46 protein-coding genes and 2 pseudogenes (1 of these 48 running past the window's edge) are annotated in these 57,671 nt (G+C 68.6%); 28 read left to right on the forward strand and 20 right to left on the reverse strand.

The features are described 5' to 3' along the window. Positions 1-126: 126 nt before the first annotated feature. Entirely contained in the window at positions 127-1,773 is a 1,647-nt protein-coding gene (locus tag JHY01_RS07470; protein ID WP_205324991.1) for an LPXTG cell wall anchor domain-containing protein, read from the reverse strand. 264 nt (positions 1,774-2,037) lie between these two features. Between JHY01_RS07470 and JHY01_RS07475 the strand changes: the two genes are divergently transcribed. The 7 genes from JHY01_RS07475 to JHY01_RS07505 all read left to right on the forward strand — a co-directional run bounded on the left by JHY01_RS07475 (position 2,038) and on the right by JHY01_RS07505 (position 6,961). Beyond that, entirely contained in the window at positions 2,038-2,250 is a 213-nt protein-coding gene (locus tag JHY01_RS07475; protein WP_205324992.1) for a hypothetical protein, read from the forward strand. A 400-nt stretch (positions 2,251-2,650) separates the two neighbouring features. Beyond that, positions 2,651-3,400 (forward strand): hypothetical protein, encoded by a 750-nt coding sequence (locus JHY01_RS07480; RefSeq protein WP_205324993.1) that lies wholly within the window; start codon positions 2,651-2,653, stop codon positions 3,398-3,400. After that, positions 3,390-3,833 (forward strand): hypothetical protein, encoded by a 444-nt coding sequence (locus tag JHY01_RS07485; RefSeq protein WP_205324994.1) that lies wholly within the window; start codon positions 3,390-3,392, stop codon positions 3,831-3,833. Before JHY01_RS07480 ends, JHY01_RS07485 begins: the two co-directional genes overlap by 11 nt. 306 nt (positions 3,834-4,139) lie before the next feature. Then, positions 4,140-5,312, forward strand: a complete 1,173-nt coding sequence (locus JHY01_RS07490; protein ID WP_205324995.1) for a hypothetical protein — start codon at positions 4,140-4,142, stop codon at positions 5,310-5,312. Beyond that, positions 5,303-5,719: a hypothetical protein gene (locus JHY01_RS07495; RefSeq protein ID WP_205324996.1), complete on the forward strand. Its 417-nt coding sequence runs from the start codon at positions 5,303-5,305 to the stop codon at positions 5,717-5,719. Before JHY01_RS07490 ends, JHY01_RS07495 begins: the two co-directional genes overlap by 10 nt. A 7-nt stretch (positions 5,720-5,726) precedes the next feature. Next, on the forward strand, positions 5,727-6,488 hold the full coding sequence (locus tag JHY01_RS07500) for a hypothetical protein (protein WP_205324997.1): 762 nt from the start codon (positions 5,727-5,729) through the stop codon (positions 6,486-6,488). After that, on the forward strand, positions 6,485-6,961 hold the full coding sequence (locus JHY01_RS07505; RefSeq protein ID WP_205324998.1) for a hypothetical protein: 477 nt from the start codon (positions 6,485-6,487) through the stop codon (positions 6,959-6,961). Before JHY01_RS07500 ends, JHY01_RS07505 begins: the two co-directional genes overlap by 4 nt. A gap of 699 nt (positions 6,962-7,660) precedes the next feature. On the opposite strand, the gene JHY01_RS07510 is transcribed toward JHY01_RS07505, so the two are convergent. From JHY01_RS07510 to JHY01_RS07520, 3 genes are all read right to left on the reverse strand, one after another. Then, positions 7,661-11,926, reverse strand: a complete 4,266-nt coding sequence (locus JHY01_RS07510) for an Eco57I restriction-modification methylase domain-containing protein (protein WP_205324999.1) — start codon at positions 11,924-11,926, stop codon at positions 7,661-7,663. Next, positions 11,923-15,042 carry a DISARM system SNF2-like helicase DrmD gene (gene drmD / locus JHY01_RS07515; RefSeq protein ID WP_205325000.1) on the reverse strand — a complete coding sequence of 1,040 codons (3,120 nt, stop codon included), beginning with the start codon at positions 15,040-15,042 and terminating at the stop codon, positions 11,923-11,925. The genes JHY01_RS07510 and drmD overlap by 4 nt, the downstream gene beginning before the upstream one ends. Positions 15,043-15,165: 123 nt before the next feature. Next, positions 15,166-16,836: a CBS domain-containing protein gene (locus JHY01_RS07520; RefSeq protein ID WP_205325001.1), complete on the reverse strand. Its 1,671-nt coding sequence runs from the start codon at positions 16,834-16,836 to the stop codon at positions 15,166-15,168. A 68-nt stretch (positions 16,837-16,904) separates the two neighbouring features. On the opposite strand from JHY01_RS07520, the gene JHY01_RS07525 reads away from it, so the two are divergent. From JHY01_RS07525 to JHY01_RS07535, 3 genes are read left to right on the forward strand one after another with little or no spacing between them, the layout of a single operon-like run. Then, a complete protein-coding gene (locus JHY01_RS07525) occupies positions 16,905-17,762 on the forward strand; it encodes a Dam family site-specific DNA-(adenine-N6)-methyltransferase (RefSeq protein ID WP_205325002.1) in 858 nt (285 codons plus the stop codon). A 9-nt stretch (positions 17,763-17,771) separates the two neighbouring features. After that, positions 17,772-19,769: an ATP-binding protein gene (locus tag JHY01_RS07530; RefSeq protein WP_205325003.1), complete on the forward strand. Its 1,998-nt coding sequence runs from the start codon at positions 17,772-17,774 to the stop codon at positions 19,767-19,769. Positions 19,770-19,776: 7 nt separating this feature from the next. After that, the gene (locus JHY01_RS07535; RefSeq protein ID WP_205325004.1) at positions 19,777-21,126 is read left to right on the forward strand and encodes a hypothetical protein; all 1,350 of its coding nucleotides are present in this window, start codon (positions 19,777-19,779) and stop codon (positions 21,124-21,126) included. A gap of 21 nt (positions 21,127-21,147) precedes the next feature. Here JHY01_RS07535 and JHY01_RS07540 read toward each other — a convergent pair whose 3' ends face one another. The 4 genes from JHY01_RS07540 to JHY01_RS07555 all read right to left on the reverse strand — a co-directional run bounded on the left by JHY01_RS07540 (position 21,148) and on the right by JHY01_RS07555 (position 26,488). After that, positions 21,148-22,356: a PolC-type DNA polymerase III gene (locus tag JHY01_RS07540; protein ID WP_205325005.1), complete on the reverse strand. Its 1,209-nt coding sequence runs from the start codon at positions 22,354-22,356 to the stop codon at positions 21,148-21,150. Between the two features lie 212 nt (positions 22,357-22,568). Beyond that, positions 22,569-22,973 carry a hypothetical protein gene (locus JHY01_RS07545; protein ID WP_205325006.1) on the reverse strand — a complete coding sequence of 135 codons (405 nt, stop codon included), beginning with the start codon at positions 22,971-22,973 and terminating at the stop codon, positions 22,569-22,571. A 123-nt stretch (positions 22,974-23,096) separates the two neighbouring features. Beyond that, positions 23,097-23,948: a formate dehydrogenase accessory sulfurtransferase FdhD gene (gene fdhD / locus JHY01_RS07550; protein ID WP_205325007.1), complete on the reverse strand. Its 852-nt coding sequence runs from the start codon at positions 23,946-23,948 to the stop codon at positions 23,097-23,099. A gap of 209 nt (positions 23,949-24,157) precedes the next feature. Beyond that, complete coding sequence (locus JHY01_RS07555; RefSeq protein WP_205325008.1) at positions 24,158-26,488, reverse strand: FdhF/YdeP family oxidoreductase; 2,331 nt, start codon at positions 26,486-26,488, stop codon at positions 24,158-24,160. Positions 26,489-26,739: 251 nt separating this feature from the next. Here JHY01_RS07555 and JHY01_RS07560 point away from each other — a divergent pair, with 251 nt between their 5' ends. Further along, entirely contained in the window at positions 26,740-27,399 is a 660-nt protein-coding gene (locus JHY01_RS07560; protein ID WP_205325009.1) for a cellulose binding domain-containing protein, read from the forward strand. 6 nt (positions 27,400-27,405) lie between these two features. Here the strand turns inward: JHY01_RS07560 and JHY01_RS07565 are convergent, their stop codons facing one another. Beyond that, positions 27,406-28,620 carry a glycosyltransferase gene (locus tag JHY01_RS07565; RefSeq protein WP_205325010.1) on the reverse strand — a complete coding sequence of 405 codons (1,215 nt, stop codon included), beginning with the start codon at positions 28,618-28,620 and terminating at the stop codon, positions 27,406-27,408. Between the two features lie 146 nt (positions 28,621-28,766). On the opposite strand from JHY01_RS07565, the gene JHY01_RS07570 reads away from it, so the two are divergent. Beyond that, positions 28,767-29,306, forward strand: a complete 540-nt coding sequence (locus tag JHY01_RS07570) for an ATP-binding protein (protein ID WP_205325011.1) — start codon at positions 28,767-28,769, stop codon at positions 29,304-29,306. A 109-nt stretch (positions 29,307-29,415) separates the two neighbouring features. After that, entirely contained in the window at positions 29,416-30,348 is a 933-nt protein-coding gene (locus JHY01_RS07575; protein WP_205325012.1) for a diacylglycerol kinase family protein, read from the forward strand. A gap of 9 nt (positions 30,349-30,357) precedes the next feature. Here JHY01_RS07575 and JHY01_RS07580 read toward each other — a convergent pair whose 3' ends face one another. From JHY01_RS07580 to JHY01_RS28055, 4 genes and pseudogenes are all read right to left on the reverse strand, one after another. After that, positions 30,358-31,398, reverse strand: coding sequence for a S66 peptidase family protein (locus JHY01_RS07580; RefSeq protein WP_205325159.1), 1,041 nt, complete (start codon positions 31,396-31,398; stop codon positions 30,358-30,360). Between the two features lie 339 nt (positions 31,399-31,737). Continuing rightward, positions 31,738-32,628, reverse strand: coding sequence for a hypothetical protein (locus JHY01_RS07585; protein ID WP_205325013.1), 891 nt, complete (start codon positions 32,626-32,628; stop codon positions 31,738-31,740). Between the two features lie 72 nt (positions 32,629-32,700). Next, the gene (locus tag JHY01_RS28050) at positions 32,701-33,429 is read right to left on the reverse strand and encodes a YqjF family protein (protein ID WP_374199510.1); all 729 of its coding nucleotides are present in this window, start codon (positions 33,427-33,429) and stop codon (positions 32,701-32,703) included. Positions 33,430-34,167: 738 nt separating this feature from the next. Beyond that, a pseudogene (locus JHY01_RS28055) lies at positions 34,168-35,136 on the reverse strand (erythromycin esterase family protein); the annotation flags it as partial. Between the two features lie 152 nt (positions 35,137-35,288). Here JHY01_RS28055 and JHY01_RS07600 point away from each other — a divergent pair. Next, positions 35,289-35,861 (forward strand): DinB family protein, encoded by a 573-nt coding sequence (locus tag JHY01_RS07600; RefSeq protein ID WP_205325014.1) that lies wholly within the window; start codon positions 35,289-35,291, stop codon positions 35,859-35,861. Positions 35,862-35,864: 3 nt separating this feature from the next. On the opposite strand, the gene JHY01_RS07605 is transcribed toward JHY01_RS07600, so the two are convergent. Then, positions 35,865-37,763, reverse strand: a complete 1,899-nt coding sequence (locus JHY01_RS07605; protein WP_205325015.1) for a glycoside hydrolase family 3 protein — start codon at positions 37,761-37,763, stop codon at positions 35,865-35,867. Between the two features lie 277 nt (positions 37,764-38,040). On the opposite strand from JHY01_RS07605, the gene JHY01_RS07610 reads away from it, so the two are divergent. The 6 genes from JHY01_RS07610 (at position 38,041) to JHY01_RS07635 (ending at position 45,248) form a co-directional block, all read left to right on the forward strand. Further along, on the forward strand, positions 38,041-40,428 hold the full coding sequence (locus JHY01_RS07610; protein ID WP_205325016.1) for a xyloglucanase: 2,388 nt from the start codon (positions 38,041-38,043) through the stop codon (positions 40,426-40,428). A gap of 223 nt (positions 40,429-40,651) precedes the next feature. Then, complete coding sequence (locus JHY01_RS07615; RefSeq protein WP_205325017.1) at positions 40,652-41,323, forward strand: GPP34 family phosphoprotein; 672 nt, start codon at positions 40,652-40,654, stop codon at positions 41,321-41,323. Between the two features lie 35 nt (positions 41,324-41,358). Further along, a complete protein-coding gene (locus tag JHY01_RS07620; protein ID WP_205325018.1) occupies positions 41,359-42,852 on the forward strand; it encodes an APC family permease in 1,494 nt (497 codons plus the stop codon). Then, positions 42,842-43,408: an N-acetyltransferase gene (locus JHY01_RS27655; RefSeq protein WP_205325019.1), complete on the forward strand. Its 567-nt coding sequence runs from the start codon at positions 42,842-42,844 to the stop codon at positions 43,406-43,408. Before JHY01_RS07620 ends, JHY01_RS27655 begins: the two co-directional genes overlap by 11 nt. A gap of 94 nt (positions 43,409-43,502) precedes the next feature. Further along, positions 43,503-43,931, forward strand: coding sequence for a YkvA family protein (locus JHY01_RS07630; RefSeq protein WP_205325020.1), 429 nt, complete (start codon positions 43,503-43,505; stop codon positions 43,929-43,931). 264 nt (positions 43,932-44,195) lie between these two features. Next, positions 44,196-45,248 carry a GNAT family N-acetyltransferase gene (locus JHY01_RS07635; RefSeq protein ID WP_205325021.1) on the forward strand — a complete coding sequence of 351 codons (1,053 nt, stop codon included), beginning with the start codon at positions 44,196-44,198 and terminating at the stop codon, positions 45,246-45,248. Here JHY01_RS07635 and JHY01_RS07640 read toward each other — a convergent pair. Both JHY01_RS07640 and JHY01_RS07645 read right to left on the reverse strand, forming a co-directional pair. Next, positions 45,245-45,958 carry a hypothetical protein gene (locus tag JHY01_RS07640; protein WP_205325022.1) on the reverse strand — a complete coding sequence of 238 codons (714 nt, stop codon included), beginning with the start codon at positions 45,956-45,958 and terminating at the stop codon, positions 45,245-45,247. The two genes, JHY01_RS07635 and JHY01_RS07640, sit on opposite strands and share 4 nt — an antisense overlap. Beyond that, positions 45,955-46,425, reverse strand: coding sequence for a MarR family winged helix-turn-helix transcriptional regulator (locus tag JHY01_RS07645; protein WP_205325023.1), 471 nt, complete (start codon positions 46,423-46,425; stop codon positions 45,955-45,957). The genes JHY01_RS07640 and JHY01_RS07645 overlap by 4 nt, the downstream gene beginning before the upstream one ends. 38 nt (positions 46,426-46,463) lie before the next feature. On the opposite strand from JHY01_RS07645, the gene JHY01_RS27660 reads away from it, so the two are divergent. From JHY01_RS27660 to JHY01_RS07660, 3 genes are all read left to right on the forward strand, one after another. Continuing rightward, the gene (locus JHY01_RS27660) at positions 46,464-46,673 is read left to right on the forward strand and encodes a hypothetical protein (RefSeq protein ID WP_205325024.1); all 210 of its coding nucleotides are present in this window, start codon (positions 46,464-46,466) and stop codon (positions 46,671-46,673) included. Between the two features lie 316 nt (positions 46,674-46,989). Beyond that, positions 46,990-47,817: an SAM-dependent methyltransferase gene (locus JHY01_RS07655; RefSeq protein WP_205325025.1), complete on the forward strand. Its 828-nt coding sequence runs from the start codon at positions 46,990-46,992 to the stop codon at positions 47,815-47,817. A 149-nt stretch (positions 47,818-47,966) separates the two neighbouring features. Beyond that, entirely contained in the window at positions 47,967-48,509 is a 543-nt protein-coding gene (locus JHY01_RS07660; protein ID WP_205325026.1) for a hypothetical protein, read from the forward strand. Positions 48,510-48,556: 47 nt separating this feature from the next. On the opposite strand, the gene JHY01_RS07665 is transcribed toward JHY01_RS07660, so the two are convergent. Then, positions 48,557-50,377, reverse strand: coding sequence for a hypothetical protein (locus tag JHY01_RS07665; protein WP_205325027.1), 1,821 nt, complete (start codon positions 50,375-50,377; stop codon positions 48,557-48,559). Positions 50,378-50,798: 421 nt separating this feature from the next. On the opposite strand from JHY01_RS07665, the gene JHY01_RS07670 reads away from it, so the two are divergent. The 4 genes from JHY01_RS07670 to JHY01_RS07685 all read left to right on the forward strand — a co-directional run bounded on the left by JHY01_RS07670 (position 50,799) and on the right by JHY01_RS07685 (position 55,144). Further along, on the forward strand, positions 50,799-51,437 hold the full coding sequence (locus JHY01_RS07670) for a LysE family translocator (protein WP_205325028.1): 639 nt from the start codon (positions 50,799-50,801) through the stop codon (positions 51,435-51,437). Between the two features lie 262 nt (positions 51,438-51,699). Continuing rightward, positions 51,700-53,010, forward strand: a complete 1,311-nt coding sequence (locus JHY01_RS07675) for a PHB depolymerase family esterase (protein WP_205325029.1) — start codon at positions 51,700-51,702, stop codon at positions 53,008-53,010. A 322-nt stretch (positions 53,011-53,332) separates the two neighbouring features. Next, entirely contained in the window at positions 53,333-54,535 is a 1,203-nt protein-coding gene (locus JHY01_RS07680) for a hypothetical protein (RefSeq protein ID WP_205325030.1), read from the forward strand. A 162-nt stretch (positions 54,536-54,697) separates the two neighbouring features. Further along, a complete protein-coding gene (locus tag JHY01_RS07685; protein WP_205325031.1) occupies positions 54,698-55,144 on the forward strand; it encodes a PaaI family thioesterase in 447 nt (148 codons plus the stop codon). 29 nt (positions 55,145-55,173) lie between these two features. Here JHY01_RS07685 and JHY01_RS07690 read toward each other — a convergent pair whose 3' ends face one another. Continuing rightward, a complete protein-coding gene (locus JHY01_RS07690; protein ID WP_205325032.1) occupies positions 55,174-56,040 on the reverse strand; it encodes an alpha/beta fold hydrolase in 867 nt (288 codons plus the stop codon). Between the two features lie 85 nt (positions 56,041-56,125). Between JHY01_RS07690 and JHY01_RS07695 the strand changes: the two genes are divergently transcribed. Continuing rightward, the gene (locus JHY01_RS07695) at positions 56,126-56,683 is read left to right on the forward strand and encodes an ABATE domain-containing protein (RefSeq protein WP_205325033.1); all 558 of its coding nucleotides are present in this window, start codon (positions 56,126-56,128) and stop codon (positions 56,681-56,683) included. A gap of 10 nt (positions 56,684-56,693) precedes the next feature. Here JHY01_RS07695 and JHY01_RS28060 read toward each other — a convergent pair. Further along, a pseudogene (locus JHY01_RS28060) lies at positions 56,694-56,783 on the reverse strand (hypothetical protein); the annotation flags it as partial. Positions 56,784-57,367: 584 nt separating this feature from the next. Continuing rightward, positions 57,368-57,671, reverse strand: the 3' end of a protein-coding gene (locus tag JHY01_RS07705; RefSeq protein ID WP_205325034.1) for an isocitrate lyase/phosphoenolpyruvate mutase family protein. It continues 506 nt past the right edge of the window; the window shows 304 of its 810 coding nt (coding positions 507-810); the start codon falls outside the window, past its right edge — the gene reads right to left on this strand; the stop codon is at positions 57,368-57,370.

Raw genomic sequence — 57,671 nt, forward strand, 5'->3', positions numbered from 1 at the left:
GGGGGGGGGCTGGCTGCCGGCGCGCCCGGGCCCCCCGCCGGCCGGGGGGGGGGGGGGGGGCCCCGCCCCCCCCCCCGCCCCCGGCCCCCGCTACTCATCACGCAATATCGTTGCGCTGCAATGCGGCTACCAGCTCGCGGCGGCCTTGCGGCGACGCAGGAGCACGAACACGACCACGCCGGCGGCGAGCGCTGCGGCAGCCGTCGCGCCGACGACCGTGAGCGAGACGCCCGTGGTCGGCAGCTGCTCCGAGCCGTTCCCGCCACCGGGGACGGCGGCGTTGAGGCTCAGTGCGGCGACGTTGTTCTCGAGGTCGCCGTCGATCGTCGGGTAGTCGGCCTCGGTGAGGCCCCAGTACTCCTCGAAGTCGGTGAAGTCCCAGGTGTCGGCGCTTTCCATGACCGAGACGAGGCCGTCGGTCGCGGGCTTCGCGTCGGTCACGGTCACCGGGAGGTCGAACGCGTACTCCGCATCGACGAGCAGCGAGTCGGGTCCGTCGCACATGACGTCGATGCGTTCGAGGCCGAAGACGGCCGGGTCGATGTTGCCCATCCACTCGTTCATCTCGACGCTGTTGCAGAAGGTGCCGTCGAGCTCGATGTAGCCGTACTCGTTGAAGCCGGTCGCTTCGACGCCGGTCGGGAGCTGGATGGCGATGTTGAAACGACCGTCGCCGGATCCCGGGTGCGCCCGGGCGAGGGCGTCGGCCGGGCCGAGGTTCTCGACCACGACGGGAACGGTGGTGTCCTTGCCGGCTTCGCCGTCGATGCGCTGGGCCGCGACGGTCATGTCGAACGGGTTGGCCGCCGAGACGATGGTCGTCTGCGCGGACTTCTCGATCTCGGTGCGGTCGGTCAGTTCGAAGACGAGTTCCTGCTCGGCGTCGAAGAACTCGACTTCATCGAGGTAGTACTGGCCCCAGACGTCGAGCGGCGAGACGTGGAAGCCCTGGCGGAACGTCATCGGACCGGGCACGTTCGCGCCGAGGGTCACGGTGATCGGCGTGTCGGCGGCGAGCTCGTAGACCTCGCCCGGTGCCGGGGTGAGGTCGGGGAACGCGCACATCACTTCCTCTTCGCGGAAGATGCCGCAGTTGCTGTACTGCGAGGCGACCGAGAGGTGCGGGTCGTCGTTCCAGAAGCTGAAGATCACGCCGCGGTACGTGCTCGCGCCGGTGTTCGCGAACGCGATCTCGGGGGTGACGGTGGCACCGGGCGCGACGTCCTCGAAGTCGCTCGCGTTCACGGTGTAGTCCCACTCCGCGTCGTCGGTGGCGAGGAACGTCCAGGTGCCGAGGATCTCGGTGGGCGCGTAACCGCCGGGTTCCACGGTCACCAGCCAATCGGCCTGCTCGTTGGCGGTGACGCCGGGGCCGACGAGCACATCGAAGTAGATGTCGAAGTCCGAGTCGACGTACTGGTCGACGAAGTTGCAGTCGAGGGTCGCGCCGTCGGCGATGCACGCCGGGTCATCGGTCGCGAACGTGATGCCCTGGATCTGGTCCGAGAGGCCGAGCTCGATGTGGACGTTCTCGAGGAGCTCGCCGCCGTTGGCACCGCGGGTCTCGACCATGAGCCGCGCTTGCTGCGACTCGGTCTCCTCGGTCCAGCCGACGTAGAAGTCGGGGCTCTCTTCGGGCTCGGCCCAGGCTTGGACGTCGAGCGATTCCTGGGCTTGAACGGGGGCGGCGGTGAGGCCGACCGCGAAGGCGGCCGCGGTGAGCGCGGCACCCGCACCGGCGAGGGCCCGCCGCGTGGGGTTCGGGGAGGTCATGGATTTCCTTGCTGCTGTTGTGGATGAGGGGTTCCGTTACAGGGGGTGCCGGAGATGCCCGGTCTCATCGACACGCGTCGAGGCTCGCGATGGTTGCACCAGTCGACCAAATTGAATCGTTTGAGCGGATTGCAGGAACGGCGTGGCACCGACGGCCGGGCAGGAGCGCTCGACCTCTCCAGATTTGATTACAGTGGAAAAATGGATTCAGAAACCCCAAGGGCGCGAAGACGATCGATACGACTCGAACCAGAGACCATAGCCATGCAGCACGAGATGATGCGGGCCAACGCCGCATGGGTGGCGAAGTACCGCGACCTCTACCCGGCCGACCCCGACGCGCTCGACGAGGACGGCGAGCCGCTCGATCTCCTGGCACCACCGGAGATCGTCGCCGAGCTGGAAGCCGAAACCGACCGAATCCGCGAGCACTACATCGCCGCCTACAACGAACGCATCGGCTCCAGGCGACCCTGAATCCCGAACGAAGACCAGGTCCACTCCCCCGCTGTCGGACCAGGCCTGCCCAGACCTCCGTACCCTGCTGGTCATTCCAGCACCAGGTCCGTTGCAGGACTCAAGCTTTGCTCGAATCAAGTGCATCAAGCACAGGGCAAGGCGGTCTCATTACCGCGAGCCCGCGCCGCAACAAACCGTTCCCCGGTCGTCCCGAACGGGTCGGCACGCGACCGGCCCTCGGTTCGGCGCGGGCTTGCGTTCTGCGCGAAAGACTCGAATCGGGTAACGTGCTGTCCGCCCCCACCCCCGAGACAGGAAGGCCCCCATGGCGAGTATCGATGTGGCCGTCGCGCCGACCAGCCTGAATGGTGACGCCGCAACCGACGCCGAGCGCTCGTAACCAGCCGTGGCGAGTCTCTTGGAGGTCGCGGCGAAGATCGCGGCCGATAAGGAACAGGTATCGCAGCTCGCCGGGATCCTTGCGGCGGCCAAGGACCAGGCCGAGCAGACGGCCGGTCAGTTGGACGCTGTGGGTGTCGAACGCAGTGCGGCGCAGATGCAGCAGACCGCGACGGCGATCGAAGAGGCCGAGTCTCTGCGCGCGGCTCTCGAGGGTGGATTGCAGAAGGCGCACTGGCAGGTGATGTCGGCGGTTCACGGGAGGATCGGGCCGGGAGCGCCAGGATCGGGCGCGATCGTGCCGCTGGTCAGGAAGGAAGGACCGGACGGCGCGCTCGCAGGCGGACTCGACGCAGTGCCGCCCCATGTGCGGCACGGAGCGAATCCGAGCGGCGACGAGCTGACCGGAGTCGATCCGAGCCTCAGTCCCTTCCAGAAGGAGCACGAGGGTTCTGGCGACGACACCAAGATGGGCAAGCTCAGTCGCTTCGGCCGCAAAGCGGTTCGCAACACCGGCGACCTGGCCGAAGCTTCAAAGCAGATCGTCGATGCTCGTGCCGACACCCTCGAGCGCGACTACGACCCTTGGGGCCCTTCCGCTCAGACCACCACCGAAGTACCGACCGCACCGCCATCAACCCCCGGCTTCTACCGCCCTGAGGCGACGGACATCCGCGCCGGGGATGTCATCGGCACTAGCATCGTGGTAGCTGTGATCGCTGTCGAAGGGCTATCGCGGATTCTCAGAAAGAGGGAGCATGGCAAGTAACCCGCTGATCCGGGACCTCGTCCGAGCCATCGCGCTTGGCGACGGATCCAAGATGAAGGAGCTGAACAACCAGCTTCCCGATGTCGATCGCGACGACTATGTCGTTCGTGTCGCGGCGATGTTCGCCGGGGTGACCGCGCATGTCTTCGAGCATGACCAGAGTCCCGCAGCGATTCGTGAATTCGTCGGCAAGATGTCGTTCGCCTACCGCAACGCCAATCCACCCTTCAAGCCACTTGCGATGGAGGCACTTTTCCGGGCCCTCCTGGGTGAGGATCACCTGCTCGATGAGGTTTCCGCGGCCGATCAATTCGATCTGGAGATCCTGGCGATCCGCATGATCGTGGATCAGTACCCCGCAGTTTCGGCGCAGCTCGAGAGCTACCTCAACGACGCGGAGTTTCTTGCCGCCGAGTGGCAGAACGAGGAGTAACGACACTCACAGACTTGAGACTCTAAGGGGCGCAAGGACTTTGGCCTTGCGCCCCTTAGAGTCTCAAGAAACTTCTAGACACTTTTGCATCGTAAGTTGACACGTACGTTTTTGCCGGGTCATCATCGAAGAAGGTTCTCGCGCAACCGTAGCGGACCGATTTCCTTACGTCTCGAACGGAGATTCTTACGACGCATCCACATCACATTGACCTTTATAGATAGGTCAGAATGTAAACGCCGCCCGGTGGCGCACAGGCTACCAACCAGTTCCACCGGGCGGCCCGACAACAGAAGGAGACCTTCCGTGTCGTCTACGACGATACGCTATTCGGGCGTACCTGAAAACAGCCATTCCCGCGACTTCAACAACAACCCCGCCTACATCGGCCTTCGTCAACTGGCCGACGGCTTCTACGACTGGGCGGGCCGTCGTCTGCTCCTCGCCGACGGGTCACCCGATCCGCTGACCCCAGGGGCTCACCGCTACCAGCACAGCCCTGACCTGTGCGACCAGTCGGCCCGCGAGTCCGATCCGGCCTCGCCGCGCTACGAACCGCCGCACCTCCGCCACCAACCCGGCGACACCTACGAGATCGGCGGCAAACCCACGGACCCCGAGGACCCGGGCGTCTTCGGCTCTCCCGGTTGGCGACCGGACACCCGGACCGGCCGTCACCGTCGCGGAGAGCTGCCCGACCCGATGCCGCCAGGGGAGCCGGACACCGTCCCGGTCGCGAAGCCGAACGGCTCGGCCCCGTCGGACCGTCCGATCGCCGGGCCTCGCAGGAACAGCCGGTTCTGGCGGGAGTCCCCCGAGGACGAGTTCGAACACCATGCGGCGCAGCAACAGCCGTACCGCTTCTCGAATCTCCGCGAGGAGGCCTGGACCCAGTTCCTCCTCAAATCCGAGCCGCTCGCCGCCGCCCACCAAGGCATCGACCACAGCGCCGACCGCATGACACTCTCGGCCATCGAGCGCGAGTGCGGGCCGGTCCTGCGTCCGTGGATCCAATTGATCCGCTGGATCATCAGCGTCTTCCGAGGCCCGGAAGAGGTCGGGGCAGCGCCGGAGCCCCAGGTGGGGAACGGGAATCAGGCCGTCCAGGAACCCGTCGCGGTACCCGCTTCGTCAACCGCAGCCGTACCCGCACAGCGCAAACCGAGTCCGCACCCGCAGCGCAGCCCAGGAGCACTGATGGCCCAGGCGATCAACGGCGCCCGCATCGCTCGCGCCGAACGCGAAGACCCGAGGAGCGACGAGGCGATCGACCGTCACTGGCGTGAGCGTCCGGTCCAGGAACGGACACGGCAACCACAGCACTCGCCGTTCATCCGCAACTGGGAAGAGCAGTTCGACGCCGGAACTCAGAACGGTGTCTTCCCCGTCAACCTCACCAACCGAATCGCCGACAACCTGACCGGCAGTCTTGCAGACGGCCTGGCGGACAGGCTGACCGGAGGTGCGGCATGGGTGTAGGTCGACTCGCACCGCACCGCGTCCGGGCCAAGTACGCCCGCGCCCTCGCCGAGATCCCGCTACCGGTCCGCTCGCGTGAGGGGACCGACCCGCGCACGTTGGTGATGATCGCTTCGGCGACGGTCGCCGACCGGGAGCTGCTCTTCGGACTCCTCCCCCACCACCCCCGCTTGTGGGTGGTCTTCGCCGAATGCGACCCGCCGATTCTCGGTCATCTCACCGGGTTGTCCGACGCCACGTTCAACGGCGGTCCCGGCCCCGGGTCCGTGACGGCCCCAGGCGAGCCCGAACTCCACATCACCGCAAGAGAACACCTCGACTGGACCCGTCTAGGCGGCCGAGCCGCACAGATCAAACGCGAAGCCGTCGCCGCCTGGCAAGCGGCCCAACGCGAATGCGAAGGGTAGGAACACCATGAACCGAGAAGCAGCCCACACGCTCTTCCGCGCCCACGCCGCCGCCCGACTGCGCGGCGACACCGTCGAAGCGGCCCGGCTCGCCTCGCAGATCGATCCGGAACTGCGCATGAACCAGGTGCTGTTCCTGACCGCGTTCCTCGCGGGCGTCATCGTCGAGGAGTACGGCTCCCAGCCCGACCCGACCGACCTCGCCGCGCTCACGAAACACCTGCACGACAAGCACTTCCGCACCGATACGACCTTCAACGCGCTGCGCGCCGAAGCCATGATCCGGTCCGTGTGCGGGGAGTCGATCCTGCTGACGGAGATCCCGTTCGCCGAACAGCCCGGCTACATCTGGGCGGTCCTGGCCGAACTGGTCGAGCCGACCATCAGCGACGACGACCTCGCCGAACACTTCGACCTCGCCGAGGAGGCCGGGCTGACCTGGATGAACGAAACCCTCGAGGCCACAGTCCGGAACTATCCCAGCCAGACCAAGCCGGAGCGCGAGTCGACAGTCGACCCGCAGGCAGGGCCGCAGGTCGGGCAACCGGTCGAATCTTCGGTCGAGCCCTTGTTCGGCCCGTCGGCCGCGCCACCGGCTGGATCGTCCGCCGCGCGATCGGTCGAATCGTCGGCCGCGCAACCGGCTGAGAACCAGACCGCAGCTCCGGCCGAACAGCCGACCGAACCACCGACGGAACCGGGTACCGAGATCCCGACCGAGCGCCCGTCCTCCCCCGCAACCTCCACGCCCGCAAAGGAGTCCGAGTGAAACCCTACGACCTCCAACGCCAGCACCTCGCCGCCCTCATCACGGGCGACCCCGAAGCTGCCGCAACTCTCCGCCAACGGCTCGGCAGGAACGGCGCCGATGCCGCCGCCGACCTCCTCCGCGCCGCGACGGCCATCAGCCTCGAGTACCGCTTCGGTCCCGGAGCCGGACTCGGCGCGGGTCCGATCGACTTCGACGAACTCACCGAGTTCCTGGCCGAGCTGCGACAAGCTGGGCACGGCGTCGAACCGCCGCTCGACTACCTGGCCATCGAGGCGGTGGTCCGCGCCCTCTACGGGGAATCGCATCTGATCGAACCCCTTGAGCCGCAGAAACGAAGCCAGGCGCTTTACTCCGCGCTCCAGCACCAGGTCAAGCGCTACCCGTGGCTCGCCACCAACGCCGAGTGGGTCGTCGAGCGCGCCAAGCAAACCGCCCTCATCTGGATCCTCGGCCGCCCAGTGGCCGACTGACGAAGGGACAGGGCCGGTCGATTCCCGCAGATCGACCGGCCCGCCCCATTTCCACCGTCTGCCGATCTTCCACAGCCGCCCTACAAGCTCCTCGGCAAGCTCATCGATCGTGGACTTCATGGCGACCTTGACCACGAGAGAGATCGGCCAAGGACTCTGGCCACGCAGCTTCCTCACAGAGTTTTCGGGCCAGACGCCAGACCAGGAGATTCTGACGTCTTGAAGGCGTCAAACGTACGATTTGAATGTAACCTTCGCGACAGCGGGAGACCACCGGACAGCACTTAGTGTTGGAAGATGGATTTCACGGCCCTCGGTCCCTGGATCGCTGCTGCCGCAGCGACTTCGGCACTGGTGCGCGCCTTCGTGGTCTGGATGGCATTGCGCGGCACGAAGCCTCAGGATCGTCCCGAGATCCTCCGTGCACTGCCAAGTCACCGCCCGATCAAGTACCTCGACCGGTCCAGCCGCCCGGTGGAGATTCCACCCACCAGGGCTGCTGAGATACCCGACAGAGAGACCTCCTCAACCTGATAGACGCTCAAGAAGTGCGGGAACACAGCAGCCGATCCGCCTACAGAGTCGGACGAGCGCCGGTACCAGGCTCGCCGTCCGAGAGCAGATTCTCCGGGCGCGAACCCGCCGCCAAGACTCTAAAAGCCGATGCGAACGGCACCAGCCACCCCCGCCAGGACGCGTTCAGAAGAGTGAGTCCTGGCCCTCGGCCGGAGTCTTGAGCTTGGACACCTTCTTCGCAGTCTTCTTGGCCGCCTTGCCTTTCAGATGGAGCCCCTGCTTGACTTCTTCGGCGTAGCGACGCTGGTTCTCCTCAAGGAGACGGTCAAGAATCTCCTGCCGAGGCCCGGGCGCGATCGTGTACCGGTCACCCTGACGGGTCTCGTAGTGGTCGTGGGCCAGTTCAGGAATTAGGTCGTCCCAGCCGTAGCACCGACACGCCTCGATGTCGATCAGCCGATGAATCTCCCGCAAGTTCAAGATGTCCGGGTCTGCATTTGCCCGGTCATGAACCATGTTGTAGGTATCAGTCAGCCCAGCCTGCCGAGCAAGCATCAGCTCGCGCCGCTCAGAATCCAACCGAACCCCAAGCACCCGCAGCTCAGAGGAGAGCTCTGGCCGAGGAAGCGTCTCAATTACATCCGTGGGCGCGTAGTTCAAATCCGCTTTCATCGTAGAACTCTTCGATAGCGCCCACCAATAATGCGATGCGCTCGATAGGAAGGCTAGCAATGCAGGATCATCTGAGGCAAACACACCCAGCCTATGTGCAAACACTTGCCCGGTTGGGACCATGACAGGCATCACCACCTTACTAACCAAGGTGATTACGCAAACCCTATCTAGCGTGGCGATTGCTTCCAACATTTCGGGGCGCCACCTCTCATAGCGCCAGAAATATTTGTGAGCAGGCCCAGGCACCGCCAATGTGCCGTCAGGCTTTCGCCGCTGGCGCTCTGGCTTTACAAGGCGCTCAACTTGCTCGAAACAGTCGGGGTACGACCTTGCCTGTTCTTCAGCCCATCCGTGAAAGTTTATAATCCAACGACTGGCTGAAGAATCGGGGCGTTGATTCAGATCCTGTCCATTCAGATACGGGTAGAGGACATCCTCGTTTCGCTGGTCAATTTCGATGAGTGCGCGAGCCCTCTCCTCTTCCATCGTGAATCCCATACCGAGGACATACGATCCGATGAAAGCCAAACTTGCGTTCTCCGCCAAGCGTTCAGGCTGGCCGACAGCCCGCGACTCAATCTCAAGAGAGGTCGTGATTCGCAGTTTAATCCGGGCCCGGTCCAGATAGCGTTCGCCCGAGTCCGAAACCGCAACTTTCGAAATCGAGACGCCGCAATATTCCAGCACTGCTCCAGCAGACGGCCATGGCTCACTCTTGATAGCAGTCCGAATACTCCCTCCTTCCGAAACAACCCGGTCCAAGCCAATTTCTCGGGTATCGCCTTGTCCCAATGTATTTGTAGCAATGATGCCGATTTGCCCGCCGCCGGACAGCAGATCGTTTGCCCGGAGTAGAAAATACGCAACTAGGTCGGCACTGCCGCGAACTCGTCGACCAATTTGCTCGACCAAGTATTCACGATAGGCGGTCCCCAGGCTCCCCGTAAGCTTCTGTCCTCCAAGAAAAGGCGGATTGCCAATGATCGCATCGAACCCTCCTGCCTCGATAACCTCAGGGAAGACGAGCGGCCAGTGGATCGGGTCCCTCTCGAAAGCTCCAGAGGGTCGATCCGTTCTCAGCCATTGAGCTGCTTGGCGATCCAATTTCGCTCGACCCTCATCGGTCTGGTCGTTGCCGAGATCAGCTGCGATTAGCCAGTGGTTTTCCTTGCGTCGGTCGTCCTCGTCAACCATCGCTTCGCGTCGATTCGGGTCCTTCGAGCCTCCCGACTTCACACCGCCAGCAAGCCCAGCACCGACCAACAGGTCTGCATACCGATAGACCTCAGCCGTCAGTTCTTGCGCCCGCTCAAGGAGCTCCCGCTTGATCTCCTGGTCGGTGGCGCTCTTGTCGCCGATCTCGGCGATGGCCTTTCTCGCCTCCGCAGCCTCGGCGACGATGTCGCGGACATGGGTCGTGTAGTCGAGGATCGTTCCCTCGTGCAGCTTCCGTCCTTCAACAGGATCTAGGTGCATGTACTCGAGCTGTTCGACGTTCGTGATGCCGAGGAGGCTGTCGCCGCAGACCAACCGGTCATCAAGAAAAGTAAACGGTCGGTCCTTGTCCATCGACACCAACCAAAGTGACAGCTTGGCCATCTCGACCGCGGCCGGGTTGATATCCGCTCCGTACAAACAGTGCTCGATGATGAGTCGTCGGGCTTCGACCAGGTTCGGGTCCTCCCCCGAGCCTTCGCCCTCGTGACTCTCGAGGACCGCTGCGCGCGGGTCGTTCTTGATCTTCCAGGCCTCCAAGAGCCGTTCAGCAAGGAATCGGCATGCGGCAACCAGAAATGCGGCTGAGCCCATCGCGATGTCGGCGACCTTAAGGGCGAGGATGTCGTCGCTGCCCTTAAGCACCCACTCACTCTCATTCGCAGTCTGGAGCGGCCCCGGCTCATACACCAGCGGCTCGAGTGCGCCCTTGACCACCTCGTCGGCGAGTTTCCTGGGCGTGTAGTGCGCCCCGGTGTTTCCGCGCAGCTCCGACTCGGTCATGTAGAGCATGTCCTTTAGAACCACGGTCGCCTGTCCGCGCAGGTCGGCGCGGATGATGCCGTAGAAGGGCAGGAGCCGGTCGGCCAACGCGCCGTCGTTCCCGGTTACGGCTCGCAGGTCGCGCATTGCCCGTTCGGTCTGCTCGGTGTCCATGGGCGCCAACAGCTTCGCGATCGCGCTCGCCGATCCGATGCCTGTCTTGCGCTGCTTCTCGAACTGTTCGTACAGCTCCGCCGCGAGCGCGTCGACGTCCCCGCCGACGGCCTGGCGCATGTCTTCGAGATCGGTCAGGTAGACCTCGGCTTCTTTGCTCTGGCTGCCGATGAGGCCCACGACGATGTCGTCGGCCCAGCGGCCTTCCCAGGCGAGGAGGCCTTCGTAGACGTAGCCGATCTGTTCGACGCCGAGGCGGTCGAAGTTGAGTTTGCGCCATTCGCCTCGGGGGCGTTTGCCGGAGGCGAGTTGGAGTCCGTTGAGGGACTTGGGGGCGCGTTGTCGGCCGGCGCTCATCCAGACGGTGGTGACGGATTTGAGCACATTGTGGACGGTGCGGTCGTCGATGGCGAGTGGCTCGGCCATGTCGGTGAGCCAGGGGTGGGTGGCGGGGTCGAAGAGGGAGCCGCCGTAGGCCGGGATGGCGAGTTCGGGGGTGTCGACGCCGCGGTGGACGGCGTTGAAGAGGGCGAGGAGTCGGAGCCAGTGGCGGTGGCTCTGTTCGAGGTGGGCTTCGCTGCCGGAGTCGGCGGTCTCGCGGAGTTGTTCTGCCGCTTCAGCAATGGAGTAGGACTCGGCGTAGAGGGGGTTGTCGGCGGGGAGGAGGCGTCGTTCTTCGGCGAAGAGGAGGAAGACGAGGCGCATCATGACGGTGACCGCGCCGCGGTAGACCTCGTCGGCTTCGACGAGTCGGGCGGTGCCGTCTTCGGCGGTGACGGTGATGCCGACGCCGTCGCGTCGTTTCTTGGCGAGGTGGGCGCGGCCGATGGCTTCGACGAGGAGTTCCACGGCGCGGCGGACCTGGACGCCGAGGGTCTCGGTGAGGTCCTCCTCCTTCTCGGCGGATTCCTTGAAGAGGGCGGGGAGCTGCTGCGCGGGTTCGTAGTCGGTGAAGCGTCGGAGGTTGAGGAGGCTGTAGAGGGCGCGGAGGACGTCTCGGTCGCCGCCTTCGGTGATGGTCTCGGTGTCGAAGACGCCGTAGGCGCTCGCGCCGTCGGCCGGGGCGTAGACGAGGGCGAGGTGGCGGCCGTCGGTGGCGATGCCGAGGTCGACTTTGGCGGCGTTGCAGAGGCGCACGAGGCGGTCGATGGGGGTCGCGGCCCAGGTTTCGCCGGGCATGCGTTTGGCGGGGTGGGTGCCGCGCGGGGTGACGAGGCCGATGAGGCGGACGTGCTCGCCGTCGTGGAGGGTGAAGCTCGGGTTGACGGTGGTGTCGTGCTGGCCGATGTGGAGGGGCGCGATGCCGTCGACGGGTTCGCCTGGGCGGGAAGCGAAGTGGAGGCCTTCGTCGCCCCAGCCGAGGAAGTCGGCGAGGATCGCGCGAAGCCAGGTGTCGAGCACGGCGGGGTCGTCGCGGTCGATGGACCAGTCGTTGCGGGCGTGCTTGAGCTGCTGCCGCTGTTCGGGGGTGACGGCGTCGAGGTCGGGCCAGGCGGCGGTGAGGACGGGGAGGGACAGCCAGGGGCCGTCGGTGTCGATGAGTTCGATCCAGTCCTGGTGGCCGCAGGTGCGGTCGGCTCCGGTGCGGCGCTTCTTGAACTGGCGGTTCGCGTTGCGGCTCAACGGTTTTCCCTTTCAGGGACGACGCAGACGATGGCGATCGGGGTGCGGTGGCCGACCGGGTCGGCGTAGTGGGCGGCGACGCGGGCGACCTCGCGGTCGCGCTCGGTCTCGAGCTGCTTGAGGCGTTCGGACCAGTGCGCCTCGTCGCGGCGGGCCTGCTGGAGTTCGAGGTCGGCGAGGCCGAACAGCTCGTTCTCGTCGGTCTCGCGGCCGCGGATGGCCGCTTCGAGGGAGGCCCGGAACTGGTCGTAGTCGGAGCGGATGCGGGCCCGCTCCTCCTCGACGCGCTTCTCGAGCTGGCGTTCGAGGGCTTCACTGCGGGTCTTGGTCCGCCAGTCGAGCGAGTCGCTGAGGCCGCGGTGGATCTCCTTGGCGTGCTCGGCGATCCGCAGCTGCGCGCCGGGCCGGGCCGCGGTGCCGCGGTCGAGGGCGCTGTCGAGGATGTCCCGGGAGCGCGTCAGGTTCTCCAGGCGGCGGAAGCGGCCGGTGTGCAGGTCGAGCCAGCCGCCCACGGCCATGAGCTCCTGGTGCAGTTGGGCGGAGTCGCCGCCGGTGAGCGTGTACTTCGCGTACGCGCCGACGAAGAGGTCCTCGAGATCGTCGGGGCCGACGACGGCGGTCACGCGGTGCAGGTCGACCCGGTCGGTGCTGGCGGCGGCGCGCAGCAGCCGCGCCGACATGTCGACCAGCGGGTGCGAGAGGTGCGCGAGGACCACGTCGTCGCGGCCGCGCGCGACCAGCGGGTCGAACGTGATCGGCCGCCGGTACGACTCCTGGCCCTCGGGGACGAACGGCGTGTCCAGGCCGTCGAGCGCGCGGACCCACTCGCCCGTGAGGTCGGGGACCTTGTAGAGCGTCGCGTCGCTCTCAGGGTCGGTGACCGGTTCGAGCTGCACGTTCTGGTGGGCCAGAACGAGGGCGGTGTTGACCACCTCGCGGATGCGCTCGGGGTGGAGGTGCAGCTTGTTCTGGCTCTCGGCGAACACGTCGTCGAGCTCGGCGACCTGCGCGGAGACGTCCGCGGTGGCCTTCACCTCGCCGCGCCCCCTGCCCCTGGCGACCGCCTGGTTCGTGAGCGCGTCCACGTCGGCGACCGAGGCATCGCCCGCGAGGCGCTTCTGGAGGGCTCCGGCGAGGACCGGGTTGACCGAGCCGAGGTCGGTCTCCATCTGGCTGACCTTCACCGCGACCCGGGCGAGGAACTCGATCTCGCCCTTGAACGCCGAGTCGGGGACGGCGGCGCCGGGCACGAAGTTGTAGACCTTCGGGTTCTCGCGCTGGCCGTACCGGTCGATGCGACCGGCCCGCTGCTCGAGTTTGTTGGGGTTGAAGGGGATGTCGTAGTTGACGAGGCGGTGGCAGTGGTTCTGCAGGTCGATGCCCTCCCCCGCCGCGTCCGTGGCGAGCAGGATGCGGAGCGGGTGGGCGGCCGGGTCGGCCTGGAACGCGAGGCGGATCTGCTCGCGGTCCTCGATGTCCATGCCGCCGTGCAGGAGTGCGACGCGGTCGCCGCCGAAGCCTTGGGAGGCGAGGAGTTCGTGGAGCCAGTGGAGGGTGTCGCGGTACTCGGTGAAGACCACGACGCGCTCGTTCGACCAGGAGGCGCCGATCTTGCAGGTCTCGGTGAGGAAGGCGAGGAGGCGGGCGGCCTTCGTGTCGGGGCGGGCCGCGTGCTGGATCGCCCAGTCGCTGATCGCGGCGAGCGCCCGGCGCTCGGTCGGGTCGAGGCGCTCCTCATAACCCGCCGAGCGGCGCAGGGTCTCGTTCTCGTACTCGAAGAGCTCGTCGTCGTCGAGGACGGCGGCCTCGTCTCCGTACTCGTCGAAGTAGTCGGGCACGTCGTCGCTGAACGGGGCCGGTTCGGCCGGGAGCGCCCCCGAATAGGAGGCGTAGGTGTTCGCGAACGCGCGGGGGCTGGAGAGCAGGCGCTTCTTGAGCAGGAGCGTCACCAGGTCGGAGGCGGCCCGGCCGCGGCGGCCCTTCACCCGGCGGGCGCGGCGGGCGGTCGTGAACTCGCTGAAGAGCCGGTGGACTTCGAGCTCGTCGTCCGTGTAATCGAGGCGCAGGTCGCGGACCTCGCGGGACGGGAACTCGGGGTTGCCGTGCGCGTCGACGATGCTCGACTTGAGACGGCGGATCACCACCGACTCCTGCGCGGCGGGCGACGGCGTGACCCCGCGGGCGAAACGGGCCGGGTCGAGGATCTCCAGCAGGGCGGTGAACGACTCCGGATAGCCGTTGTGCGGTGTGGCCGAAAGGAACAGGCGGTGCGTGAAATGGGCGGCCAGCGCGCGGATGGTCTTGGTCTGCTGGGAGTCGACGGCGTAGCGCTGCTTGGGCGCGGCGGGCGCGATGTGGTGGGCCTCGTCGAGGATGAGGAGGTCGAAGAACGGTTTCGTGTGCTCGTCGGCGTTCTTCAGGAGTTCGCCGAAGAGGAGCCGGTCGGCTTTGGGGCCGCGCAGCCAGGGGAGGCTGACGATGGTGTGGCGGTAGATCTCGAAGGGGTTGGCGCCGCTGCCGCGCTCGCGGCGCAGATCGGTGTAGGTCTGGGCGTTGACGATGGTGAAGCGCAGGCCGAAGAGGCGGAACATCTCGTCCTGCCACTTGGTGGTGAGACCGGCGGGGCAGACGATCATGACGCGCTGGGCGCGGTGGCGGAGGATCAGCTCGGAGGCGACGAGGCCGGCTTCGACGGTCTTGCCGAGGCCCACGTCGTCGGCGAGGAGCTGGTTGACGCGGGGTGCGGTGAGGGAGCGCCAGACGGGTTCGAGCTGGTAGGTCTTGACGTCGGCGCCGGAGCGGAACGGGGCCTGGAGTTCGCGGGTGTCGAGGCGGACGAGGGCCGACCAGAGCATGGCGTCGAGGAACGCGGCGGACTGCTCGGGGCGGTCGAAGCCGTCGCGGGTGATCTCGGGCAGGCCGGAGGCCGGGAGGAGGCGGCGTCCGGGTTCGAGTTCCCAGACGAGGCGGAGGGTTTCGCCGAAGCCGTCGTCGGCGAGGCTGGCGAGTTCGACGATGGTGTCGTTGCCTGCGGCGTCGACGGCGGCGACCGTCCAGCGGGAGTCCCTGACCTCGACCCGGTCGCCGACCGACGGCGCTGCGGAAGGTGTCGTCATGAGCTCCCTCTCTGAGTGGGCGGCGACGGCTCGTGCACGGGGTGCGTGAACCGTTTCACGAGGTTATCAGGGTGTCGGCGAACAATCATGTCCCACATAGGAGGGGACCTCGGATCGGGGCGGTCACTCCCGCTGCTGCACGCGACTGAGGATGTTCCGAAGCCCTTCGAGGGCGTCGAGCTGCTCTTTCGACTGCGAGTCGGACGAGAAGTGCATGATCGAGTTCCGGATCTCTATCACCTCCGTGAGCTGCGCGAGGAACCGCTCCTGGGAGATCCGCCATGACAGCCTCGACCAGTACTTCTCCCGCTTCAGGATGTGCCAGTAGTCGCCGAGGAAGAGGTCTGCGGCGCTGTGCACCTCTTTGTTGCCGCGGCGTGTGCCGCCGCGGATCTCATTGAGGGTGAGAGCGCCGTCGATCGCGCGGCGGAGCCGGTTCTCGATCTCCTCCAGGATGCTGAGGGGCCGCACGAACGCCCCGAAGGTGCGGGTGAGGTCGGCCGCGGTGAGGATGCCGTCGATCGAGGTCCGGTCGAAGGAGTACACGAATACGAACCCGTGGTCGAAGATGAGGTTGATCTTAGGCAGGAGGTGGTCGCCGCGGTAGGCGGTGGGGATCTGGTCGTCGAGCACGTCAAGAAGTTTCGGCTCTTCGTGGACCATGTGGGCGCGCATGATGCTCTCGGCGGTGACGGCGCCCTGGTAGTTCCCGTCGGCGTCGACGACCGCGAGCTGCGAGAAGTTCTTCTGGACCATGATGTGCCTGGCCAGCTCGAACGTGGTCTCGGTCGTGATCGGCTTCGTCGGGGCCGGCAGGTTGCCGATGACGAGCTCGATAGAGGCCGAATCGGGCCCGGACAGGTCCTCGGTCTCATCGGCTTTCTCGGAGGCGCTCCCGTTCGCGCTCTGGTCGACGGGCCCCTCGACGCCCCCCTCCTCGGTTTCGGACTCCTCGTCCGACTCGGATCCGGCTTCCTCGATCGGCTCGGGCTCCTCGGCGGATTCGGCATCGGCGGGCTTGGCCGCCTCGGGGTCGATCGCGACCAGGCGGACCTTTCGTTCGAGCCCGCCTTGGGTGAACGGCGGATTCGTGGTGAGACCCGAGGCGAGCAGGTCGCGTTTGATCTCGGCGACGGCGGTATTGCTCCGCTGCTGGTGACCCCAGAACTTGAGGAGTTCGAGGACTTCCAGTTCGAGGGGTTCCCCGACCGCCCGTTCGGCGGCCAGACCCAGCATTCGGTTGAGCTCCGCCCGTTCATCGGCATCGCCGTCACCGGGATCGATGCCGGAATTCGCGAGGCTGGCGACCCGGGCCGCGGCGTCGTTGTCGGCGAGTTCACGGACTGAGACCAGGGAACCGAGGTTCGCTCTCAGGTCTGACCGGACCCGTGAGCGGTCGATACCCGTGGTCACCCAGGTGACGGTGAGACCGTGCCGCTCGTACGGGGAGGACTCGCGCGCGAATCGGTAGGTTTCGACCACGGTGCCGATGGCGACGGTCGCACCGTCCGCCCCCTCGGCTACGACGACGTAATCATCGCGCCGGACCTCGTGCGCGAGATTCCAGAATTGCGCGGCCTGGTTCATAGCGGGGTTGGACCCTTTGCGGCTGTAGAACGAGACCAGCTGGTGGAACAGCTCCGTCTTGCCGGCGAACTGCAGCAGATCGCCGGTGACATCGCGGCCTACGGTCAGGCGGGCCCGCTCCCCTTGTATCGGTTCACGGTGGAACGCACCGCGATTGGGCTGGATCAGCCAGGCGCGAGGGTTCCGCTCGCTCGACACTTGCTCCATCCCAAGAGAATACGAGCAGTCGTCGCTTCGCATCGTTGGGGTTGACCCAACGCAGTCGCCTCATTACGATGCAGCACATGGCTCCCGATACCCCCGGGCCGCAACGGCATCGCCGGTCAAGTGGTTCGCAGCGCCCCTTCCTCCGGTGGGCCGGGGGCAAGCGCTGGTTCGTCCAGCACTACGCACATCTCATACCGAACGGATTCGACCGCTACGTCGAACCATTCCTCGGCAGCGGTGCCGTCTACTTCCACCTTGGACCGCAGCGCGCCATCCTCACCGACGCCAACTGCGACCTCATCACGGCATTCCGAGGCATTCGCGCACGGCCGGTCGCCGTCATGCGCCATTTGACCGAACACCAGCGACGCCACAGCGCCGCCTACTATCGCCAGATACGGGCCTCGAACCCGCCGTTACTCTCCGAGCGCGCCGCACGGATCATCTACCTCAATCGGACCTGCTTCAACGGCGTCTATCGGGTGAACCTGCACGGTCGGTTCAATGTCCCCATGGGGGATCGCAGCACGATCGTCTACGACACCGACGACTTCCGCTCGCTCGCGAGAACCCTCGGCGACGCCGAGCTCGGCGTCGCCGACTTCGAAACCACGATCGACCGCACAGGCTATGGCGACCTGGTCTATGCCGACCCTCCATACACCGTGCGACACAACAACAACGGCTTCATCAAGTACAACGAGACCCTCTTCTCCTGGGACGATCAGGAGCGCCTCGCCAAATGCCTCACCCGCGCCGCCGAGCGCGGCGTCAAAGTGCTCGCGACCAATGCCGCGCATGACAGCGTCCGCGAACTCTACGCGGACCACGGCTTCACCCTCACCGAAGTCTCACGGTTCAGCCCGATCGCCGCTTCGGCGCGAGACAGGAAGCAGTACACCGAAATCGTCATCTCCACTACCTGAGGAGCCGACATGAATCCCTCTTCGCCGGTCCGCCCGTTCGACGTGTTGACCCGCTTCTTGGAACGGGAGCACGCCTATACGGAGGCCAGTGTCACGAAAGCGGGCATGGAGAAGCAGCTGCGCTTCGTCGGCTATGTACTCGACCTGGGATACGACAGCGCTCGTATCATCACCTGCGACCCGCTCAAGAACACCGTCGGCGGCATCCCGCGCTCGTCGTTCCTGATTCTGGCGCCGCGGAAGCCGAACGGCATCCCGCCGCACTTCAGCGTCCTCCGGGTCCGAGACATCGCCCCCACGCCGCTGTCGGAACAAGTTCAGCAGACCTATTTCGAGCTGCACAAGAAGTCCATGCCCGAACTGGACATCTGGACTACCAACGAATTGCAGTGGGGCGCCCTCAACTGCGACATGCTCGGCATGATGTACCCCGACCCCGGCGACCCCGAAAATGTGGCGTTCGCCGGAGACCAGACGAACATCCGCAGCCCCCATCATTACCTGGTGTATTCGCCCCCGGATGAGGTCCTGGATCTCATCGTGAACGGCCTGATCCCGGCTCGACGCGAGCACGCCTGGGGCATCGGAACACTGCGGCCGACCGAAACCCAGTTCCACCACTTGCTCAACGGGTCCAAGAAGATCCCGCCGATCGAGGTACGTCTCGCCAGCGCCGACTTCATCGGAACGCGCACGGCGATGTTCGGCAAGACCCGGCTAGGCAAGTCCAACGTCGTGAAGCTCATCGCGGAAGGCCTGATCACCAGTCCACCGCCGAACACGACGGTCGGGCAGATCATCTTCGACATCAACGGCGAGTATGCGAACGACAATGCCCAGGACGGCGGTGGCGAGGAAGGCGGGTCGCTGTACAAGGCGCATGCCGACAAGTGTGTGGTCTACGCCCTCAAACCGCGCGCGAAGACCCCGTCAAAGGAGCTTCGCTTGAACTTCTATGAGAATGCTCCGGACGGCATGACCGCCCTACGCGGGTTCCTGGAGTCGAGCGGCAGAGGGTCGATGTACATCAGGGCCTTCGCCACGACCGACATTCCAGAACCCCGCGAGGTCACCGACCATCAACCGGTGAACGAGCGGAAGCGCCTCGTCCGGAAGGTCCTCGCATACTGGGCCATCCTCCATAGGGCGGGCTATCCGGCGAATGAGGCCCAACTCGCGGCTCTCAAGATGACGAATGGCGTCGGGAGGTTCAATCCGCAGTTCGATGCCGCGCTCCGAAGGGAGGCCTACCCGGACAAGCAGCAGCCTCCCGAGCGGATCGACTCGCTCGACCAGCTCGCGTATGAGTTCGACCTCGTCACCCGGCATGCCAAGTCGGTTCGGTGGGACCTGAACTCCAGTACGGGCAATCCGCTGTTCGACGCCGGCGACCAGGCACTGCTCAAGTTCCTCGTGCCCGACACCGGTGAAGGGCCTCGGATGCTCGGGGAATACGCGGAGTACCACTCGCCGAACGCCTCCGCCGTCACGAAGGAAATAGTGGGGCACGTCGTTCACGGGAGGACCGTCATCCTGGATCTCGGCAGCGCCTCCGACACCATGCGCCAGTATTTCGCAGACATGATCTCGCAGGAGCTCTTCCTGCGCCAGGAGTGGGCCTTCACGCACGACCGCCTGGACAGGCACTATGTGCAGCTCTACTTCGAGGAGGCCCACAACCTGTTCCCTCCGGGCGGCAGCCAGGACATGAAGGGCATCTACGCCCGTTTCGCCAAGGAAGGCGCCAAGTTCCACATCGGAATGGTGTACTCCACCCAGTCTCCCTCGACCATCAACGGTGAACTGCTGACGCAGACGGAGAACTTCTTCGTCGGGCACTTGTCCTCCGAGCAGGAGACCAAGGCGCTGTCCCGCTTGCAGACCGCGTTCAGCGGTGTCGAGCAGGACATCCTCAGGACCAAGCAGCCCGGTTACATGCGGATGCTGACCAAGTCCCACCGGTTCGTGATCCCGGTCCAGGCGCGCATGTTCCAGGGCCGGAAGTAGACCGCTGATGCCGTATCAAGGAGGCGAGCATCTTCCGGGCCAGGCGGCCAGCAAGACGAGCCACATCGATGTCATCGAGAGCCGGCTCATGCAGGAGCTGCTGACCCGATTCGAGCGTCGGGAATTCGAGGACGACCAGCGTCTGGCACCCTGGTTCCACCTCGACCTGTCCGGTGTGAAGCCGCTCGGTGACACGGTCGCCACCGACGGCTCGCTGCACAAGGTCACCTCCGATGACGGATTCCGGGAGCTCTGCTTCGTCAAGACGGCCCGGTTCCATCTCCGCACCGGCGACGCCGCCCAGGTCGATCCGCAGTTCCCTCACCCGCTCCAGATCCAGCGGCTGATGAAGGACGCCGCCATCCATTGCAGTGCCGTTTTCCCGCTGCGGAACATGGTGCTCGGTCGGTTCGCGAACGTCCGGGACTCCATCCGGGAGCTCATCCGCGAGATCATCACCCACGAGCACGGCGGCATCGTTTACGAGGCGATGAAGTGGCTGCTGTACCAGGGCTGGGGCCCTGAGTCCGAGAGCCCCGACCTCGGCTGCCCTGTCAAGGGCTGCAAGTCGGCCGGCCCGCTCCCCTACAACGAGGATGAGGGCCGGTGTCGGGAATGTGGAGCGAAGATCTACATCACCGATGTCCTCGGTCTGCACCACGATATCGGCGAGGACTCGGCGAGCGAGGCGGTCGCGAACGCGTACATGGCCATCCACGAGGTGCTGCTCCTGGTCGCGCACCTCTATCGACTCTGGCGATCGGGCGACTTCGACGCGATCGACGACACCTTGTTCGTGAAGGACGGGCCACTGATGTTCCGCGGGCAGTATGCGACGCTCACCAAGCGGATGCGGCAGCTGCTGTCGTACTTCAGAGACGAGAACCGGAACATCTACATCGTCGGCCAAGAGAAGTCCGGCCTCGTGTTCGACCATCTCGAGTCCCAGGTTCGGCATCTCCGCCGGCATTCCGAGCCTGCATGGCCACAGGTCGCGATCCTCTCCCATGCGTACATGCGCGGCCGAGTGCAGCGTCTCCCAAAGGCACAGCACACGTATGGATCGCGGACGAACTACGGCGAGAAGGTCCTGATACGGCTCGACCCGAGCTTCGCCCTGGCCGTGAACATCCCGACCGGCGAGTTCATGAGCAGCGAATCGGCTCCGTCCGAAGCCCACCACTTCATCGGTCTCGACCGAATCATCGCCACGCTCCCTCACCTGGTCAGCTATTTGCATGAGGGCTCACTGGTGCCGATCAACCTCGCCCATGGCATCGCTTCGCTCTCGTACTACCCCTCAGGAGCCGCCCTGCAACGCTTCGCCGGCATTGACGACGTCGCCCGTCCCCCATAGGACAGTCTCCGGCTAGGCCGCTCAGCGATCGATCCGAGCCAATACCAGGTCCAAGGATTCCGTTCCGATCACCGGTATGCCGTACTGGCGTGCCTTGGCCGCCTTGCCGGACATGGAGTCCGGGTCGGCCGCGACGACGAGGACGGTCTTCTTGGTGACGCTCGGGGCGACCTTGAGACCCGCGGATTCGAGGCGGTCGGCCCAGTGCCGCTTCGATTCGGCGAACGACCCTGTCAATACGACCGGGTCTCCGGTCGCCAAATGGAACTCCGGACCTCTGGCGGGAGGACCGTCAGCGGGACCGGGCTGCAGCGCCGCGTCGACCGCATTCGTCGGCAACGACAGCAGTGCCGCGACCCGCTCGAGGTCGTGCCGTTCCTCATCGGTCACCACGCCGTCCGCCAATGCCGCAGCCGCCAGTGCACGAAGGTAGCCGCGATGCAGTTCCAAAGCGGTAGTGCGTCCGATGCCGAGCGCGGCGGCGGCATCGACGAGCGCGTCAGCTTCGGTGGCCGACACGTGGCGGTCCAAGAGCGCCCGGTCCAGCAGGGCCAGGTACGTATCGGCCTGCGGCGGGTCGGGAACGCGCGGAATGTGGTCGACGAGGCGCGCGAGGAAATCAGTGCCTTCATTCGCACCCGCTCCACGGCATACGGGCTCGGCGAGACCGGTGGGCAGAGTCGGCCAGCGGAGTTCGCGCACCAGCTCATCGCGATCGGCCCACAGCGGCTCAGGTCCCATGCTGTTGAGGTAGAGGGCGAGCAGTTCGGCAGTGGCGAGCACGTCCGACATAGCCGCGTGGGGCCGTTCGTTGGCGATCCCGGCAGCAAGGCAGCAATCGCGGAGACTCCGGCCCGATTCCGGGAGGAAGTAGTTCGCCCATTGCATGGTGCAGACGCCGAGGTCGAGGAGGTTCGGCAGGTCCTGCCCCAATCGCAGGTATTCGTGGGCGAGGAGGCGCGTGTCGAAGGCGAGGTTGTGCGCGACGGGGATGCGGCCGCTCAAGCGGTGGAGGATTTCCCCGGCGACCTGATCGAACGTGGGGGCTTTCCTGACGTCGGCGGAGCGGATGCCGTGCAGCTCCTGCGGGCCGAGATCTCGCTTCGGGTTGACGAGGGTCTCCCAGCGGCCGGTGACCCTGCCATTGCCGTCGACGTGTGCTATCGCGACCTCGATGACACGGTCTTTGTTGAACAGGCCGGTCGTCTCGACGTCCAGAACCGCGTACATGACCCTTCGCCTCCGTCTCGCTGCAGCGAAGTGTTCACTGTAGCGAGACGGAAGGTGTTCGCGGCTCGTACGAACGGTTCGAGTCGTCAGGTAGGTGTCGCGTCGGTGATGGTGACTTTGGAGGCGCCGGTGAGTTGGACGCCCTCGCTCTGGTCGAAGTCGTAGACGACCAGTCGGGAGATCAGCTCACCCCTGACGTTCGGCGGCCGGGGTCAGTGGTTGCGCGCGAAGCCGGAGGTCGACGCCTTCGCGGGGCGGAAGACCATGAAGACCCTCCGCTCCTGCTCCTTCACGAAGGCGCGCTTGGCATCAGCGTCGGCGGTCGGGGCCAGGCGCCCGAGGCTCGCGGCCAACTTGAAGAAGCCGTCGCCGGGAAGCCCCGTGTCCCCGTCGCGGACCAGGACCGAGATCATGAGCTTGAGTCCGGTCGCGCTGGAGTGGGCGGTGGTGATGTCGTCGCAGAGCTTCCCGATCTGACCGGGAAGATTCGCGCCGAGTTTGAACGGCTCGCCGAGTTCACGGTTGAAATCACCGTAGGAGAGCGTTTCGCCCTGGGAGGCGTACCGCTTGAGGACCTGCAGTCCGGATGCGATGAGAACGGAGTCGTCGTGCGCCATGGCGGGCCTGCTTCATGAAGAATGCGATCGGACCCGATGACGGGATGACCTCGACCGTAACACGGTTCGCCCCGCCCCCGAGGCGCATCGAGGGACGGGGCGGGCCTCCCGGCCCGCCCCGGATCACCTGGTGCGCGGGCGGTGCCGCCGGGCGTCGACGATGCGGTCGGGTCGGGCGTAGAGGTTCATCGTGTCCTCGCGGACGAAGCCGGCGAGCGTCAGCCCGGACTCCTCGGCGAGGTCCGCGGCGAGGGAGGACGGGGCCGAAACCGCCGCGAGGGCGGGGACCCCGGCCATGACCGCCTTCTGGACGAGTTCGAAGGAGGCGCGCCCCGAGACGGCCAGCACATTGCCGCGCAGTGGGACCAGACCCTCGCGCAGCGCCTGCCCGAGGACCTTGTCGACCGCGTTGTGGCGCCCGACGTCCTCCTTGGCGGTGAGGAGTTCACCGTCGGAGGTGAACAGGCCCGCGGCGTGGAGGCCGCCGGTGCGGTCGAAGATCTTCTGCGCCTTGCGGAGTCGGCCGGGGAGGGAGGCGAGGACCTCGGCGCTGATCGCGGTGTCGTCCTCGGCGACGCTCCAGGCGGCCTTGGTGCGGACGTCCTCCAGGCTGTCCTTGCCGCAGACCCCGCAGGCGGAGGTGACCGTCGTGTTCCGCTTCGCGGACTTCGGCGGGGCGGGGAGATCGGCGGCCAGGACGATGTCGAGGAGGTTGTAGGTCTGCTCGCCGTTCCCGTCGACGCCGGCGCAGTAGCGCATGCTCACGATGTCGCGGGGCTTGGTGATCACGCCTTCGGCGAGCAGGAAGCCGGTGGCGAGGTCGAAGTCGTCGCCGGGTGTGCGCATGGTGACCTGCAGCGATTCGCCCCCGACCCGCAGCTCGAGCGGCTCCTCGACGGCGAGGGTGTCGACCCGCTCGGATCGGTGCTCCCCTGCGAGGCGAGTGGTCTTGCGGCGGACAGTGACGCGGCCCATACGGATTCAGGTTCCCTTCAGGTGGCTTCAGCTCCCCTTCAGGATCGCCGAGCGCTACTGGCTTGTATAGCGCGGCAGGCCGCGAACGGCGAGAAAGGAGATCCGAACTCACGGCCGGGTGGGCGCTGGCGGAGCAGTTCGCGGGTCGGTATCGGCCGACCGGAGGCCCGAGAAATCCCGGGAGGGTGGGGTGGGGTCCCCGGATCGGATCAGCGAGGTGCGGGCCCGGCCGACTTGCCGCTGTCGGGCTCGAAGCGCACCACGATCGATTTGGAGGTGGGCGTGTTGCTGAACTCCGCCACCGAGTCGAGCGGCACGAGCACGTTCGTCTCCGGGAAGTACGCGGCGGCGCAGCCGCGCGCGGTCAGGTAGTGCACGATCCTGAAATGCGGGGCGCGGCGGTCCCCGTCCGACCATTCACTCACCAGATCGCGGTAATCACCGTCGACGAGACCGAGCTCGGCGGCGTCCTCGGGATTGACCAGCACGACCCGACGCCCGTCGTGAATCCCCCGGTATCGGTCGTCGAGCCCGTAGATCGTGGTGTTGAACTGGTCATGGCTGCGCAGCGTCTGCAGCACCAGCCGCCCCGCCCCCGCCTCCGGCGACGTCACCGTGTTCACCGTGAAGTTGGCTTTGCCTGTGGCCGTGGGAAACACGCGCCCGTCGCGCGGTGCGTGCGGGAGCGCGAAACCGCCGGGAACTCGCGCCCGCTCGTTGTAGTCATCGAAACCGGGCACGACCCGCTCGATCCGCGCACGGATGCGGTCGTAGTCGGCCGCGAAATCCTCCCAAGGCACCGGGTCGCCCGGCCCGAACACGGCGCGGGCGAGCCCGGCCACGATCGCGACCTCCGACCGCATCTCCGGACTCAAGGCCGGGACGCTCCCGCGTGAAGCGTGGACGATGCCCATCGAATCCTCCACGGTCACGAACTGCTCGCGCCCGCCGGGCGCGTCGACATCCGTGCGGCCGAGCGCCGGGAGGATGAGCGCCCGTGCCCCGGTCACCACGTGCGACCGATTCAACTTCGTCGACACGTGCACCGTGAGGCGGCAGCTGCGCATCGCCGCCTCGGTGGCCTCCGTGTCCGGCGTCGCGGCGACGAAGTTCCCGCCCATCGCGAAGAAGACCTTGACGCGGCCGTCGCGCATGGCGCGGATCGTGCCGACCGTGTCGAGGCCGTGGTCGCGAGGCGGCGCGAAGTCGAACTCCGTGCCGAGCGCGTCGAGGAACCGGTCGGGCATGCGCTCCCAGATGCCCATCGTGCGGTCGCCTTGCACGTTCGAATGCCCGCGCACGGGGCAGACCCCGGCGCCCGGCCGCCCGATGTTGCCGCGCAGAAGCAGGAACGCGACGATCTCGCGGATCGTGGGCACGGCGTGCCGGTGCTGCGTCAGGCCCATCGCCCAGCAGACCACGATCTTGTCGGCGGCGAGGACCATCGCGAGGAGCCGTTCGATCTCGGCCGCGGCCAGGCCGGTCCGCTCGACCGCCTCGGCCAGCGCGGCGTCGTCGCCGGCGGGGTCGTCGATGCCGTGGTGCGCGGCGAAGGCGTCGAAGCCGTGCGTGTGGGTGTCGATGAAGGCGCGGTCGATGGCGTCGGGGTCGGTGTTGCCGGCGCGCAGGAGCATCCGGTTGAGGATGTTGAAGAGGGCGAGGTCGCCGCCGACTTTGATCTGGAGGAACAGGTCGGTGAGGTCGGTGCCGCGTCCGGCGAGTCCGCGCGCGGTCTGGGGGTTCTTGAAGCGCTGCATGCCCGCTTCGGGGAGGGGGTTGACGGTGGCGATGCGGGCGCCGGCGCGTTTGGCCTTCTCGAGGGCGGTGAGCATGCGCGGATGGTTGGTGCCGGGGTTCTGGCCTGCGACGATGATGAGGTCGGCTTGGTTGAGGTCGTCGAGGGTGACGCTGCCTTTGCCGATGCCGATGGTCTCTGCGAGGGCGGAGCCGGAGGACTCGTGGCACATGTTGGAGCAGTCGGGCAGGTTGTTGGTGCCGAGTTTGCGGGCGAAGAGTTGGTAGAGGAACGCGGCTTCGTTGCTGGTGCGTCCGGAGGTGTAGAACGCGGCGGCGTCGGGGTGGTCGAGGGCGGCGAGTTCGTCGGCGATGAGGGTGAAGGCGTCGTCCCAGCTGATCGGTTCGTAGTGGGTGGCGCCTTCGGCGAGGTGGACGGGCTGGGTGAGGCGGCCTTGCTGGCCGAGCCAGTAGCCGGACTTGTCGGCGAGGTCGGTGATGGGGTGTGCGGCGAAGAATTCGGGGTCGACGCGGCGGCGGGTGCCTTCTTCGGCGACGGCTTTGGCGCCGTTCTCGCAGAACTCGGCGGGGTGGCGGTGGCCGGGTTCGGGCCAGGCGCAGCCGGGGCAGTCGAAGCCGCCGGTCTGGTTGACGTCGCGGAGGAGGGGGAGGCCGCGTTTGACGCCTGCTTGGGTGCCGACGACTCGGATCGAGTTGGCGACGGCGGGGAGGCCGACGGCGTGGTGTTTCGGGGGTCGGACGTCGGGCGTGTCCTGGGCGGGGTCGAGTTCGGGCGCCTTGCTCATTGGTGCAGTGTAGGGCGGCGCGAGGTGGTGCCGGGCGGGGAACACCCGGTCGGGTCGGGCGGGCGGGAGTGGTTGCGGCCCGGGTAGGCCTTGGGTTGAAATGCCTGCTCTTGGGGGCAGGGTAGGGGGTATCGGGGCGAATCGTCACGGACCGTTCGGGGGTGGTCGCCCGGGTACGCTGAACGGTGCGGACCAGCGCGGGTCCACCGTCCCGGCCTCGCGTATGGGTCCTTTGTGGAAGGCGGTGGGGTATGGGCGATGCTGCTGGCGGGCATGCTGATGGTCCCGGCGGGCGCGGTCGTCTGCACGGTCGTCTGCTGCAGGTCCTCGGTGCGGTGTCGGCGGTCGCGGCCGTGATCGCCTTGTGGCAGTTCGGGGTGTTCGGTGGCGGGCCTGACCGGGGCCCGGTGGACGTGATCGAGGGCTTGGAGACGCCGTCGGTTCCGGAGGAGTCCGCGTCGAGCGGAGTGGCGTCGGCGCAGGCCGCGAGCCCGACGGTCGAGTCCCCTTCGGAGTCGAGCGCGGCGGCGACGTCGGCGGAGCCGTCGAGTGCGAGCCCTTCACCGGCGGCGCCGAGCGAATCCGCCTCGACTGCGGTGGAAGAGGCCGTGTCGGCGTCGTGCACGGCGAGCCTGACGCTCGAGCGGGAGTGGGACGACTCGGTCCAGGTCTCGGTCGAGGTGGTCAGCACCGGGAGCGTCGCGTTGGCGTCGTGGGAGATCGACCTCGATCTGCAGGACGTGTCGATCTACAACCATTGGAACATGCGGGAACTCGACCACGGCCGGTATGGCAGTGAGGATTGGAACGGCCGTCTCGATCCGGGCGAGGATGCGGTCGCGGGGTTCCAGGCGGCGATGGGCGACGGCGCCTCGATGCCGGATGCGGTGGCTTGCACGGCCCGGTCTTGAGCCGGGTCAGGCTGGAGCGTCGAGCAGGAGTCGCGCTGCGGTGGTCGCGCCGTCGGTGCGGATCGACGTGGCCACTTCGGTCGCGCGGTGGCGGGTTTCGGGTTTGAGGGCGGTTTCGATCGCGACCGTGAGGGACTTGGTGGTGAGCCTGGGTCCCGCGTGGTGGGCGCCGATGCCGAGTTCGGCGACGCGGTGCGCCCAGTAGGGCTGGTCCACTATCTGCGGGACGACCACTTGTGGCGCACCGGCGATCGCGGCGGTGAACGTGGTGCCCGCGCCGCCGTGGTGGACGACGGCGGCGACGCGTTTGAACAGCGCCTGCTGGTTGACCTCGTCCACTGCGATGCAGTCGTCGTGGTCGTCGATCGGGGCGAGGCCGGCCCAGCCGCTGGCGAGGATGACGCGGCGGTCCTGTCGGCGGGCGGCACCGAGGGCCACGCGTGCGGCGTCCTTCTTGGGGCGGAGCGGGATGCTGCCGAATCCGATGTAGACGGGCGGTGGTCCGGCGGCGAGGAAGGCCTCCAGTTCGGGTGTGAGGGGGCGGTGGTCGGGCAGTGCCCAGGCGCCGGTCTGCGTGGCGGTGAAGTCGGACGGGAGCCGGGGGCTCAGCACCGGGTCGGTCGCGAGCCAGGGTCGATCGGTGAAGACGTGGTCGCGGACGTTCGTCAGGGACGGCAGGCCGTTCGCGGCCCGGAGGCGGTTGACGGCCGCGCCGTAGAGCGCGTGCATCGCCTCGGCGTCGTGCGCCCATAGCGCCCGGTTGTCGGTGACACCGGGCGGGAGCGGGTGTCCGGGCCGTTCGGGCGGCGGGTGGTGCAGCGACGGCAGGAGGGTCGGTTGGAGGCTGACGTGGCGGTAGCGGAGGCCGAGCGCATCGGCGGCGGTGCGGGCGGCCGCGGCGACCGGGAACATGCCGGTGGCGACGACGGCATCGCAATCTGCTGCGGCCGTGGTGATCTCGTCGAAGGCGTCGGCAACGAGCGCGGCGGTCCGGTCCGCGAAGGTTCCGGTCGGCGGCGGCCCGGTTCCGGTCACCAGGGGGCGTACCGCCTGGCCGATCGAGGCCATCGGGATGGCTGCGTCGGCGAGGAGTCGGGTGAATTCGGGGTCGGGAGGCGCGCACATCACGGCTTCCGCCCCGAGCGCGCGCAGGCTGACCGCCAGCGCGGCCATCGGCTCGACGTCGCCGCGCGAACCGTAGGTCGAGAGCAGTACGCGCATCGGTTCCCCGTTCGAACGGTATCGGGCTGAGCCGACCATTCTGGGGTGCGGGTGCAAGGGACCGGCGCCGCGGCGAGCCCACACGTGCGGGAGGATCGCTGGAGCCGCACTTTCGGTGGGCGGCTTCGAGCTTCGGGAGGCTTCAGATGAGTGATGTGAACCATTCGGATCCGCAGGTCATCGTATTCACCGGCCTGCCCGGGACGGGCAAGTCGACGCTGTCCGAGCGCCTGAGCCGGGCGACCGGCGTGCCGGTGTTCGCCGCGGACTGGCTGCTGGGCTCGCTGAAGCCGCACGGGGTCCTGTACGACCTGGATCAAGAGACCTACCTGGCGCTCCACGACGGCCTCATGGAGACGCTGGTCGTACGGCAGCTCCGGTTGGGCCAGTCGGCGATCACCGACTGCGTGCTCGACGAGGGCACCTCGCAGCGCTGGGCCGGGATCGCGGCCGGGTACGGTGCGCGGCTGCGGGTCGTCGAATGCACTTGCAGCGATGTGGAGCTGCATCGGAGCCGGGTCGAGGGGCGGGTTCGCGGCATCCCCGGCTGGCACGAGATCGACTGGGCGCACGTCGAGCGCATGCGCGCCGAGCTGCCGCCGTTCACGCTCGAACGGCTCGTCACCGACGCCGTCGACCCGCTTGAGACTAATATGGACAAGATTTACGACTACTTGTCCCGCTGATCGGGTATCCCCGGCCGCGGGTCGCGGGGTGCTTTGCCGCCAGGGGCAGTACGCTGGCAGTCCTCTTCAGACGAAGAAGCGGCGCTGAGAGGCGCGGAAGGGGAGCATGATGGCCGGCAGCCGGATCGCGATCGTTTGGAATCCGTCGAAGACGTCACGCGAGGACCTTGAGGGCGCGCTCCCCGCGAGTGCCGCTGACGCGGAGGTCTCGTGGTTCGAGACCAGCCCCGACGACCCCGGCCAGGGCGCGACGGGCGAGGCGCTCGCGGCGGGTGCCGAAGTCGTGGTGGCGGCGGGCGGTGACGGGACCGTGCGAGCGGTCGCCGAGCGACTGGCGCAGGACGACGCCGCCGAGCTCGCGATCGTCCCGCTCGGCACGGGCAACCTCCTCGCGCGCAATCTCGGCGTGCCACTGGGCGACCTCGGGGGCGCGCTCACGCGGGCGTTCGAGGGCCGGTCGCGCGCCATCGACCTCGGCTGGATCACGGCTGAGGTGAGCGATGCGGAGGTACGCCAGGCGTTCGCCGTCATCGCGGGAATCGGCATCGATGCGCACATGATCGTCGAGACCGACGACGACCTCAAGAGCAAGGTCGGGTGGCTGGCCTATGTGGAGTCGCTGGGACGAGCCCTCAGCTCGAGCGAGGTCGTGGACATCGAGATCGCCGTCGACGGTGCGGCACCCGAACGCACGGAGGCGCACACACTCCTCGTCGGCAACTGCGGCACGCTCCAGGGCGGCATCGCGCTCCTGCCGGACGCGGACCCCTCGGACGGCGAACTCGATCTGCTCCTGCTGAGCGCCGAGGGCATCGGCCAATGGCTCGACACGCTTCGATCGTTCGTGTGGGACAACGGCATCCGGCGGCTCTTCACCGGCCGGGAACGTGCCGAGAGCGCCGACACCGCGACGCATGCCAGGGTCGGCAGCGTGTCGGTCGTCCTGTCCGAGCCGCGAGTTCTGGAGGTCGACGGCGACGAACTGGGCGAGACGTCGGGCTTCGCGATCGAAATCCAACCCGGTGCCGTGCGGGTGCGTTGAGGCGGGCGTTCAGTACGTCGCGGTCAGGGACCGGGTCGCGCCGTCGACACGGACCGTGCCGCCGTATGGGATGGTGAACTGCGGGTCGGTGTGTCCGAAGTCGACTCCGAGTACGGCGGGCTTTCCGGGCGCGTACTCGTCGACTGCCCGGATCACCGCTTCGCGCTGCTCGGCGCGGAACCGGTCGGCGTCGGACGCGTCGAGACGGCGGTCCATGCTCGATGATTTGGGTCGGCCCATCAGGAACGCGGCGCAGCGTTCGAGCCAGCCGCGTTCGCCGATCGAGCGCAGGATGCGGTACACGTCGGTCGCGCTCGGCATCTCCTCTGAGGTTTCGAAGCACAGCACGGCGCCGTCGAACCGGTCCGGGCCGGGAATGCAGCGGTCGGCCATGAGCAGCCAGGAGACGATTTCGAGGGATCCGCCCCAGGTCGGGCCCTCGACCGCCGGGCCGGGGTTGCGCCATTCCCACTCGCCGGCCTCGCGCATCGCGGGCGGATGCTCGAACGTGGCGGGGTCGGCCCAGTCCCCCGAGGTCTCGCCGAACTCGGCGGGCTCGGTGAGTACGTAAGGGCCGGAATCGAAGAGCGCGGCTCGCAGGGACGCCTCGGTCGCCGGGTGCATCGCGCCGGGCCGGCCGAACTCGGTCATGACCGCGCCGCCGTGGAAGCCGACGATCCCGCATTCGGCGAGGAACGCGAGCAGGTTCGTGCAGTCGCTGAATCCGAAGAACGGCTTGGGGTTCGCCGCGATCAGGGCCCGGTCGAGGTGCGGGAGGACCGTGATCTGGTCGTCGCCGCCGATGCTGGAGATGACGGCCTTCACCGACGGGTCGGCGAACGCCGCGTGCAGGTCCGCGGCTCGCTCGGCCGGGCTCGCGCCCCACCTGCGGGTGGTGGGGTACTCGACCGGGACGAGCCCGAACGATTCGCGCAGGCGGCGCAGTCCGAGCTCGTACGGCAGCGGCAGCACCGCGGGCAGCCCGGACGACGGCGAGACGATCGCGACCTTGTCGCCCGGTACCGGTTTCGGCGGATATTGCGGCACCAGGCCAGGCTACCGACGCGGCGCCCGCGATGACGTCGCGATTCCCGATCGCCGATCCGCCGGGCTTCGGTGCCCCAAGGTTGCCCAGTGGGTCGGGCCCAAAGGTTCCCCAGGCTGCGTGACGGTGCCGCAGGCGCCAGGTCCGCGTACGGACATCGTTCCCGGCTATGTGCACCGACCGGATCAGGGGTGTGCACGAGCGCGCGAAGCCCGCAGTCCGCGGAGCGGACCTACCGCCTCCGGCGGCGTCACGCAGCCAGAGGAACCTTATGGCCCGAGCAGTGCGCTCGCTCGGGCCTGATCCGATACACCGACCACCGTCCTAGCTGAACGGCATTGGCCCTAGCGTGGTTCGGGCACGAAGCGCGGGTGCTCGCCGGTGTGGGCACCGTCGGCGCCCGCCGGGCCGAGCACCCGGCGCGCCCGCAGGTCGATGGCGACGTAGGCGCGGTAGTCCTCCCACTCGCCGAGGCCGTCGGCCGCCCAAGCGGGCACTTCCTCGTCGTCTTCGTTGAGCTCGCCGGTCTCCCCTTTGAACTCGACCATGGCGATGCGGTCGTCGACGTACCGGCCCGACCAGAGGAAGACCGTCTCGATCTGGTCGGAGTCGAGGTCGAAACCGAAGTCCTGCAGGCCGATCTGCCACTGCACAGTGCCGGAGGGGAAGTCGCGGAACGTGACCGCTGCGTCGTCGTGCTCGAAGGCCATGATCTGGCCGCCGTCCGGGGAGAGTGCGGCGATGCGCTGGTCGCACTGACGGGGGTCGTCGGCGACCGGCCAGGGAGCCGAGGTCATGACGCCGTCGTCGATCCGTCCATTGAAGACGAAGCAGCCGTCCTGGCCGCAACCGACCTCGAGGAGGACGTGGACGCCGTCGGGGTGGACGAGGTGGTAGCCGCCGTGGCCGCCGTAAGTCGGCAGGGCCGCGTCGCCGAGGATCGCCCCCGTGGCGGCGTCGAGCGCGAACCAGCGGTCGACCTCGCCGTGCCCGGAGTACAGGTCGGGACGGTAGAGCCAGACCGCGGTCCCGTCGAGCGAGAAGCGGCAGTTGGTCCGGGCGCTGGCCATGGCGCCGGTGCTGGGCCCGAAGTCGAAGCGCCACAGCTCGACCCCGGCCCGGTCGAGGCAGACGAGGTAGGCGCTGGTGGCGATTGCGATGCGGTCGCCGGACGGGGTCTCGTCCCGCGACTGCACGGCATGGCCGAAGTTCGTTGGCGTCGCTGCCTCTTCCATGGCTCCTCTTCGCCTTCAAGGGAAATAGGCCGATCGTAGTCCGGGCCCGCGAACCAGGCTCGGGCGTGGAGGTCAGGAGCCGCCGAGTCGCACCGCGACGCCCGGCGAGTAGAGGACGCTCATCGGCTCGCCCGTGACTCGCGGCAGCCCCGCCGCGGCCAGGAGGTTCTGGTCGCATTCCCAGAGCTCCGCGCGGTGCAGGGGCCAGCGCGGGTGGGCGTTCGGGAGGAAGCGGAGCCGCCCGGCGACGGTGTGGTGGAGTCCCCAGCGGGCGGTCAGGAAGTGTTCGAGCGGTGTTGGGGCGGTGAGGGGTTCGCCGATCCGGACGGTGATGCGGGAGTGCGCTGGGCGGGGTTCGGGCCAGCGGCGGACGCTGGTGTAGGTGCGGGTGTCCCCGTCGGTGTGGAGTCGCATGCGGGACCACAGGTAAGGCAGGCGGAAGCCGATGCGCGCGGTGAGTACGGGCAGGAGCCGGGCGGCGTCGAGGGAGAGGAAGGCGACGCCCCGGCGACCTTGCCTGTCCACTGTGTAGAGACGGAGGTTCGTTTCGGGGAAGGTGCCGAGGTAGGGGATGCCGGGGAGGCGGAACCAGCCGACGCGGTGCATGCGGAAGGGGATGAGGCCGACGTAGGTCGCGCCTTCGAAGGTGTCGGGGACGGTGCCGGCGGGGAGCAGCGGCGCGGCGTCCTCCGGCGGCACTCGCCAGTGGAGGAAGGCGAGGTCGAGCCAGGATTGGGTGAGCAGCGGGCAGTCGATGGGCGCGGGCGGCTCGGGGGTCACGGGCTCCGGCGGGTGGTGCACTCCCCCAGCATGGCAGGGTCGGGCTGGCGTGCGCAGGCCGTCGGCGCATACGCTGCGGGGCGTGGGGATCTTCGAAGACCGGCGCGGGCTGCTGCAGGCCGTGGCGTACCGGGTGCTCGGGACCGTGACGGACGCGGAGGACATCGTCCAGGCCGGGTCCTGGTCGACGCGACCCTGCGTTCGGTCTCGCACCCCGAGATCTACGCGATCGGCGACGCCGCCTCGATCCGGCAGGCCTACGGCGTGATCCACGGGACCTGCCAGAGCGGCATCCCCTCGGCCGCGCACGCCGCCGAGTCGATCACGCGGCGGCTGCGCGGGAAGCAGCCGAAGCCGTTGCGGTTCGGATACCTCCACCAGCCGGTCTCGTTGGGCCGCCGGGATGCCGCCGTCCAGTTCACGAACCCCGACGACACCCCGAGCCGCTGGTACCTCAAGGGGAGGGCCGCGATCGCCTACAAGGAGGCGGTCAGCGGCAGCCCCCTGAAGTGCTACCGGTCGCGTCGGGCGACCCCGGCCCGCATGACCGGGCGGACCGGGGGCCGCCGCAACCGCCCTGCGGCCTAAGGACTTCGCGGCGCGGCCCTCGCTGACGTGGAGCACGGCGTCCGCGCCCTCAAGGATCAACCGGTCCAAGGGGAACGGGCCCTGCGGCGAGGCGAGGTCGGCGCGTTCGGAGGCTTCGGGGAGGGCCTCGGCGGCGATCAGGCCCCACGTGTCGAATCGCCGCTGGAGCCCGCCTTCATGCGTGCCCGGCTCGGGTGCGGGCACCCCGATGCCCTCGCTGCGGCCGAGGCTGCCGACGATGCAGGCGTACCGGCCGCCGAGCAGGGACGCGAGGATCGCGCCCGTGCCGAACCAGGCGAGGTCCATGCCGCCCATGGACATCCGGCTCAGATTCCGCTGCAGATGGAGGTTGTGTCCGGATAGGAACGTCGGGCCGCGGTCGGCTTCGAGGGCGCGGATGTCGAGCACGTTCTGCGCCATGACCGCGTCGCGGACGGCGCCGAGGCGGCTCCACCGGTCGCCGTCCCGGCCGGGACGCGCGGCCTCCCGGTGGTAGCGCAGTAGGCCCAGCGCCGTGGTGACGTGGACGCGGGCGCGGTCCCAGCGGGCACGCGAGGTCCCCGGGACGAGTTCGGGAGCGCGGGAGTAGAGCTCGGTGAGCAGGTCGTCGGCGATCGCGCGGAGCTGCGCGGCCTCCGGCGTGCGGCCGGGCGAGCGGGCAGGGTCGGTGACGGCCTCCATGCAGCCCCAGCGCTCGTCGTCGCCCGCGTGGGCGCGCACGTCGAGGTCGAGGCCCAGGTAGTCGATGGCGTGCTCGAGGTAGCGGCGCGGGCTTTCCGCGGTGAACTCGAACGGGGCGTCGATGCCGTGGAAGGCGAGGCGGTCCTCCAGGGGCCGACCGATGTTGTAGTCGCGCATCCAGGCGACAAGGGCCCGGTTGGCGGCGAACTCGCCGAAGCCGTGCGAGAAGCCCTGGGCCATGGCCTCGTCGAGCGTTCCGAGTCCATGTAGGACGAAATCGTTGACCGTGAGGGCGGCGACGCGGTCGGATTCGAGGGCGAAGGACCGGAAGCCGCGTTCGGCGAGCTGGGCGAAGAGTTCGTTGCGGATCTCCCCGAACGCGGGCTCCCGGTGGTCGGGTTCGCCGAGGGCCACGATGTCGTGGGTGTCGGTGACGAATTCGCGAATGTCTTGAGTCATGGCCTTGAAGCTATCTTTGATAGATCGATTGAACGTTGCAACTGGTCTGACCGTATGAGCGAGCTCGAAAGTCTCAATCGAAGATGCACCCCGAGTCTGCGATGCGGCCGCGAGTAGCGGCCGTGGTCGGCCCGCTCCCCTAGGCTCGGGTGATGACAGTGCGATGGCCTGAGGCGATCCTCGGGCAGCTCGATTTCTACTGGGACGCCCACCTGCGACCGCGGTTGGAGGGCCTGACCGACGACGAGTACTTCTGGGAGCCTGTCGACGGCTGCTGGAGCCTCCGGCCCGACGCCGAGGGCGCATTGCGGATGGACGGGGCCGATCCCGCTCCCGAGCCGCCGCCGGTGACCACGATCGCCTGGCGGATGCTCCACATCGGCCGCGACGTGCTCGGCGTCCGCACCCGAGCGTTCTTCGGCCCCAACGAAGGCCTGGAAGACGCCGAAATGTGGGACCTGCGCCTCTGGCCCGACACGTTGCCCGCGACCGCGGCCGACGCACTCGCCATGCTGGAGCAGTCGTATGCGCATTGGCGCGAGGGCGTGCGCAGCCTGGACGCCGAGGCGATCGAGGAGCCGTTGGGCCCTCAAGGCGGCTGGTTCGCCGAATCCCCCATGGCGGCCCTCGTCCTCCACCTCAACCGCGAGGTGATGGCCCACGGCGCGGAGATCTGCCTCCTCCGCGACCTGTACCGCGCCAAGGGCTTCGACGAGCGGCGCTGACCCTCAGGCGGTCTGCAGGCCGAAACCGAAGGGGTACAACGGGTCGTAGGCGGCATCGCCGACGTTCATCGGCTCCTGGTCGTTCGAGCGGGGCCAGGTGACCGGCAGGCGGCCGCCGTAGGGCGTCTCGCCGAAGAGCGGGTCGGCGACCCCGGCGCCTTCGCTGCCGGGCAGCCAGGCCGCGACGAGCGCGTCGACCTCGGCGAGGTGCGAGGTGATCTCGATCGGGCGGCCGGAGACGACGATGACGACGCAGGCGACGGCGGCGCAGACGGTGTCGATCGCGGCGGCGTCCGCATCGGACACCCGCATGTCGTGCTCCCCCGCGCCCGCGTCGCCGATGCCTTCGGCGTACGGGTCCTCCGCGACGACGACGATGCCGACGTCGGCGTCGCCGATCGGCTCGGACGCGGTCTCGCTGTAAGTGATCGACGCATCGGGCGCGACCGCTTCGATCCCTGCGCGGATGCTGGTGCCCTCCGTGACCGTCTCCACCGCGCCCTGCCAGGACGCGGTCCAGCCGCCCAGTTGGCGGCCGAGCGCGTCGGCTCCGGATCCGGCCAGGTAGATCGACTCGCCGCCGGTGAGCGGGAGCAGGTCGTCGTCGTTGCGCAGCAGGGTCTGCGACGCGGCCGCGGCCTGGCGGGCGGTCTCGCGGTGCTCGGCCGATCCGACGTCGGCCGCGCCGGCGGTGTCCGCGAAGGGCTGCTCGAACAGGCCGAGTGCGAACTTCTGGGTGAGGATGCGGGAGACGGCGTCGTCGATGCGCTCCTCGCCGACGCCGCCGGAGTCCACTTCGGCCAGCAGTGTGTCGATGAAGCGGCGGTACTCGAACGGCACCATGACCATGTCGACCCCGGCGTTGATCGAGGTGCGCACGGCCTCGGCGTAGTCATCACTGACCTGGTCCACGCCCTGCCAGTCGGAGACGACGAAGCCGTCGAAGCCGAGCTCTCCTTTGAGGACCTCGTTGATGAGGTACGCGTCGCCGTGGGTCTTCAGCGGGCCGTCCCCGAGGTCGGTCGACGAGAACGAGACCATGACCGAACCGACGCCCGCGTCCACGGCGGCTTCGAAAGGCGCCAAGTGGATCGAGCGCAGCTCGTCCTCGGTGAGCGTGGTGACGCCCTGGTCGAGGAGGTAGTCGTCGGTGGTCGACGTGCCGAAGGCGGTGCCGCCGTCGCCGACGTAGTGCTTGGCGGTGGCCAGCACGCTGGAGTTCGCGGCCAGGTCCTCGCCCTGGTAGCCCTGCACGACGGGCCCGGCGTACTCGACGGCCAGGCCGGGGTCCTCGCCGAAGGACTCGTACGTGCGGCCCCAGCGGCTGTCGCGGGCGACGCACACGCACGGCGCGAAGGTCCAGTGCACGCCGGTCGCCCGGGTCTCGGCGGCGGTGATCGCGGCGGCCTCCGCGGCGAGGGCGGGGTCGTGGGCCGCTCCGAGGCCGATGTTGTGCGGGAAGATCACCGCTCCGGGCAGCGCGCCGTTGCCGTGGACGGCGTCGATGCCGTAGATCAGCGGGATGCCGAGGCGCGATGCCGCCGCCTCGCTTTGGTAGCCGTCGATCATCTCGGCCCAGGCCTCAGGGGTGTCGCGGAGGGCGTCCGAGCCGCCGTTGAGGAGTGAGCCGATGCCGAGCAGGCCGATGTCGCCCGGGTGGCCCTCGATGGCGAGCACCGCGACCTGCGTCATCTGGCCGACCTTCTCCGCGATCGTCATGCGGCCGAGGAGATCGGCGACGCGGTCGGCGACCGGGGCGCCGGGGTCGAGGTAGGAGGCGTCGCCGGCGTCCCCGTCGGGGACGACCACGAGCACGGTGATCACGGCGGCGGCCAGCGCGGCGATCAGAGCGGTCCAGAGGACGGCCGGGCGGCGGAGGACTGCGGGCAAGTGTGCGCCCATTGGGCGGGCTCCTTGAAGAGTGAGCGATCGGCTACGGCCCCAACCGGGTCCGACTGTATCGGAAGAGCGCTCCCATGTCCAGCGAAACGTGCGCGTCAAGCCCGAGGGCCGGTAGTGCATCACATGGCACATGTCATGTACCGCCGACGGGGGCGAAGAAACCTTTTCGAGGCGCGCTTGCAAGCGTCATCGCCCCCTGTTATGTTGGGTCTCCAAACTAACCCTTTGGTGGCTCTCCGGAGCCGGCCCCCCGTCCCTCTGCCCTCTAGGAGCACCCGTGCGACGACGCACATTCGCCGCTTCGATCGGCGCCGCCGCAATGGCCGCCACCGCCGTGCCCGGCATCGCCAACGCCAAGACCTCCGGCCGCTGCGAGGACGCCTACACCTGGCGCAACGCGGTGGTCAACGGCGGCGGCTACGTCCCCGGCATCGTCTTCAACGAAACCGAGGCCGACCTCGCTTACGCCCGCACCGACATCGGCGGCCTCTACCGCTGGCAGGAGGCCACCCAGACGTGGCTCCCGCTCCTCGACTGGGTCGGCTGGGACGACTGGGGCTGGACCGGCGTCGTCTCCGTCGCCACCGACCCCGTGGAGACGAACCGCGTCTACGCCGCGGTCGGGACCTACACCAACGACTGGGACCCCAGCCCCGGCGCGGTCCTCTACTCCGACGACCGCGGTGCCACGTGGGGCGTCGCCGAACTCCCGTTCAAGCAGGGCGGCAACATGCCCGGCCGCGGCATGGGCGAACGGCTCGCCGTCGACCCGGCCGACAACGCCGTCGTCTACCTGGGCACCCCGAACGGCAACGGCCTGTGGCGCTCGGGCGACCACGGCCGCACCTGGGCGAGGGTCGAGGCGTTCCCGAACGCGGGGAACTTCGTGCAGGACCCCGGCAGCGACTACTCCGACGACAACCAGGGCGTCATCTGGGTCGAGTTCGACCAGGCCGGCCGCATCTTCGTCGGCGTAGCCGACCCGGCCGACCCGCTCTACGTCTCCGAGGACCGGGGCCAGACCTGGCAGCCCGTCCCCGGCGCCGCCGCGATCGGATCGGTGGACGGCAACAAGACGATCCCGAAGCAGGCCGCGATCGACCACGCCAACGGCCACCTCTTCATCGTCACCAGCTGGGACCCGGGCCCCTACAACGGCGCTCCGGCCTCCGGCAAGGGCGGCGCGATCTGGCGTCTCGACCTCGCCACGGGCGACTGGGCGGACGTGACCCCGTCCTACAGCCCCGTCGGCAAGACCCCGGGCTTCGGCGGGATCACCGTCGACCGCCAGCGCCCCGGCACGCTCATGGCCGCCACCCAGAACAACTGGTACCCCGACGAGATCCTCTACCGCTCCCGGGATTCGGGCGCGACCTGGGAGACGAGCTGGGACTACGCGTTCGACGCGAACTGGTCGTGGCCGCCCGAGCGGGTCGACCGGTTCGCCATGGACGCTTCGGGGAGCGAGTGGCTGTCGTTCGGCGGTGTCGACGACGGCCCGTCCTATGCGGTCAAGCACGGCTGGATGATCGACGCGCTGGCGATCGACCCGCACAACTCGGACCGGATCATGTGGGGCACGGGCGCCACGATCTGGGGCACGGAGCAGTTGACCGCCTGGGACGGGCAGGGACCGCTCGTGGGCTGGGACGAGGAGGCGGGGCACCAGGTGCCGCTGCCGGTGGAGCAGTTCACGGTGGCCGTGCGTGTGGACGGTCTGGAGGAGACCGCGGTGCAGGACATCGCGGCGCTCGGCGGCACGCTGGTGACGGCGACCGGGGACCTCGGCGGGTTCGTGCAGGACGATCTGGGGCGGTCGGGCGTGCAGATCCGGCGTCCGGACTGGTCGTCGGGGCGGAGCGTGGACTTCGCGGCGTTGAGGCCCGAGATCGTGGTCGGTTCCGGTGACGTGCACGGCGATGTGGACGGCCATGTGGGCGTCTCGGTCGACCGGGGCGCGACCTGGTTGACGACCAAGCGGCTCGAAGGCGTTGCGGGAGGTGCGAACGGCGGCACGGTCGCGGTGAGCGCGGACGGCGGGGTGATCGTGTGGACGCCCGGCGACGGGACGACCGCGCCGGTGTTCAGTTCCGACCTCGGCCAGACGTGGACGCCGGTGGACGGGCTGCCCGCGGGTGCGAAGGTGCGCGCGGACCGGGTCAACCCGAACCGCTTGTACGCCTTCGCTTCCGGGAAGTTCTACGCGAGCGCGAACGGCGGACTGAGCTTCGCCGAGACCGGCGCGTCGGGCCTGCCGCCGACGGGCGATGTGGACTTCCGGGCGGTGCCGGGCAAGCGCGGGCACCTGTGGCTGGCCGGGGGCAACGACCCCGACGCGGTCGACCCGTTGTACGGGATGTGGCGTTCGACCGACGGCGGTTCGTCGTGGAAGCGGATCCGGGACTTCGAGGAGGCCGACGCGGTCGGCTTCGGCAAGGGCCGTGGGCGGCGCGGCTATCCGGCGATCTTCGCGTCGGCGAAGTCGGGCGGGCAGCGCGGCATCTGGCGTTCGACCGATGAGGGGCTGAGCTGGCAGCGCGTCAATGACGACGCGCACCAGTGGGCTTGGACCGGAAAGGCGGTCTCGGGCGATCCGGAGGTGTTCGGCCGCGTCTACATCGCGACGAACGGCCGCGGGTTGATCTACGGCGACATCGCGGACTGACGGCCGCCGGACTATATTCCCTTGTAGACGCTCTGGGGAGCGACCGCGCCGGTCGCGGGACCAACCGTTCGGTCCCGCGACCGGCGCTTTCTCGTGCGCGGGCACGCTTCCACGGTGTATGCGGTTGGGTGGCATGAACTGTCGGTAATGCCCAATACGAACGGCTGATCGGCACCGGTAAGGTAATCGCATGAATAGCCCTGTATAGGAAGGACCACCCCTGGTGCCCGACGTGCCCTCCACTCGTCTGGTCTACGACGCCCTCCTGATCACCTCGCTCGACGATGCCTACAAGCCCGCCACCGGTCCTCGCGTGACCGGGCTCGGGATCGGCGCGGCGCTGCTGGCGGAGCTGGTGCTCTCGCAGCACCTGGCCGTGTGGACCGCGAAGGGAGTCGATCGGGTGTGCTTGGACGAGCGGTACCGGCCGCCGGAGGACTCCCTGGCGCTGTGGCTGGCCGAGCACGTCCGCGCCGAGCGCACCAGCCTCGCGGTGCGGGACTGGCTCGATTTCCTCGCCGCCGCCGACGTCTACACGAAGACCGCCGAGCACATGGCCATGCACGGGTTCATGGTCCGCCGCGAGTACCGCTCGCGGTGGCTCAAGCGGGTGGAGGTCGGGTTCGAGCCGAGCGACCCGCTCATCGCGAACGCCGTGTTCGCCAGGCTGCGCCGCCATCTGTCCATTTCAGAGCGCGCAATAGCGGTGGAGGACGCCTTCCTGCTGGCGCTCACCGAAGCGGTCGGCCTCTCCAAACCGCTCTACCACCAGTTGCCGTCCGGCGCACGCGTGTACGCCGGCAAGCGCAGGCAGGCGCTGCCCGCCGCGCTGCGCGCCCTCCTGGCGCACCTGGCCGCGGCGGTGGCGGACATCGCCATCACCGGCGGCCGCTGACACCACCCGCCACTGGAACAAGGAGTCCCGCCCCCATGCCCACTCCGTCCTCACCGCCGAGCGCGGTGCGAGCCGTCCTGGCCCGCGACAAGCTCGGCACGTTCAGTCTCCTGCACTTCTCCCTGACCGCCGCGACCCCGTTGACGGTGATCGCGGGCGGCGTCGTCGTCATGTTCGCCATCGCCGGCCAGACCGGCATCCCGCTGGGGTACGTGATCATCGCGGTATGCCTGTGGCTCTTCAGCGTCGGCTACACGACGATGTCGCGGCACATCACCAACGCGGGCGCGTTCTACGCGTTCATCGCGCGCGGCATCGGCCGCGTCCCCGGAGTCGCGGCCGCATGGGTCGCGGCGACCGCATACTGCGCCATGCAGATCAGCCTCTACGGCCTGCTCGGCCTCACCGCGCGGAGCGTCCTGTCCCGAATGGGCGCCGACGTGCCGTGGTGGGGCTGCGCGCTCGCCGCATGGCTCCTCATCGGACTCCTCGGCACACGCGCGGTCGACATCAACGCGAAGGTCCTGGCCGTGCTGCTGGTCGTGGAGATCGCGGTGATCCTGCTGTTCAGCGCTTCGAACTTCGTGAACGCCGCCGACGGCCTGCCGTTCGGGGTGCTGTCGCCGAACCAGCTGGGCGGCGAAGCGGCCGGAGCCATGCTGGCGCTGGCGGTCACCGGCTTCATCGGATTCGAATCGCCCACCGTCTACGGTGAGGAGGCGAAGGACCGGCGGCGCACGGTCGCCCGTGCCACCGTCGCCACGGTCGGCATCCTCGCGTTCATCTACATCTTCTCGTCGTGGTCGATCATCACCGCGGTCGGCGAGGACGGCGTCGTCGCGGCCGCCACGGACGACCCGGGGCTCATGTTCACCCTCGCCGGCGACCAGCTCGGCGCCCCGTGGGCGACCATCGGCGAGGTGCTGCTGCTGACCTCGGTCACCGCCGCGGCACTGAGCTTCCACAACACGACCGCACGCTACCTGTTCGCGCTCGGCCGCGAGCGCGTCGCGCCCGCCTGGCTGGGCCGGACGTCACCGCGAACCTCCTCCCCCTCCGCGGCGTCGATCACGCAGACCGTCATCAGCGGCCTGGTCCTCGTCACCTGGGTGGCCCTGGACCTCGACCCGCTCGTGCACCTGTTCTTCTACATGAGCACTTCGGCGGGGATCGGCCTGCTCGCGCTGATCGCCGCCTGCGCGATCGCGGTCGTCGTGTACTTCGCACGCGACCGGCGCGGGGAATCGATCTGGGCCGCGCGCATCGCGCCGGCGCTCTCGGTCTTCGCGCTGGTGTGGGTGCTGTACCTTTCGGTCCTGCACTTCCACACCTTGTTGGGTGTCGAGAAGGGATCGACGCTGCCGGTGCTCGTTCCGATCCTGTTCGCGGGACTGGCGGTCCTCGGCGCGGCGTGGGGCGCGTATCTGAAACGGTGCCGTCCGGAGGTGTACGCCGGGATCGGCCATGGAGCCAAGGCCGCGCTCGTGACCGAGACGGCCGAGCCGGTGGGGGTGGCCGGTGGCCGCTAGCGCCGCACGCGTGGCGGGGCTGCTCGCCGAGGCGTTCCTGCAGGTGCCTACGGCGGTCTGGCTCGTCGAAGACCCGGCAGAACGCGTTGCGGCCGTCAAGGGCCAGTTCGAGATCCTGGTGGAGCACGCGCTCGCGCACGGCGGCGTCCTCACCTCCGGCGCCGAAGGCGCGGTCGTCTGGTTCGACCGCACCGCGGACGAGCCGCCCGTCTCCGGATACGAGGAGCGCCTGCGAGAGGCCTGCGGGAAGCACTACGAGGGGTTCGCGGAGCTCGACCGGATCATGGACGAGCACCACCCCGCCGAGCCGCACAACTACGTGGCGCTCGTGGGCGTGCGCGCCGACGCGCGCGGGCGCGGCATCGCGAGCGGCATGCTTCGCCGCCACCACGCGCGACTCGACGCGACCGGCACCCCCGCATACCTGGAGGCGGTCTCGCCGCAGACCGCGAACCTGTATGCGTCCCTGGGCTACCGGCCGCACGGCGAACCGTTCCGCATCGGCGAGGGCGGGCCGCCGCTCTACCCGATGTGGCGGCCCGCGTCCACCAAGTGACACGAGCGTGGACGAGCGGGCGGCCGCGCCCTAAGGTCGGGGCCATGCAGCACCGACGGGCCGGCCGCCAGCTCGACGCGCCAGGCACGCCGCGATGACCGGACAGTGGTGGCTCGACCTGCTGCTGGCGATCGTCGGGGGCCTCGCGCTGGCCTGGACCGCGCTCGTCATCGCCCTGGCGGTCGCCGGCCCGCGCGGGCCGCTCCTGAAAGCGGCGCTGCGTGTGCTCCCGGACCTGCTCCGGCTGCTGCGGCGCCTCGCGGCCGACGCCGATCTGCCCCGCGGCGTGCGCATCCGGATGGGCCTGCTGTTCGCCTACCTCGCGCTGCCCTTCGACCTGGTCCCCGACTTCATCCCCGTCCTCGGCTACGCCGACGACGCGATCATCGTGGCCCTCGTCCTGCGCTCAGTCGTGCGCCGGGCGGGCATCGAGGCCGTGCGCGGCCACTGGCCCGGCACCGGGGACGGCTTCGCCGTCCTCTGCAGGCTCACCGGACTCCCAGTGCCGCGCAGCGAGACTTGACCGCCGACGGGATCGGCGCAGGCGACCGGCTCGGCCGGACCCAGCCGGTGCAGGCGCGCCCGCACGGCCCCGCAGACGCATCGGGTCCAGGCCGTCGACCATCCGGGCCGCGGCGGGCTGGCTCAAGCCGATACAGCGCCCGAGGTTCGTCACGGCCAGGCCGGGCCGGGCAACCGGTTCGCGAGGAAACCTCCTGGCGGATTCGACGGCCGCGTGAAAGGGTGTCGCGGTGCAGGACTCCTCCCCCGTCATGGCGGTGCGCCGATGACCTTCCAGACCCTCGCCCGACGCGTCCGCAACCCCGGACTCCCGCTCGGCCTCCGTTACGTCGCATTGCGCTCGGCCCTCGAGTACTACCGGCGACTCGGCTACCACGCCTCCTGGTCGTTCATCACCGGCACCGACGCGCGCAAGCCCCGGCCGCTCGACGAACCGGGGCTCCTCAACGCGTTGGAACGCTTGGAGACCAGTAGAAACGCGTGGCTGGTGGAGATGGAGGCCTTCGCCGAGAGGAGGACCGTGCTCAAACGCGAGCACGGCATCCCGGCCGACCGGGAAGAGACCCGGTACCGACAGGGCCGCCGGTGGTCGGGGCCGGACGCACATGCCGCCACGGTCGTAGCGGTCGCCCAGCAGTGGCGCCTCGACCGGCCCTACGCCGCGGCCGCGCTCATGGAGCCGTTCGCACCGCTCGAACAGGAGTTGTCCGGGCTCGTGGAGTCGTATCTCGGATCGGGTCTCGATGCGCAAGCGCTGCGACGACTTCCCGCCCTGCACCGCGACATCGACAACGTCCGTCGCGATCACGTCCGCAACTACCACCTCCGGCATCCGACGGCACGTCTCGGCAAGGTCGCCGAACTCATCCGCTACGAAGTGCTCCCGCTCGTGCGGCGCGGCTGGGTCGGCGACGCCGAGCGGATCGCCGATATCTTCTGGGCCGCACGCGGCCGGATGACTTACCTGCCGGACCTGTACACGTTCGACCAGACCCGTTGGTGGATCGAGCATGTCATGGCCCCGCAGTCGGAGCTGTGGATCGCCGAGCGGCGCGGGGTGCCGGTCGGATTCGCCGCGCTCAACGGCCGCTGGCTCGACCACCTGTACATCGAACCCGCCCATCAGGGACGGGGCATCGGCGAGGCGCTGCTCGCCCGGGCGAAACGGCGTCGCCCCGAACTCGACCTCCGCGTCTTCGAGCAGAACCACGGCGCCCGCGCCTTCTATGCGCGCCAGGGCTTCAGCCGGATCGGTTCCGGCGACGGGTCCGACAACGAGGAGCGCCTCCCCGACCTGCACCTGCGCTGGCGGCGTTAGAGGAGCTTCGCGAGGTCCGCGGCCGTGGCGAGGGCGCTCGCGGCGGGGTCGCGTTCGCCCTCGGCGAGGTCGGCCTCCTCGACCCGTCTCAGGAGATCGGCGGCCTTCGCGTTGTCGCCCAATCGCAGTGCGAGTTCGGCCCGGTAGACGAGGGCGTCGAGGAGTTCGGGCTTCGGGGCTTCGGCGCCGGCGCGCGCGAGCGTCGAGTCGAGGAGTTTGACCGCCTGGGCGGTATCGCCTTTGGCCTCGCCGAAGACGATCGCCCGCTCCAGCACCTTGCCGAGCTTGCTCTGCGGCGCTTCGGGTTCCGCGGTGTCCTCCTGCTGCGGGAAGATCCGGATGACGTTGCCGCTCGGGTCGGTCAGAGAGAACCCCGCGCGGTTGCCGGTGTTGGCGCGCTTGCGCGGGCGGGTCACGCGCGGCGTCCCCGCGACGAGGACCTTGCCGTGGACCTCGCGCATCCCGGCCGCGAACTCGTCCCACAGCTTGCCGGTGTCGGGCACGAAGACCAGGCAGGTGCCGTACGTCGTCTCGGGATCGAGCTGGTCGACGCCGAAGAAGTGGAGCTGCCAGTCGTCGCGGGCCACCACGATGTACGGGTTCGGCCGGGTCTGGCGGTAGGTCATGCGGAAGCCGAGCATCCGGTAGAACTCGGCGGTCTCGTCGATGGACCTGCACGGCAGCAACGGGACAGTGAACGCGCCGCTCATCGGGTTCCTTCCGGTTCGAGCGCGCGGGTCAGCGCGCGCAGGGCGGCCGTGGCGGCCTCGATCTGGGACGGGTCGAGCGACGCAGCCAGCGAGTCGGACCAGGCGGCATGGGCGCGTTCGACCTCGGCCAGCGCGCGTCGCCCCTCGGCGGTCGGGTCGAGGAGCAGGGCGCGGCGGTGGCGCGGGTTCTCCACAAAGGAGGCGAGGTCGTCCGCGACGAGTGCGGCGGCGGTCTGCTGGACGCTCTGGCGGCGCAGCCCCATCGTCCGGGCGATGTGCGCGACCGTGGCCGGGGCGTGGTCGATGACGCCGAGGACCTGCCAGCGGGCGCTCGTGAGCCCGGCCGGCCGAGCGAGGGCGTCACCGGCGGCGATGAGGGCACCGTTGGCCCGGAAGACCTCGATCGCGAGTTCGGACAGGGCGAGGCCGCGAGGGCTGAGCTGCTGCACGTCCTCGAGACTAGCCAATTGACAGGTACCTGTCAATTGTGTCCGAGGAGTGAGCGGTGTCACGACATCGCCTCAGGCCTTGCGAGTGGGGCCTGAAAGAACCCCGACCTGTCCGCGCACGCCGGTTCGCCTCCGGCGTGCCGTGGAAGCTCACCGCCATGAACGGCGACTCGACCGTGAACCTCACGTTCCACTTCTGGAGCGGCACGACCCTCGAGTACACCTTGGAGCGTTCGGGCACGACCGTGACCGGCAGTGCCGCTTGAGGTCCGAGCCTCCTGACCGCGGCATCGCCTAGCAGAGGCCGCCTCATATAAACAAGTCCGAGAACGGAGCGCCCGGTTGCCGCGCGCCCCGTTCCACGCCCGACCTGGGAGCGTCGCCGCAGTGTGGAGGGCCCGAAACGGTTGCCGCGACCGGTGTGCGCGCGCTCGTGTTCGACTCCCCGATGGGCTAGTCTGAAGCGACGTCCCACACCGGTGAGGGACCCGCTTGCGCGCTCCAGCGCCGAGCACGCCGCGACTGCCCGACGCGGCGCCCCGCTCCCCTGTCACCTGCCCATTCAGCGCCGATTGGATAGTCTTGAACGACGCAGTTCCCCAATGGTCGCCGCCGGAGATCGACCCCACGGTCCCCTCCACCGCGCGCGTCTACGACGCGCTGCTCGGCGGCCGGGACAACTTCAAGGTCGACCGCGAGGCCGCCGAGATCTTCGCGAACCGAATCCCCCAGGCACGAGAGGCCGCGCGACTCAACCGGTCGGCGCTCATCCGCGGCGTCCGGTACATGGTGCGCCGCGGCGGCATCGACCAGATCCTCGACATCGGCTGCGGACTGCCGACCGCGCAGAACACCCACGAAGCGGCCCAGGAGATCAACCCCAACGCCCGAGTCGTCTACGTGGACAACGACCCCATGGTGCTCTCGCACGGCCGCGCCCTCCTCGCCGACAACCGCACCACCACTGTGGTCACCGCCGACCTGCGCGAACGCGGACGGATCCTCGACCACCCCGACGTGCGCCGCCATCTCGACTTCGACCGGCCGATCGGCCTGGTGATCGTCGGGATGATCATGCAGATCTCCGACCACGAGTCGCCCGACGACATCATCGCCGAGCTCATGAAGCCGCTCGCTTCCGGCTCGCACCTCTTCCTCACCGCCTGGCCCGACACCGGCCACCCCGCCCAGCGCGGACTGTCGCAGGCGTGCCTGGAGACGCTCGGCAACGGCTGGATCAGGCCGATCGAACGCCTGGAACGGCACTTCCAGGGCATGCCGATGGTGCCGCCGGGCCTCGAATACGTCTCGCGCTGGTACCCGGAGGAGCCCGACCGGGAGGTCCCCGCGGTCGAGGACTTCGAGCCCTACGAGCGCACGCAGATGGCCGGCATCGCGGTCAAGCCCTGACGGAGGACGCGCCGCCCGTGAGCGGGCGCATGAGCTGTATATCGATCGCTCTGACTGTCCTGACTGAGCCCCAGCCCAAAGGCGAGTGGGCGGCGGCCGAGCCGTAGATTGGTACCGCGCAGCGTGTTCGAGAAGAGAAGAGACCGCCAATGCCCATGCTCGAGATCCGCCGGCACAGCAAGCGCAATGGAGACGAGGCCGTCCACCTCTCTCAAGAGGGGGTCGAGCTGGCGCGCTGGTCGGGAACCCTCATGGGGCCCTTCGAAGTCGTCGCCGCGAGCGTCGCACCGCGTGCCCGCGAGACGGCGATCGCGATGGGATTCGCGGTGACCCTGGAGCTCCCGACCCTGCCGAACGTCAACGGGTTCTTGCAGGAGTCGCAGGCGGCGACGTACGACGTCGGGGCCCCGTTCACCCGGCTCGCGCGACTCGTGAACCGGCGCGGCAGCACCGCATCCGACTACGCGCACGCGCTCGCGCGGCAGTGGTCGGACCTGATGGCGCCGCTCGGGCCCGGCGACGCGGCCCTCGTGATCGGCCACGGCGGGCACATCGAATGCGGGCTCGTGACGCTGTTCCCGGACGCGAACCACGACGAGTGGGGCGCGCTGTTCGGTTACATGGAAGGCGCACGGCTGCATTACGACGCGGTCGCCCGGCGCTTCCACGACATCGAGTTCGTGCGCAGCTGAGCGAACGAGCCGACGGAGGGGCCGGGGATTCCCGGCCCCTTCTCGTCTCAGCCCTTCCCGACCCGGATCGCCAAGCGCGGCAGGTACCAGATCGCGGCGGCGGTCGCGGCGAGCGCGTACAGGATCAGCAGCGGGACCGGGAAGCCGAGGGCCACACCGGACTGCTCCAGTTCGAGGTTCTCCAAGGCCGAGATCATCGGGCCGGAGGACAGCATGTCCTGAAAGGTCAGCTGCTGCCAGAACAGGTCCTGGGCGTTGACGAGGAGCAGCACGAGGCCCATGAGCCCGGTCATGGGCCAGGCCGCGTTCAGGAAGGCCAGGCGGGTCGCGCCCGGTTCGGCTCCTTGCGCGAGCGCGGCGCGGCGTCGGTCCTCCAGGCCCCAGAACAGGGCCGAGAAGACGAACAGGAGCGGGATCGCGATCCAGGCCCGGGGCGGGAACGACCCGATGACCATGTACTCGCCTTCACCCGCGACGGTCTCGAGGTTCGCGGCGCCGAGGGGCCCGGAGCCGATGAACAGCCAGGGCGCGAAGAGCAGCAGCAGCCAGCGTGAGGCGTTCCCCAAGGGCCGCAAGGCGCCGATGGCGTAGCCGCCGAGGGCGGCGACGGGCAGCGCGACGGCCGTCGTGACGAGCGGCGGGCCCCAGGTGCGGCGGATCGCGAGCCACAGGTCCGCGCCTTCCCTCGTGTCCTCGCCCATGCGGGCGAGCCAGGGCAGCAGGTAGAAGCCGACGGCGGCGAGCAGGAGCAGGAACGCGACCAGGCCGAGGACGGTCGCCCGGGGCCGTGCCGACGCGGGGTCGACCGGGTCCGTGTCGCCACGGGTGTCACCGGGGCTCCGGTCGGGAGCGGGGATGACGTCGATCCTGGTGCGGGCGGCGATGAACACGAGGGCGGCGCCGACGCCGAGCGCGGCGAGGATCGCCATGAGCAGCACCGACATCGCGGTGGAGAGGCCCGGGGAGATTCCTGAGTAGAGGCCGTTGAAGATCTGGGCGACGGGGGTCTCGATGCCCTCGGGCAGGTCGCCGACGATGCTGTAGGCGAAGGTCTGGAGTCCGGCGGCGGCGATGGCGAACGCGGCCAGGCAGGCGGTGACGAGGAGCCCTGACCGCTTGCCGGTCTCGGTGCCTCGCATGGCGGCGAGTCCGGCGAGGACGCCGAGGCCGACCACGGCGCCGGAGCTGAGGCCGGCCCAGTCGTACAGGCTCGCTCCGCGATCGCTCTCGGAGACGACGCGATCGATGAGCCAGGCGACGGTGAGCGCGGCGGGGGCGAAGGCGACCGCGGTGAGGCTCCAGACGATGTGCGAGGTGGTGCGCAGGCGCGGGCCCGCTCGGTGGAGGAGCAGGGCGGCGAGCGGGGCGAGGACGGCTCCGGCGAAGATCATCGCGACGGTCGGTCCGATGAGGCTGGTCAGGCCTTCGGCGAAGGCGCCGTTGGCGAACACGTCGTCGTAGTTGGCGGGGCCGACGGTCTCGGCGGAGCCGAAGACGCTGAGTCCTTCGATGCGGCTGAGCTGGATCGTGCGGATCGTGGGCAGGAGATAGGCGCTCACGGCGGCGATCACGGGCGCGGTGAGGAGGATGAGGCCGAGGATGACGCGGCCGACGTCGGTCTGGTTCTGCAGCAGTGTCGAATACAGCGGGTCGAGGTCGGTTCGACCGGTCGATCGGGGACTGGCAGGGGCGGGCTCGCTCGGGGTTTCTGGCTGGTTCCTGGAGATGGCGCCGGTGGAGCCGGTGCTGGTGCCGTCGGGCTGCAGGGGCGGGTTGCGGTTCGGGGAGGGCAGGTACTGGGGCGCGATGCGGGCGGGGGCGGAACGGGACGACGGGGGCGGTCCGCCGGCTCGGGGCGGTTGGTCCATGAACACTCCTGTATGGATAAAGGGTGGGAGGTCAAGAAAATTATGCTCCACGTCACCTAACGGAAATCAAGCGGGCGTGGTAGCCGGACCTACAACGATTACCAGCGCAGTAATACATCACATGTCACCCATGACGCGCTATTGCAAATGGCGTGATTGCGGCCTGACGGCAAGCCCGACCGCCAGATCCCGGAGGCTCAGGCATCTGACCGCCGCGCCCGCCGATGCGCCACGCGCCAACGTCCTACCCCGCCCCCTCCCTAGCCCGACTCCCCTTCCCTGCCCCCGAGTCCCGACTCCTGCCCTCAACTCCCGACTCCCCGCCCCGCTCCCCCGCTCCGGCTCCCGCCCCCACTCCCGCTCCCGCTCCCGCTCCCCGAATGGAGTTGCCGCCGGAGCGGTCGGGTGTTTGGATCGAGTCATGCCAAGCACCGCGCAGTACCTGGGGTTCGTCGTCGCCGCACTCATCCTGATCCTCATCCCCGGACCCTCGGTCATGTTCACCGTCAGCCGGGCCCTCGCTTACGGCCGCATGCAGGCCGTGCTCACCGCCTGGGGCAACGCGATCGGCACGTTCGCCGGCGCGACCCTCGCGGCGGTCGGACTCGGCGCGCTCATCCAGGAGTCGGCGCTGGCGTTCGCGATCGTGAAGTACGCGGGCGCGGCGTACCTGGTGTTCCTGGGCGTCAAAGCGCTGCGCGACCGAACGGGCCTGATGGACGCGCCCGAAGCAGAGGCGGGGAGGAGCCCCAAGCGGGCGCTGGCGACCATGGCGGAGGGCTTCGTCGTGGGGCTGCTCAACCCGAAGACGATCCTGTTCTTCCTGGCGATCCTCCCGCAGTTCATCAATACCGAGTCCGGTTCGGCCACTGTGCAGATGCTGCTGCTCGGTGCGACCTTCGCGGTGCTCGCGGCCGCCTGCGACACGGTCTGGGGCGTGGTGGCCGCGGCCGCCCGCGAGGTGCTCCGCCGCCCCCGCCCGAAACTGATCCTCAGCCGGACCGGCGGCACCGCTCTCATCGGACTCGGCATCACCGCCGCCGCAGGAGAACGCGCCTGACGAGTGCTTCCGCGACGACGTCCGACGAGGCACCGATCGAACCGTTGGCGGACCGGACTGTCGTACCAGTGCGACAGGTTATGTCCGGGGGCGCTTCGACACACCCGACCTCGGGTGACGGACCCATTTGGGAGCGCTTGCATATAGAAAGTCATAGATATATAGTGTGTGGACCCCTCACCGCGATCCCCGCATCTCACGGCTCGCACGGTCCGCCCCCTGGGCCGTCACGACGCCTCCGGCAGCGTCAAGAGAGGACCCCATGTCAGCCATCTCCCTCCCCCGCATGCGCAGAGGATTGATCGCCGCAGCCGCCGCGGCGTTCGTCGCCGCGGCCGCGCTCATCGCGGTCATGATCCCGCAGCCCGCCAACGCCGCGTCCCTCACCAGGATCTCGGACTTCGGGGCCAACCCCAGCAACCTGGAGATGTACCTCTACGTGCCCGACAACGTGGCCCCCGAACCGGCCATGGTCCTCGGCATCCACTGGTGCACCGGCTCCGCCAACGACTTCTACAACGGCACTGAATGGGCCCGCCTCGCCGACCAGTACGGCTTCATCGTGGTCTACCCCTCGGTCACGCGCTCGAGCAAGTGCTGGGACGTCGCATCGGCGGCCTCGCTGAGCGGCACCGGGTCCGACTCGCTCGGCATCAAGTCCATGATGGACTGGACGATCGCCGAGTACGACGTCGACACCGACCGGATCTTCTCCACCGGGATCTCCTCCGGCGCCATGATGACCAACGTGATGCTCGGCGTCTACCCCGAGGTCTTCGAGGCGGGCGCGGCGTTCTCCGGCGTCCCCTACACCTGCTTCCGTACCACCAACGGCTCCGAGTGGAACTCGGAGTGCTCGCAGGGCCAGATCAACCGCACGCCGCAGCAGTGGGGCGACGAGGTCCGCGCGACCAACCCGGGCTACAGCGGGCCGTGGCCGCGCGTGCAGATCTGGCACGGCACCGATGACGACGTGCTGTTCTACCAGAACTTCCAAGAGCAGATCGACCAGTGGACGAACGTCAACGGCACCGATCAGACGCCCGAGCTCTCCGACACGCCGCAGGCGAACTGGAACCGGACCCGCTACGGCGGCACCGGGGCGCAGGCACCGGTCGAGGCGATCAGCCTCCAGGGAGTCGGCCACAATCTGATGGCGAACGGCATGGCGGCCAAGGCGCTCGAGTTCTTCGGGCTCGACGAGTCGGTGGAGCCGACCTCCCCGACCGTCAGCCCGACCGACCCGGCCACGACGCCCACCGGCGGCCCGACGGGCGGATGCTCGGCGGCCATCAAGGTCGTCAGCACCTGGAACTCGGGCTGGCAGGCCAATGTGGATGTCACGGCGGGCAGCGCCGCGATCTCCGGCTGGAAGCTGACGTGGACCTGGCCGAGCGGGCAGACCATCTCCAGCTCCTGGAACGCGGGCGTGACCAGTTCGGGCACCTCGGTGACCGCCGAGGACGTCGGCTGGAACGGTTCGGTCGCAGCGGGCCAGACCCGGACCTCCACCTGGGGCTTCATCGGCACCGGAACGGCCGCCACACCGGCCGTGACCTGCACACCGGCGTGATCCGCTTACCCCACACCGAAGCAGCGGGGCCGCCGGCGCCCCGGCGACTGCGGCCCCCGCGGTCGGTCGTGCCGCCGCGGGGGCCCCCCCACGGACGGCGGGATCGAGGATCCCGCGGCGCGCAGGCCGGGCTGCCGGAACGGCGCCGGGAATGCCGCTCGGAACGGTCACGGACCTCCCGCTCCTCCAGGCCGCGCAGCGGCCGATCCAAGTCACACTGCGGTTGTCGACTTTCCGACAGTGTGAACCGCAGCGCCCTGCTGAGGATGAGGAGTGCTCCGTTGGCGCAGTCAACCTCTCGATGACGAAGGTGCTCAGCCGCATGAACGACGAACCGAGTGTGATCACGACTGTGAATTCGGGCCTTGAGGACGGACGGTCCTTGGAGCCGTCGCTGCAGTTGGGACCGACGGCGCAGATGTACGGATCGCTGGCGGCCGTGCTCGCCGGTTTCGCCTTCACCGCGCTGGTGCTCTACCTGGGACGCCAGAACCGCCATTCCGGAGCGCATGATCCCCGACTGCGATCGGGGAAGTACAGGCACATCAATCCGTCCTCGATCGTCAAGACCTTGTTCTACGCGATGTGCACGCTGACCATCTGCGCCTTCCTCTACGCCAGGCTCGCCGGAGAGTCGGTCGCCTCGGGGCGGGTGCTGCTCGGGATGTCCCTCTCCGCAATGGTGCTCGCCCCCGCGGTGCTGTCGTTGTTCTACGCGCTGAATCTGGTGATGGTGACGCACGAAGTCACGAGGTCGAGCGCGGAGGCCACGCGATGGGTGGTCGCGGCGGCGGGCCCGGCCGTGGTCATCGGCCTGATGGCGGACCTGCTCGACACCGCATGGCGGTCGGGGTGCGGTGGGACCTGCACGCCATGGCTTTCACCGCGCTGGTGGTGCGCCTGGGTCGCCCTGTTGTTCCTGGTGGTGGGGATGCTTGTCACGGTCCCCGTGATCAGGCGGGCATCGCGTCTGGGCCGCCCGGTTCGGTGGCTGCTGCGCCGTGAGCCGATTCAGGCGGCGGCGGATCTGCTGCTGAGCAGGCCGCACTTCCCTGCGCTCATCTCGGTTTCCCTCGCCTTGATCATCGGTGTCGGCACCATTTGGTCCGGGCGAATGTCCGCGGTAGACGCGGACGCCTTCGATCCGCGCTACTGGGTCCATCCGGTCCTGGTCCTCACCGCGATGGTCATGGCCACCTTCGCCTTCGCCACCGGCAGCATTCTGAGCCCGGCCCGGACCGAACGGCCGAGGCGCATTCGAGTCGGCGACCGGTGGTTGGACTTCGCGGTCGTCACCGGTATGCCGCGGGTCCGAGTGGTGGATGTCGGTACCGGGCAGGTCCTGGGAACGGTGGTCGGATTCAAGGCCGAGCGCCCGAAGCTGCTGAAGCCCTGGAATGCGATCAGCGCACTCTGGCTGACCGATCACCCCGAAGACGTCGAGAAGGCGAAGGAGACCGCCAGAAGTGTGCTCGACCGGTATCAACGCCGGCAAGCGCAGGCTGTCGACGGCGAACGTCCATAGGTTGGGTTCCGCCCCTGCGGCGCCGATGGCCGAGGACGGCGTCGGGGCGCTGATCGCGATGATGCTCGGCGGCTTCCGCTGAGCGCATCGGGCCGCGGGGAACCCTAGACTGGGCTCATCACGTGCGCATCGCCGTGCAGGACTTGAACGGAGCCGCCTGAGATGACCGAGTTTCCCCCTGAGGTCCGCGACCGGTTCGACGGTGCGGGCATGGACCTCGACAAGCTGTTCTCCGCCGGTGAGTTGGGCGACCGCATGGGGATCGAGGTGCTCGAGGCCGCCCCGGAGCGGGTGGTGGCGCAGATGGCGGTCGAGGGGAACCGGCAGCCGTACGGGCTGCTTCACGGCGGGGCCTCGGCGGTCCTGGCCGAGACGCTCGGGTCGGTCGGTTCGATGCTGCACGCCGGGCCCGGGAAGATCTCGGTCGGCGTGGACCTCAACGTGACCCATCACCGGGCCGTCAGGTCGGGCACGGTCACCGGCGTAGCGACGCCGATCCACCGTGGACGGTCGACCGCGACGTACGAGATCGTCGTCAGCGACGGGGACGGCCGCCGCATCTGCACCGGGCGGCTCACCTGCCTGATCCGGGAAGCGCCGCAGGATTGAGACGCCAAGCGCCGCAATGATGCGGGGGCTCAGCGCTGCCGCTCCAGGAAGTCCCCGATGAGCGGGGTGATCACGTCCAGGCGTGTTTCGAGGGCGAAGTGCCCGGCGTCGAGCAGGTGCAGTTCGGCTTCCGGCAGGTCGCGCAGGTAGGCGCGGGCGCCCGCCTCGGTGAAGAACGGGTCGCCGGCGCCCCAGACGATGAGGGTCGGCGGCTGGTGCTCGCGCAGCCATGCCTGCCAGGCGCCGTATCGCTCCACATTCGACTTGTAGTCGAACGCCAGCGCGACCTGGGCCTCCTTGCGTCCGGGCAGGTCGAGGTAGTGCTGGTCGAGTACCCAGCCTTCGGGCGCGATGAGTGAGGGGTCGGGGACGCCGCTCTCGTACTGGAACCTGGTGCCTTCCAGGGTGAGCAGGTCGCGGATCCGGTCTTCGGCGCCGGTCTGGTCGGGGGCGAGCGCGATGAAGTCCTGCGCCGCTGCGGAGAGGCCGTCGGTGTAGGCGTTGCCGTTCTGGACGACGAGGCCGGTGATCCGCTCGGGCCGGCGTTCGGCGAGGCGCAGGCCGACGGGGGCGCCGAAGTCGAAGAGGTACATGGTGAAGCGCCTCAGGTCGAGGTGGTCGACGAAGCCTTCGACGATGTCGGCGAGGCGGTCGAAGGTGTAGGTGAAGGCTTCGGGGGCGGTGGTCTGGCCGAAGCCGGGGTAGTCGGGGGCGATGAGCCGGTGGTCGGCGCCGAGGGCGTCGATGAGGCGTCGGAACTGGTGCGAGGCGGTCGGGAAGCCGTGCAGGAGGAGCAGGACGGGGGCGTCGGCGCGGTCGGGCACGGATTCGCGGTAGTGGACTTCGACGCCGTCGATATCGATGCGGCCGTGGCGGACCAAGGGGAGACGATGCATCTGTCACATGCTTTCTTTGCTTGATATTCCATTAGTCTTGGAACACGACACTAACGCATACATGATTCGATGTAGCATTAGGGTCATGAATGCGACGACACCGCTGGTCGGTGAGCCCTTGGCGGTCGATCTGGTGAACACCTTGACCGCCGAAGGGGACCTGCTCGAGGATCCGGGCGCGCTGGGCGCGTGGCTGGCGCTCGAGGCCGACCGGTTGCCCGGGTTCGGCGGGAGCGCCGATCGCGTCGCATTGCAGGCCGTGCGGGCGGTGCGCGAGCACGCGGCGGCCGCGTTCGGCGCTTTGGCCGACGGGCGGCGGCCGCCGGATTCGAGCTTGCGGGGCCTCGCCGCAGCGGTGAACGCCGCGCCCGGCCGCGTGCGGCTCGCGTGGGACGGCGCATCGGTGGCGGCGACGGTGCGACGCGAAGGCGCTGCGGCCGAACGGCTCGCTGCGGACCTCGCACAGGCGGCGGTGGACCTGCTCGCCGACCCGGCCGTGTCGAAGCTGCGTCGTTGCGGCGCCGAGGACTGCGTACTGCTCTTCGTGCCCGCCCATCCGCGCCGCCAGTGGTGCTCGCCCGAACGCTGCGGCAACCGCGTCCGCGTGGCCCGCTACTACGAGCGCCGCAAGGCCGAGCGCTGAGTCGACATCCTCAGTGGACTGGTTCGATGAGGTACACCGAGCTGGTCCCCCAGTCGCACACGGCGAGTCGACCGTCGGGTGCCACCGTGATCCCGGTGGGGCTGTCGAAGCCGTCGGCAAGGGTGGTGCGGGTGCGGCTCGATCATGTCCACAGCCGACCCGCCGTAGTCGACGACGTAGACCGCGTAGCCTGCCAGGCCGCGCTCGGCGCTCGAGCGCGCCCACCTTCTCGCGGCACCGCGCCCGTGCCGCAGCTCGCCCGCCCCATCACGGGCACCGACACGAGCGGAACACCCGACCTCATGCGCGAGCACGCACGCTCCTTCGCCCGCGCGGCACTGCGACCGGAAGAGCGAACGACAGAAGCCGAAGCGGAAGAGCGACCAGGTCACGGGCCCAGCGCACGAGTTATCCACAGGCGACAACTTCCTGTTGCGACCCGACTACAACACGTGTCAGCCTTGATGTAAAAAACCATCCGGCTCCTGCGGGATGGCGGCGACACCAGGGGATTCGCGAACGTCGCCATACCGAGACCGCGCGCGGGAAGCCACCCGCGCGCGGTCCCCGCAGGAGCCGCCTCCTCCATGGAGATGCGGGCGGCCGGGTCCGGTCCCGGCCGCCCGCGACAACCGCAACCGGTGTACCGCGCAGCCGCGCGGAGCCGGCTCGCGCGACGCTCGCTCAGGCGAGGAGGTCGTTCATCGTGCCGTAGCCGATGCCGTCCGCGATCGCCGCATACGAATCGTCCTCGAGGAGACCGATAGCGGCTCTACGCGCCACTTCGTAAGCGGCCGTTGCCAGTCCCGGGCCCAGGCTGATCCTCGCCACACCCAACCGTTCCAGCTCCGAAGGCGCCAGCGCACCCGGCCCGGCCATCACGTTGAGCGGCAGCCGGATCGCCTTCACCAGCGCGGCGATCACTACCGGATCGGTCACGCCCGGCACGAAGATCCCGTCGGCTCCGGCCTGCGCGTACGCCTCGGCG

The organism is Glycomyces sp. YM15 (assembly GCF_016918015.1).
GTDB lineage: Bacteria > Actinomycetota > Actinomycetes > Mycobacteriales > Micromonosporaceae > Glycomyces.

Bases quoted from the DNA above. Each gene is read 5' to 3' on its own strand.
- JHY01_RS07525 (WP_205325002.1), top strand. From the start codon at position 16,905: ATGCAGCACATGGCTCCCGATACCCCCGGGCCGCAACGGCATCGCCGG.
- JHY01_RS07680 (WP_205325030.1), top strand. From the start codon at position 53,333: ATGAACGACGAACCGAGTGTGATCACGACTGTGAATTCGGGCCTTGAG.
- JHY01_RS07695 (WP_205325033.1), top strand. From the start codon at position 56,126: ATGAATGCGACGACACCGCTGGTCGGTGAGCCCTTGGCGGTCGATCTG.
- JHY01_RS07535 (WP_205325004.1), top strand. From the start codon at position 19,777: ATGCCGTATCAAGGAGGCGAGCATCTTCCGGGCCAGGCGGCCAGCAAG.
- JHY01_RS07630 (WP_205325020.1), top strand. From the start codon at position 43,503: ATGACCGGACAGTGGTGGCTCGACCTGCTGCTGGCGATCGTCGGGGGC.
- JHY01_RS07670 (WP_205325028.1), top strand. From the start codon at position 50,799: ATGCCAAGCACCGCGCAGTACCTGGGGTTCGTCGTCGCCGCACTCATC.
- JHY01_RS07605 (WP_205325015.1), bottom strand. From the start codon at position 37,763: ATGGGCGCACACTTGCCCGCAGTCCTCCGCCGCCCGGCCGTCCTCTGG.
- JHY01_RS07560 (WP_205325009.1), top strand. From the start codon at position 26,740: ATGGGCGATGCTGCTGGCGGGCATGCTGATGGTCCCGGCGGGCGCGGT.
- JHY01_RS07565 (WP_205325010.1), bottom strand. From the start codon at position 28,620: ATGCGCGTACTGCTCTCGACCTACGGTTCGCGCGGCGACGTCGAGCCG.
- JHY01_RS07475 (WP_205324992.1), top strand. From the start codon at position 2,038: ATGCAGCACGAGATGATGCGGGCCAACGCCGCATGGGTGGCGAAGTAC.
- JHY01_RS07530 (WP_205325003.1), top strand. From the start codon at position 17,772: ATGAATCCCTCTTCGCCGGTCCGCCCGTTCGACGTGTTGACCCGCTTC.
- JHY01_RS07520 (WP_205325001.1), bottom strand. From the start codon at position 16,836: ATGGAGCAAGTGTCGAGCGAGCGGAACCCTCGCGCCTGGCTGATCCAG.
- JHY01_RS07485 (WP_205324994.1), top strand. From the start codon at position 3,390: ATGGCAAGTAACCCGCTGATCCGGGACCTCGTCCGAGCCATCGCGCTT.
- JHY01_RS07470 (WP_205324991.1), bottom strand. From the start codon at position 1,773: ATGACCTCCCCGAACCCCACGCGGCGGGCCCTCGCCGGTGCGGGTGCC.
- JHY01_RS07690 (WP_205325032.1), bottom strand. From the start codon at position 56,040: ATGCATCGTCTCCCCTTGGTCCGCCACGGCCGCATCGATATCGACGGC.
- fdhD (WP_205325007.1), bottom strand. From the start codon at position 23,948: ATGGGCCGCGTCACTGTCCGCCGCAAGACCACTCGCCTCGCAGGGGAG.
- JHY01_RS07570 (WP_205325011.1), top strand. From the start codon at position 28,767: ATGAGTGATGTGAACCATTCGGATCCGCAGGTCATCGTATTCACCGGC.
- JHY01_RS07620 (WP_205325018.1), top strand. From the start codon at position 41,359: ATGCCCACTCCGTCCTCACCGCCGAGCGCGGTGCGAGCCGTCCTGGCC.
- JHY01_RS07545 (WP_205325006.1), bottom strand. From the start codon at position 22,973: ATGGCGCACGACGACTCCGTTCTCATCGCATCCGGACTGCAGGTCCTC.
- JHY01_RS07635 (WP_205325021.1), top strand. From the start codon at position 44,196: ATGACCTTCCAGACCCTCGCCCGACGCGTCCGCAACCCCGGACTCCCG.
- JHY01_RS07665 (WP_205325027.1), bottom strand. From the start codon at position 50,377: ATGGACCAACCGCCCCGAGCCGGCGGACCGCCCCCGTCGTCCCGTTCC.
- JHY01_RS07640 (WP_205325022.1), bottom strand. From the start codon at position 45,958: ATGAGCGGCGCGTTCACTGTCCCGTTGCTGCCGTGCAGGTCCATCGAC.
- JHY01_RS07675 (WP_205325029.1), top strand. From the start codon at position 51,700: ATGTCAGCCATCTCCCTCCCCCGCATGCGCAGAGGATTGATCGCCGCA.
- JHY01_RS07500 (WP_205324997.1), top strand. From the start codon at position 5,727: ATGAACCGAGAAGCAGCCCACACGCTCTTCCGCGCCCACGCCGCCGCC.
- JHY01_RS07685 (WP_205325031.1), top strand. From the start codon at position 54,698: ATGACCGAGTTTCCCCCTGAGGTCCGCGACCGGTTCGACGGTGCGGGC.
- JHY01_RS07540 (WP_205325005.1), bottom strand. From the start codon at position 22,356: ATGTACGCGGTTCTGGACGTCGAGACGACCGGCCTGTTCAACAAAGAC.
- JHY01_RS07555 (WP_205325008.1), bottom strand. From the start codon at position 26,488: ATGAGCAAGGCGCCCGAACTCGACCCCGCCCAGGACACGCCCGACGTC.
- JHY01_RS07600 (WP_205325014.1), top strand. From the start codon at position 35,289: ATGACAGTGCGATGGCCTGAGGCGATCCTCGGGCAGCTCGATTTCTAC.
- JHY01_RS07585 (WP_205325013.1), bottom strand. From the start codon at position 32,628: ATGGAAGAGGCAGCGACGCCAACGAACTTCGGCCATGCCGTGCAGTCG.
- drmD (WP_205325000.1), bottom strand. From the start codon at position 15,042: ATGACGACACCTTCCGCAGCGCCGTCGGTCGGCGACCGGGTCGAGGTC.
- JHY01_RS07495 (WP_205324996.1), top strand. From the start codon at position 5,303: ATGGGTGTAGGTCGACTCGCACCGCACCGCGTCCGGGCCAAGTACGCC.
- JHY01_RS07660 (WP_205325026.1), top strand. From the start codon at position 47,967: ATGCCCATGCTCGAGATCCGCCGGCACAGCAAGCGCAATGGAGACGAG.
- JHY01_RS07575 (WP_205325012.1), top strand. From the start codon at position 29,416: ATGGCCGGCAGCCGGATCGCGATCGTTTGGAATCCGTCGAAGACGTCA.